Source organism: Pseudomonas sp. EL_65y_Pfl2_R95 (genome assembly GCF_963971045.1).
GTDB lineage: Bacteria > Pseudomonadota > Gammaproteobacteria > Pseudomonadales > Pseudomonadaceae > Aquipseudomonas.
In genome coordinates this window covers 173,015-230,685 of record NZ_CAXAOV010000003.1, presented here as the reverse complement: position 1 = coordinate 230,685, position 57,671 = coordinate 173,015, and the positions used below count along the sequence as shown (strand labels likewise).

Here is a 57,671-nt window from a genome sequence, read left to right as displayed (position 1 = left end):
ATGTCCTCGAAATAACCAAAGCGTAAAATACCCGCGCAATTAAACAACAAACGCAACTGGCCGTTATGCCGCGCGCAGAACTCAGCCAAGGCCCCTTTAACCTGATCAATGTCGGTCACATCAAGCTGGCGATGCCAGCAGCCGCCTAATTCAGCTGACAGGCTGGCTAACGCCTCGCTATTGATATCCAACAGGCCAACCTGCCAGCCTCGCGCATAAAACAAACGCGCCGTTGCGGCGCCGATACCCGACGCAGCGCCGGTGATTAAAATCGTGTTGTTCATTAGATTCCCTGCTCGCGTAGGAAGCTGACAATACGCGCAAGGGCATAGTCAGAAGATTCAAGTAAACCGGCATGGGCTTGAAACACGTGCCAGACACCGGGGTAGAGTTCCAGGCGCACATCAACCCCGGCCGCCTTCGCCTGTTGCTCAAGTCTTAAGCTGTCATTGAGCAGTATTTCTTGCTCTGCGACCTGAATCAGCAATGGCGGCAGCCCAACCAGATTGGCGAATACCGGCGACGCCTCTGGATCCTGCGCGGATAGAGCAGCAGGCAAATACAGTTTTCTGGACTGCTCCAACCAAGCTTTACAGAGCATAGGGTCACCCGTTTCAGGCGCATGCAATTGCTCAAGACTAAAATCGGTAAGCGGCGATAGGCACACCAGTGCTTTCGGCAGTGCCAAGCCCAGCTGGCGCAGATGCAAGGCTGTGGCCAAGGCCAGATTACCGCCCGCCGAGTCGCCGGCGATGATGATCTGTTGCGCATCGAACCCCTGCTCTAACAAGGCGCGATACGCTGCCACTGCGTCGTCCCGCGCAGCCGGAAATACTGACTCCGGGGCCAAACGATAATCAAGCGCACAGACCTGGATCTGTGCCCTGCTCATCAAGGTTTTGCAAATAGCGCGGTGGGTATGCGCGCCGCCAACCAGATAAGCCCCCCCGTGCAAATAGAGCATGATGCAATCACTTTGCTGGTTGGGCCGGTACCACTCACATGAACGGCCTGCCAACATGCTTTTACTGCGAGTGCCAAGGGTTTCAACCAGATGGGGCACCGTCAGCGCAGTGACCAGCCCGCGTTGCAGCGCAATTGGCATTGGTGGCCGAACTAAACCGCGAAAAACTAGGCGTAGCAGCCCACGTAATGTTGCGCGCACAGCGGGTTGCGCATCAGCTGGCGGCGTGAAACGCGAGGGCGTGAACTGGTAATCCTGTAATGCTGGGGTACGGGTCATCCGTCGATAGTTGAAGGTGTAGTCCGGCCAGTTATTAGTGTTCTTACCCGAGGCCGTTTGATACCAACTGGTGCAGCCCTGATCCCACACCGTACGGTGAATCGCCCGCTGCACTTTGCTGTTGAATTGGCGCTGAACCAGCGGCTTTACATCCAGTGCAGTCAAACCATGACGCTGCATCGCCTCTAGGCAACCAAGCACATAGCGAAACTGGCTCTCAAGCATGTAAATAATTGAGTTATGGCCCAAATTTGTATTGGGTCCATACAACAAGAACAGATTGGGGAAACCACTGACACTGATGCCTTTATAAGCCTCTGCCCCTTCGCGCCAGGCCTGATTGAGATCGACACCATCCAGTCCGGTAATTTTCATGGGTGACAAGAAGTCAGTGGCGGTGAAACCCGTGCCGTAAATCAAGACATCACAGGGATGGGCAACGCCGTCATCAGTGATAACCGCATCGTGACTAATCGCCTTGATGCCCTGACTGACCACAGTGACATTTGCCTGGCTCAGCGCCGGGTAAAAATCATTACTGATCAAAATGCGCTTACAACCCATCGGGTAATCAGGCATTAACTGCTCACGCAGTCGCGTGTCGGCAATGCCACGCGCCAAGGTTCGCTTAAAGCTGAAGCGCATGCCTTTAAGCAGCACGGGAAAGGATACAAACGCCAGCGCCCGCGACTCATGCTGAATATATTTAAGGCAACGATCAATTTTTTGCAGCCAGCTGAAACGCTGCATTACAGCCAATTCCCATGGCCGGTAGGCACGGTCAGGCTTGCTAATGACATAGGCCGCCGAGCGCTGGAATAAGGTCAGGTGAGCGACATCAGGCTGAATCTTCGGCACAAACTGAATAGCCGATGCACCCGTTCCGATAACCGCTACGCGCTTACCTGTCAGGTCGATATCATGGCGCCAACGTGCCGAGTGGAAAGCCTGACCTGCAAAGTCGTCACGCCCGGGGATTGAAGGATAGGCAGGTTGATTTAACTGGCCGCAGGCACTGACCAATATCTGCGCAACAAATTGTTCACCAGTGCGCAATGTAACTAGCCAGCTTGGCTGCTCGGCATCGTAAACAGCGCTCGCTACTTCGCTGTTAAAACGAATGTGTCGTTGCAGCTGGTATTTGTCAGCACAGTGCTTTATGTAGCCTTGAATTTCTGCCTGAGGCGCGAACTTGCGACTCCAGTCCAATTTGGGCTCAAACGAGAAAGAATAGAGATGCGACGGCACATCACAGGCCGCTCCCGGATAGGCATTATCACGCCACGTCCCGCCGATCTCCCCGGCCTTTTCCAAGATTAAAACGTCATCAATGCCTGCCTTTTGCAGCTGTATTGCAAGTCCCAGCCCGGCGAAGCCACTACCAATGATTAGTACGCGCACCTTCGTGCATTCTTCGGCTTTTTTATCCATTTTTATAGGCCCAATGTGCTGACATGACCAGCGCAGTGCTGTTTTTCAATTCCCTCCGTGCGTTATGACATACCCGATTGGTTGATGGGATGCATACTGGAATATCGTCCTCTAAAATGACTGATATGCCGCAACCGCAGGGCAAAAACCGGCACAACTATTCTTACAGCCGGGTATCAAAGCGCTGCAGAGTCACCGTTCAACAGGCATAAAAAAACGCACTGACTCGTGCGTTTTTTGTTAAGCGCGATTAGCCAGCGCAACTCATTTCTGGTTGAGGCTATCCTTCACCCCGGCACTGTTATCAAGCAGGCTTTTTGTTGCGGTTTGGATAAAGGCTTCAAGATCTTTTTGCAGCATCGGATCGATATCAGTGTGCAAGCGAGTCGCACTCGGGTTAGCACCTAGCTGGTAATCGTAGAGCCGAGGTTCAAAACCTTTTGGCTGGATCAGAATACGCTCCGGGGTAACGATCGCAACCGTTTGCTCACCGCCCGATGGTTTGATCACACCGATGCCCTCAGCACCCTCTGGCAGGTTAAGCAGATCACGTCCCCAGCACTGGTGACGCACATCACCACCGAGGCGGCCCATGATGGTTGGCACGATATCAATCTGAGTACCGACGTGATGATTAACCTTGCCGAACTTCTCTTGAATGCCCGGGGCAATCAAGAGCAGCGGCACGTTAAAACGGAACAGATCCATTTCAGTCAGCTGTTCGTCACTGCCAAAGCCATGGTCACCGACTATCACAAACAAGGTGTCTTTATAGTATTTGGACTTCTTTGCTTTTTCGAAATACTGACCCAATGCCCAGTCTGAATAGCGCATCGCGGTCAGGTGCAGATCGGTCGAACCGTGCCCCGTGACGGGCTCAACCGGCAGGTTTTCAGGCAGCGCATAAGGCGTGTGATTAGACAGGGTTTGCAGCAACGCATAGAAGGGCTTGTCTTTACCGGCAAAGTTCTTATCCAGCTCTTCTGCGCCACGGTCGAACATATCCTGGTCAGACACCCCCCACGTCGGGTCCATGTACACAGGGTCAACAAAATCTTCACGACCAATGAAGTTGGTCATGCCTTGATTGCTGAAGAATCCCGATTGGTTGTCCCACTGAAAGTTACCGTTGTAGACGTACAGATCATTGTAGCCACGGGCACTCAGCAGCTGTGGCAAACCTGAGAATTGGTGCGCGCCTTCTGGCGTGCGCATCAGGTATTCAAAACTTGGCAAATTCGGGAAACAGGCCATGGTCGCAAACATACCCTGATGAGTATGGGTACCGTTGGAGAAGAAGCGGTCGAAGAGCACGCCCTCTTTGGCCAACTTATCAAAGTTGGGTGTGATGTTGCCAGGTGCGCCAAGTGCACCGACAAAGTGACCGGCAAAACTCTCCATCAGAATCACCACCACGTTTTTCACCGGCAAGGTGTTTTCGGCGGGTGGGGTAAAGTCACGACGGATTGCAGCGGTATCGGCATCCACTAGTTTATCGTGCGGCGTCAGCAGCATTTTGCGCACTGCAGCCAGGGCTTCTTCGTCTGGCATGGTTGATTTCCATGCGTTGTCGCGGTGCGATGAGAAGCTCGCCATAGCGGCCGAGGTCAAGGTCAGTGTGCCGTTAAGGCCGAGTTGGTTAGCGAACATTGAGTCCGTGGTGTAAGCATCGCCCCACCGCAATGGCGGGCCTTGACGTAAATGACCGCGGGCAGCGATTACCGCAACCAACAAGCAGACCACGAATACCGAACCGCGCAGATACCAAGCTGGCGCTTTTGCAGTGCTGCTTGCTGTTGCTCGCGGCCGGCTCAGTAGATCCAGTGCTTTAAACAGCTTGGCCAATAACCAGGTCGCAATGGCCCAAGCGATCAAATAACGCGCCACCGGAAAACCGTTCCAGATCATGCTCATGACGGTTTTTGTGTCTTCCTGGAAGTACTGGAAAACCAGGCTGTTCAGGCGTTGGTGAAATTCCCGGTAGAAATCCAGCTCGGTAATGGCCAGGAACAATGTGACGCTGGCGAAGAAGGTCAGCCAGGCGCGGTGGAAACCCCGGGCAGTCATCGCTTTGACGCTGAGCAGCGACAACAACAACGGGGCGCAGGCGTACACCACCAGGCGCAAATCGAAACGGAAACCGTTGTAAAAGGCTTCGATGAAATTTGATACCGGCGCATCGCCGATCAGTTCACGGTTATAAATCAGCAACGCCACACGCAGTAATGCGTAGATAATTAACAGCGCGACAGCGCTAAGGGCGGTGAAGCCTAAATGGCTTTTGATCGTCGGCGTAAACCGTGCCGCTGTCGTAGTCTTGTTAACCTTGGTAGCCATGGGTTTCCAGATCCGTTAAGCAATCATTTATTGCTGAAATCAGCACATCAATTTTAATTCAGTACATATCTCAAGTTGCACCGCAGCTGGCGCAGCACAATGCTCGCAACAGATAAGCTGCAAATAAATTCAACACAGATAGACACTGACCGTCTCAAGAGGTCCTTGAGAGGTATGAGGCCAAGCGCCAGTGATACCGGCCTTTACAGGGATCAGAATAAAGCAAGCACGCGGTTTAAAGTGTGAAAATTATGTTGTTTGCTTAATTTTTCTAATCCGGACACTGGAACAATTTGTTTCGCGCTCAACTGAAAGGCACAAAAAAGGGCCTGTCAGGCCCTTCTTAAACAGCTTACCTTTACTCAACACAATCATTGCTGGGTTTATTGATTGCCTGCAACACATATTGCGGCAGTGCAAAGGCTCCGATGTGAATGGCCGGGTTGTAATAACGAGTGACAATCCCGCTGCCGGTGAAGCGAGCACACAAAGTCTCCAGCGAAATTTTTCGATATGCCGAATCGGTACTGCCCCAGGCAAATGTCATGCTGCCGCCAATATAGGTCGGCACTGCGGCCATGTAAAAGTGCCAGTCGCTAAACAAGCCATTCATCCGCCCCGCCGTCGTTTGCACTTCAGACAGCTGCATAAACGGCGTTCCGTTTTGCGTGACCAAGATACCGCCATCGTTCAGGCAACGTCTGCAGGCTTGATAGAAGTTGTCCGAGAACAGCACCTCGCCCGGACCAATCGGATCGGTTGAGTCAGAGATGATGACATCGAATTTTTCTTCAGTGGTTGCCACAAAACGCATGCCGTCATCAATGACCAAATTCAAGCGCGAATCTTCATAGGCACCACCCGAATGATTGGGCAGAAACTCTTTGCACATATCCACCACAGTGCCGTCGATTTCAACCATGGTGATGTGCTCAACCGTGTCGTGCTTGCACACCTCACGCAGCATGCCGCCATCACCACCGCCAATGATCAATACGCGCTTGGCCAGTCCGTGGGCGAGAATCGGCACATGAGTGAGCATTTCATGGTAGATAAATTCATCCGCTTCGGTGGTTTGAATGACCCCATCCAATGCCATTACGCGGCCCATACGAGCGTTCTCAAAGATCACCAAATGCTGATGCTCAGTGCGTACTTCGTGCAGCAGCTTATCCATGGCAAAGCGTTGGCCGTAGCCTGGGTAAAGGGTTTCTTGGTAATCAGTCATGGGCGTACTCCTGGCAAATTCTGAACAGGTCTGACACGCGCAACTGCGGCGAATGTCGAGAAAAAACGTCGAAATCGGGTGGCGCAACAGAGGATCAACCCCGTGCATCCAGCGGCCATACTGACGGCCAAATAAATCCAGGCCGCTATTCTACGTCGCACCCCATGACAGGTCGAACATGTATTAGGTCCAAGGCTGACAAAACCGCCGCGCAGGGTTATTGTCCAGCGATGCATATTCCAAACGACTCGCCGGTTTTACTGGCTTACACCGCGCCGTGGCACTGGCAACAATTCCATGCACATTTTGCGTTGCGCAAGCTGCTGGGCGTTGAGCATCTGGGTGAAAATAGCTACACACGCAGTTTTCAGCTGGGCGATTACGCGGGCTGGTTCAAGATTGAACCGCTTCTTGAGCAAAACGCGCTCAAACTCAGCGTTAGTGATTCTGCCATAGGCTGCCTTGATCAGCTGATTCCGCGCGTTAGGCGCATGTTTGACCTGGACACTGACCCACTGGCCATCGCCCAGCACTTTAGCGCTGACCCGCACGTTGCTGAGTTGGTCAAACTTAACCCTGGCCTGCGCTTGCCGACTGCGTTCGATCCCTTTGAGCAGGCGGTACGCGCGATTGTTGGCCAACAGGTTACGGTTAAAGCTGCAGTCACCGTAACGGGCCGTCTGGTCAGTCGTTTGGGTGAACCCTTGCAAGGGACAAACCCGGAAGGCATTGAGCGTCTATTTCCACTGCCTCAGGCCATTGCCGGTGCGAATCTTGAGGGCATCGGCATGCCTGGAAAACGCGTGCAAACCCTGCAATATTTTGCCGGACAAATCGCCAGCGGAGCCTTGCAATTGAGCATGCAACATGGCTACCTCGCACTGGTCGAAAAGCTCTGCGCCCTCCCCGGCATTGGTCCTTGGACGGCTGAGTACATCGCCTTGCGTGCCTTTGGTGAGCCCGATGCGTTCCCGGCAAGCGACTTGGGTTTGCTCAAGGCGCCCATCTGGGGAGCGCAAGGTATCAGTGCCAGACAATTGCATGCTCACGCCGAAGCTTGGCGCCCATGGCGCGCCTATGCCGCTGCACATTTGTGGCAAAATTATTCGGGAGTTTAAGTGTGTTTTATCGTTACCACGAGAGTCCAATCGGCCGCTTATTTATCAGCGGTGACGCCAGCGGTTTGCAACAGCTATTGATGGATGTCGAGCGCCATTCGTGGCGTGTAGGTGATGACTGGAAGCTTGCAGCCAAGGAACTCGACGCCGTCTGCCAGCAGCTCGATGAGTATTTCGCCGGCCGACGCAAGCGCTTTGAATTGCGCCTGGCGCCGCAAGGAACACACTTTCAGCAAAGTGTATGGCACGCCCTGCAAAGCATTCCGTATGGCCAAACCAGTTATTACAGTCGCCTTGCCGAGCAGTTGGGCAATCCAAAAGCAGTGCGCGCTGTGGGTACGGCCAATGGAGCAAACCCAATTTCGGTGATCATTCCCTGTCACCGAGTTATTGGCCGTGATGGTAGCCTCACAGGCTATGCCGGTGGTTTGCAGCGCAAGGCGCAGTTACTTGCACTTGAAGGTGCCTCATTCCCTGAGCAGGCACTTTTATCCTTATAGCTTAACGTTGCCGCGAGGGCCCATTAGCGCCCAGATAATCAAACCTATCACGGGCAATAACAGCACAAGAATCACCCATAATATTTTCTTGCCTGTCTCTGCATTGCTCTTGACGATACTGATGATCGCCCAGATATCCAGTGCCAAAATGATCAGCGCGACAATGTTAGATAGCATGTGCTTTATCCTTGATTTGGGTTAACTCTCTGAGCATAGCCCGCAATTAAAAATAAACCCGCTATCGAACGATGACACTCAGTTCATAGGTTTCGCTTACCGGGCCAACCTGCTTCAGCCTGTTAGCGAGGCCCACCTTGCTGCTGTAATTGCTGCAAGCGCGGATCATTGGGCGCAACTTGCTGCATGCGCTGGAAGTACTCAGCGGCTTTCTCACGATTCCCTGATGTCGCATTCAAAAACAGCAATGCATACAACACATCTGGATCATTGGGGTTTTGCGCAATGCTTGCTTCAAGGGCCTTTACGGCTTGCTCTGGGTGCTGCATTTGCATATTGAGCAGGCCAAGGTTGTACAGGATCCGTGGATTTTCTGGCAGTGCCTGCGCCGCGACATTCATCCATTTAAGCGCCTCCTCTTTCTGTCCCGCTTCCACCAGTAACAAGGCAAACATATAGGCCAGGTTACCGTGGTCTGCTGCCGGCATATCGGGCAGCTCCAACCCTGCACGCAAGGCACTGATTGCCTCATCCTGACGCAGATTATTGTTAGCCAGGGTCACGAGATTAACGCGCGCAGGTGAGAAGTAGGGATCAAGCTTCAAGGCTTCACGGTATTGCTCAAGGGCCTCAAGCACTCGCCCTTGACGTTCCATTAGCACAGCGAGATTGAGGCGGTTGCCGGGTAAATCAGCATTCGAGCGTAAGCGCTTTTCATAGTCTTGCAGCGCGGCTTGATAGTCGTCGCGCCGCTCCTTGGGCAATGCGATTGTTGGAATCCCCGCCAGTGCCCGAACAGCCTCATCCCTGACCGCCAAATGTGGATCATCCATCAGCGGCAACAGGCGCTTGACCCGCTCGACCGGGCTCAGCCCAACAAAGCCCGACGCTGCACTGGCCCGCACCCAAGCGCTTTCGTCTTTAAGCGCCGGTTCAAGCGCCGAGACCGCAGGCGCCCCCATATTGGCCAACTGCTCGGCAGCGGTTGCACGAACAATTTCAGTCTTACCTAAATCACCAATGATGCTCGCCAATTGGTTGATTGAGTCAGGATGGCCCTGACGCACATTATGGAAGGTTTCACCGGAGTGGGTTGGCAATGATGGCGCACCAAACCAGCCTTCTATCGCCTGAGCAGCCCACTTCGGTTTTTGGTCGGTATGACAAGCCGTGCACGCGTCGGGGCTGTCGGTGATTTCATCCAGATCAGGTCTTGGAATACGCAGGCTGTGGTCGCGCCGCGGATCAACTTGCATGTAAGTTTTGGTCGGCATGTGGCAGTTAACACACTGAGCCCCCGCAGAACCCGCCGGGTGATGGTGATGCTCAGGACTGTCATAGTTTTTCGCTTGCAAACTTGGGAAGCGCTTTGGTGGTGTTTCAGTGTGACACTGCAAGCACAGGCCGTTGCCTTCAATCTTGACCTTGTTGCTGTGTGGATTGTGGCAGTCGGTACAGGTCACGCCTGCGGCATACATTTTACTTTGGGTAAAGGAACCGTAGACGTAGACTTCACCGTCGATCTGGCCATCAGCATGATACAAATCAGGGCGCAATGTTGATGGCAACATTGCATTCAGCAGCGGTTCACCCGGCTGCGGGCCTACGCCAAGACTTTGCCGGCGGCTGTGGCAGCGCGCACATTGTTCGATCAGGCCATGACCGCCCAGCTTCTTGAAGTCGACCGGTAGACCGATATCGGCGGCCGAGTTGTAGCTGTGTTCTGCGGGTGACTGTTGTTTGGCTTCACTGGCCCACTCCACATGCGCCTGGCCCGGACCGTGGCAACTCTGGCAACCCACATTCTGCTCATGCCATGTGGTGGCGAAAGAGTCGGTTTTATCATCGTAGTTCTTTTGCAGGTTGCTGGAGTGGCAATCCGCACACATCGCATTCCAGTTCTGGTAGCGCCCAGTCCAGTGCAGTGCATCATTGGGAGTGAATTTTTGCCCCGGATACAGAGAAAACCAACGCTGGCCACCCTTCTCTTTTGCGCGGGTATCCCAGGCGATTGTCAGACTTTGCAAACGGCCGCGCTCGAGCTCGACCAAATATTGCTGGAGCGGATCATGGCCGAATGTGTAGGCAATTTGGAAGTCTTTGAGTTTGCCATCTTCGCCCTCAATATTGACGAAGTAGTGCTTGTCGCGCTTAAAAAAGCGCGCCTGAATATCGCCATCTTTAAAGGTGGCGTTATTAAAGTCACCTAAGACGTATTCCGGCGTCGCCTTACGCATCGCCCATGCATGATCAGAGTCTTTCCAGTCTTTGACTTGCTCAGTGTGGCAGGCATCACAGCTGCCTTCTGGCGCATAGCCTTCAGCCTGTTGCGCAAAGCCTGGCGCCGGAGCCGGGTCGGCATGAACCAGCGTATTTCCCAGTACAACCAGCAGCAAACCAATCCACAAAGCACGAGCGTAAAACAAAAGGTAATCCTTATTATGTGCTGGGGCTAACCCATCAAATTATCAATGCGTCCTGACGCCGATTGAATAGCCACTTGGCTGCGTTTGCAAGCGTTAAGCAGCGACATTTTCCCTGTCGAACTTCAGGGGATAACAAACCATTGAAAACTTGACATTAAACGACACAAATCAGACTATTGACGTCACCCTTAGACACTTATTTTTCCAACCCTATAACCATAAGCGGCCTTTCCATGTCCGACTTTGCACGCGCCTCGACCCTGTCTGGTTATCACGAGTTTGCCCTGAGCAAAGGCCTCAACCCCGCAGAAATGCTCGCAGAAGCGGCGCTGCCCAACGACATGTTGAACAGCCAGGAATCGATGATTTCGTACCGCAAGTTCGTCAACTTGCTGAATATCAGCGCGCTAAAAAGTAATGATCCGCTCTTTGGGTTGCACTATGGCCTGCACCAAGGCATCAGCGTATTTGGGCCGCTGATTTATTTGATCCGTAATGCGCGCACTGTCGGTGACGCCTTACGTGACCTTGGCAATTACTTTCACCTGCACATGGGCGCCGCCGAGGTCCGTGTTGAAATTCAGGGCAATCATGTACTGCTGTGCTATCACACCGAAGATCAGCACCTCGCGGGTTTGCCCCAAGCGGCGGAGCTGGCAATTTCAGTGGGTGCGCAACTCATGCGAACCTTACTTGGCAATCGCTGGCGCCCCCAGGGCGTTTTACTGCAACATGCCGCCCTCGCGAGCCTTAACGGTTACCGGCGAGCGTGGGATGTAACGCCACAGTTCAACAGTCCCTACAACGCCTGGCTATTTGATGCCAAGCTGCTGGATACACCCTTGAGCGCTGCAGATGAAGAGCTGCATAAGTTGCTCCAGGCGCACATGAACAATCTCGATGAACTGCAGATCAATGAACTGCCCAAATATGTGCAGCAGCTTCTGCGTAATTTCTTGCCCAATGGCCGGGTCACAATTGAGCAGATTGCTGACTATATGATGCTCAGCACCCGGACGTTGCAGCGCTACTTGGCGGAGGAAGGCACCTCGTTCCAGAGCCTCCTTGACCAAACTCGCCAATCCCTGGCGACGCGCTATCTGCGCGACTCATCCACAAGCCTGACGCAGCTTGCCGAACTGCTGGGTTACTCGGAGCTCAGTGCTTTCTCGCGTGCCTTCCAAAGGTGGACCGGGTTGAGTCCACGGCAATGGAAGCAGCAAAACACCGATCAACGCTTGAACAAGCGCCTTCGGGCAACATCCAAACGTCAGCACCTCTAATTCAGGTTGACGATCACCCGACCCACCATCTGTCCCTCTAGCAGCTTGGCCAGTGCTTCGGGCACGTCTTCAAGCTTAATTTCAGTGACCAAAGTGTCCAAGGTATCGAGCTTCCAATCAGTGGCCAACTTGTTCCAGGCGGCTGCTTTTACTGCAAGCGGTAACTCAACCGAGTCAACACCCAACAAGTTAACCCCGCGCAAAATAAACGGCAGCACAGTGCCCGCCATGTCGACACCCGCGGTCAGGCCGCAGGCCGCTACGCTTGCGCCATAACGCAGCGACTTGACCACGTTGCACAAAATCGCGCCGCCAACCGTATCCACCGCACCGCCCCACTGCTCTTTCAGCATCGGTCGCTCAGCGCCTTGCTGTAAGTCACTGCGCAACACCACCTCGGCAGCGCCAAGTGCCTTCAGAAAATCACTTTGCCAAGCCTTACCGGTGGAGGCTGTAACGCTATACCCCAGCTTGGTCAGCAGCGATACCGCCACAGTGCCGACCCCGCCGGTTGCGCCGGTGACCAGAATCGGTCCCGATTCCGGATTAACGCCCGCTGACTGCAACTTATCTATACACAACGCAGCGGTAAGCCCTGCCGTACCCAAGACCATGGCTTCGCGCAAAGTCAGGCCTTGCGGCCGTTTAATTGCCCACGTCGCAGGAATGCGAATGTACTCGGCCAAACCACCCGAGGTGTTCATCCCAAGGTCATAACCGGTGACGATCACCTCATCGCCATCCTTGAAGCCGCTAACGGTCGAGCGCTCGACAACTCCTGCGGCATCAATGCCGGGTGTGTGCGGGAAGTGTTTAGTTACAGCCTTGCTGCCGCTGGCTGACAATGCATCCTTGAAATTGACCGAGGAGTACTTAACCCGAATCAACAGGTCGCCTGCCGGTAAATCATCGATATTGCGTTGAACAACCACTTGCTCAAACTTACCCTGAGGGTTTTCGCGGGCAATCAATGCATTGAATGAACTCATCGCATATCTCCAAAACTATCCATAGGTTATCAGCTCACAGTCGGCTGCTATTGAGTGGAGCAAAACTACAGGTTACTGCCACGCGTCGTTGCAGGCAGTACCTGAATCGACTGCCTACCAAAACCGCTGCTGGTTGAGGCGGCTTAGCCAGTTCAACACGAAGCGATCGAGCGCAAGGCTTGCCCCCATCCCAACCCGTTCTTGCAGACTTTTCTTCTGGGAAAAATGCAGGTGGAACAGTTCAGCATGCTTGGCTTTGTTGGCCAGATACTCATCACTGGTTTTCAGCTCATCAACCAATAGCTTTTCCTGAGCCGCCATGCCTAACCAGACTTCGCCCGTGGCGATGGCATCGATATCGAGTTGTGGGCGATAGCGCGATACAAAGCCCTTGAACAGTTCGTGAGTGGTTTCCAGATCATCCTGGAACTTCTCCCGGCCTTTGTCGGTATTTTCGCCAAACACGGTCAGGGTGCGCTTGTATTCGCCAGCCGTTAACACTTCAAAATCAATTTCGTGCTTCTTCAGCAGGCGATGGACATTCGGTAGCTGCGCCACCACGCCAATGGATCCTAGAATCGCAAATGGCGCAGATATTATCTTCTCGCCAATGCAGGCCATCATGTAACCGCCGCTGGCGGCCACCTTGTCGATGCAGATAGTCAGGGGCACACCCGCTTCACGAATACGCACAAGCTGTGAGGACGCCAGACCATAGCTGTGGACCATGCCGCCGCCACTCTCTAGACGGACAACAACTTCATCCTGAGGCGTCGCAATACTCAATAGTGCGGTTATTTCGTGGCGCAAATTATCGGTCGCAGAGGCTTTGATATCGCCATCGAAATCCAGCACGAATACACGGGATTTAGCCGAAGGTGATTTCTTTTCCTGCTTAGCGGCTTTTGCTTCGGCCTTGTGCTGTTTTTTCAGCTGATCCTTGGTTAATACAGATGCTTCCAAGCCATGACGCAGCTGTTTATAAAAGTCATTGAACTTTTTGATTTGTAACTGCCCAGGGGCACGTCGCCCTTTGCTCCGTGCAGCACCGATGGCCAGCAGCACGACTAAAATTGCCACAACCACAGTGATTGTTTTGGCTAAAAAACCTGCGTAATCAGCAAGAAAATCCACGTCATTTCCTCAAAATATGTTCATCACGACAACGCCTGGGGTTCTTCCCAAACCGCTGTCGGAGACTCCTTAGACAAGCATACCGATGTCCCCCAGCAACGCCTAGCAACCGGGTTTAATCGCGCAAATCAGATCACAACGACTGATGCCAGCCCATACAGCACGGCTCAAGTGCTAGGCCGGCTGCGCGGCATCAGCTATTACAGTGCCAAGGCTGCAGGAATTAACCAGTTCCTTGCAACTTCGCAGTGCGGGCAGCAGCGCAACATGGAGATTCAAACAAGCGTATGTTTTTTCGTTGACAGTATCCCTGTGTAGCTCATACCCTCGCTAAACTTCAACGTACCTGGATATCAGCGCACGTGGGCAAAATTTACCTGATTAGACATGGCCAGGCCTCCTTCGGCACAGATGACTACGACGTACTCTCGCCCATCGGAATCCGCCAGGCTGAAATTGTAGGCGCGCACCTTGGCGCTCAAGGTATTGAGCTTGACCGCTGCTTCAGCGGCAGCTTGCGCCGCCAACGACACACAGCCACCTCGGCCATGGAGGCCTTGAGTAAATGTGGTTTAGCCGCCCCCCCTCTGCAGATCGAGCCCGCATTTAACGAGTTTGATGCCGAAGCGGTTATTCGCGCCCTTGTCCCGGACATCTTATCGGAGGAGCCCGCTGCGCTTGATATCTTGCGCAATGGCAAACTCCAACGTAACGAATTTCAGCGGCTGTTTGCCTTGCTGATGGGCCGGTGGATCAGCGGCGAACATGACAGACCAGAGTTACAGAGCTGGTTGAGCTTTGTGGGCCTGGTTGAACAAGGGCTCAATCGCGTGTTGGAAAACGCCCATAACAAAGAAAACATTGCAGTCTTTACTTCAGGCGGCACTATCACCGCCCTGCTCCAACTGATCACCGGTATACGTCCAGACAAAGCCTTTGAGCTTAACTGGCAAATCGTAAATACCTCACTGAGCTGCCTGAAGTTTCGTGGCAAGCAAGTGAGCCTGGCTTCCTTCAACAGCAATGTGCATTTAACGCTGGAGAAGGCCCCAGAACTCATCACCTACCGATGAGTTCTGAACTCATGCGCCCTGGCGCAATAAAAACTTGAAAATAAAGGAACACACCATGAGCGTTGCAGACATCGTCCAAACCATGAATTCCAAGTTCAACGCCGGTGCCGCAGCTGGCCTGGATCTGGTATTCCAGTTCAACATCGAAGATGGCGAGAACCACTATCTGGTCGTGAAAGACGGCACCTGTGCCGTTCACCAAGGCGAAAGCGCTGATGCCAACGTGACCCTGATCATGGACACCGAAACCCTGAAAGGCATCACCAGCGGCGAAACTGACGGTATGCAAGCATTTATGGCGGGCAAACTGCGCGCTGAAGGCGACATGATGCTGGCAATGAAACTGGGCGAGCTGTTCCCAGTTTAATAGCCGCTCGATGATTGGCTGAGCAGACGACTTGTTACTCAAGCGCCGGGCACAGTGATACTCATCAAGGCGGTTATGCAGACACCTGTAGAACCGGAGCCCAGGCTCCGGTTTTTTTCTGCCTGAATACGCACAGGTCCGACACGCAGGCAGTGCAAGCCAAATTTTGTCCATCACCCTTGATATCGAAGATACAGCCCTCGACCGGCCGTTAACCACGCGCCCTGAATAGCTCAAGAATCAGGCACCTTGATTTAGCAGAAACAACCCCATCTATAACGATGCGAATTACTTGTGGGCGCGCAGACTCGGTATTAGATTAGTCAATAATCTCGGACCCTAATCATAAGTAAAAGGGATAAGCATGGCGCTTACTGATCAGTCCACCCGCATTCGCGAAGGCGAAGAACTTGATGCAGCGACTATAGACAGCTATCTCAAGGCACACATTCCAGAATTGACTGGCACACCGCGAATCAGCCAGTTTCCGGGCGGCGCCTCGAACCTGACATACCTGCTTGAATACCCAGATAAAGAATTTGTATTGCGCCGTCCGCCTCACGGGCACAAGGCCAAATCGGCCCACGATATGGGCCGTGAGTTCCGCATTCTCAATCAGCTCAATGACGGCTTTCCTTATTGCCCCAAAGCCTATGTGCATTGCACAGACGAAAGCGTCATTGGTGCAGAGTTCTACGTCATGGAGCGCGTCAATGGCATCATTCTGCGCTCGGACATCCCCGCCGAACTTAACTTCGACGAGCACAAAACACGTCAACTGTGCATGAGCTTTATCGACAAGATGGTCGACCTGCACAATGTCGATTACAAAGCCTGCGGCTTGGGTGACCTGGGTAAACCAGAAGGCTATGTGCAGCGACAAATAAGCGGCTGGTCGGATCGTTACGAAAAAGCCCTGACCCCCGATGCCCCTCTGTGGGAGCCGGTCAAGGCTTGGTTAAAGGATAAAATGCCAGCCGATCACCACAAGTCTGCCATCGTTCACAACGATTACCGCTTCGATAACGTCATTCTTGACCCGAGCAACCCCATGCAGATCATTGGCGTACTCGATTGGGAATTGACCACCATCGGCGACCCGCTGATGGATCTGGGCAACACCCTGGCCTACTGGATCGAAGCTACCGATTCGGCGCCCATGCAACTTATGCGTCGCCAACCGAGTAACGCCCCGGGAATGCTTACGCGCCAAGAGTTCGCCGATTACTACGCCGAACGCGCCGGAATCAAGATTGCCAGCATCGACTTTTATTACACCTATGGTTTGTTCCGTCTGGCCGGCATCGTCCAGCAGATTTACTACCGTTTTTTCCATGGCCAGACTCAGGATAAACGCTTCGCGCAGTTTATCCAGATGAACAAGCTGCTCGAGCAAATGAGCCTGCAGGTCATCAATAAATCACAGCTCTGAGCCAACCCTAATTCAGGAGAATTGTATGTCCAAGACGCAACTGTTCGACCTCGACGGCAAGATCGCATTCGTGTCCGGCGCGAGCCGTGGCATTGGTGAAGCCATTGCCAAACTTCTGGCCCAGCAAGGCGCTCACGTGATTGTATCCAGCCGCAAGATTGATGGCTGCCAGGCCGTTGCCGATGCAATTATCGCTGAGGGTGGCAAAGCCACTGCCATTGCCTGCCATATTGGCGAAATGGAACAGATCCAAAATGTGTTCGCACAGATTCGTGAGCAGTTCGGCCGTCTGGATATTCTGGTCAACAACGCCGCGACCAACCCACAATTCTGCAACGTGCTCGACACTGACCTCTCTGCTTTCCAGAAGACCGTTGACGTCAACATTCGCGGCTATTACTTCATGTCCATCGAAGGCGGCAAGCTGATGAAGCAAAACGGCGGCGGTAGCATCATTAACGTCGCGTCGATTAACGGTGTCTCCCCCGGCGAATTCCAAGGGATTTACTCGGTCACTAAAGCTGCTGTGATCAGCATGACCAAGGTATTTGCCAAGGAATGCGCGCAGTTCGGTATTCGCTGCAATGCGCTGCTGCCAGGTTTAACCGACACCAAGTTTGCCTCGGCACTGACCAAGAACGACGCGATTCTCAAAATCGCCCTGCAACGTATCCCGCTCAAGCGCGTAGCAGACCCAAGCGAAATGGCTGGCACCGTGCTTTACCTGGCCAGTGATGCATCCAGCTACACCACCGGCGTTGCACTAAACGTTGATGGCGGTTTTCTTTCCTAACAACGATCCGCAAGCAAAAGGGGCCGCGAAGGCCCCTTTTTGCATCTCGCTGCGATCACTTCCAGTCTTTAAGCGCCTGCTTAGCAGGCTCATTGAGTGGCTCTGCAAGTAGCCCGGTCGGCGTCAAGCTGACTGTGTATTGGGCGTTGTCTGCGATCGGCAGATAGGTCACCCGCAGCGCCTGGGGTTCAAACATCAGCAGATCATGCTTACCCAAGCGCAGCCAGCGCCACAAATCAATGCCGTACGGGCTCTGCGCCAGTTCAACCTGGGCGTGTTGCGACATCGACTGCTGCTCAATTGCCAAATAGCGACCCGTAAGCTTCTGCAGACGATAGCCCGGTTCGAGACCGATCAGATCGGCAATGCCTTTCCAACGCAGCAAGCGCGCATCCAACTGCCACAAATCACCTTGGATGACCACATTGTGCGTGGTCCCACTCTCGCTGATTTGGACTTGATAGCGCTCACCATCGGCTTTGAAACTCAGGGTGGCGAGCGGCCCCTTTGCAGGCAACGGTGAATAGCTATACAGGTCGTAAGCTACCAGCCCCACCAAGGCGGCCAAGCCCAAAAAAGCCAAACCACAGGTGCCGCGCAGCCAACCAAGCAACCAATTGCCGCCAAACAAAATGCGCGCCGCCACCAGCACGACTAATACCGCCAACAGCGCTGTTGCCCACGCCAAGCCATCGTATTGCATCAAGCACATCCCTTATTGATGAAAATGCTGGCATTATGCGCAGCGACTGCATCACCGCCTACCGAACCGGACACAGGTCTTCTTTTCTTATGCTACTGCCTTTTGAGCTTGCTGTTGAGCCAACGACTTTACTAATTCTGGTGGGTGTCGCATTTATCGCCGGTTTTATTGATGCAATTGCCGGTGGTGGCGGCTTGCTCACCATTCCAGCACTGCTCACAGTGGGTTTACCGCCCCATTTGGTGCTGGGCACCAATAAACTCAGTTCGACATTTGGCGCAGCAATTGCCAGTTATACCTTCTACCGGCGTAAATTGTTTAACCCGATCAACTGGCGCAATGCGTTAATCGGTACAGCATTCGGTGCCCTGCTTGGTGCAGCTATCGCGCAATGGCTCCCCGCCGAGTGGCTGAACCAGATGCTGCCGGTGGTGGTGTTTGGCTGTGGTCTGTATTTGCTATTCGGCAAAACGCCGGATGTACCGCTTGATCCCAATGCACCAATCGCCAAACACCGACAGTGGCCGCAAAGTATCACTCTGGGCCTGTACGACGGTGTTGCCGGACCAGGCACAGGTGCGTTCTGGACAGTCAGCACATTGCTGCTTTACCCCCTTGACCTGGTTCGCGCCAGCGGCGTCGCCCGCACCATGAACTTTGTCAGCAACATCTGCGCGCTGGCGATCTTTATCGCCAGCGGCCAGGTGGCTTGGGTGTTGGGTATATGCATGGGTTCAGCATTAATGGTTGGCGCCTATATAGGCGCGCACACCGCAATCAAGGGCGGCTCTAAATTTATCCGCCCGGTGTTCATTTTAGTGGTCTTGGCGCTGACCGCGCGCCTAGCCTGGCAGCACTGGTTCGGGCATGCCTAAGCGGCGCGCCACATAAACGTCAATCAGGTAGCGGGCAATTGAGCGGCCGGCGGGTAATGGCGGCAAGTCATGTACGTCAAACCATTGCGCGTCTTCAATTTCTTCTGGCTGCATGACGATATCGCCGGCGGCATATTCGGCATGAAAGCCAAGCATCAGTGAATGCGGGAACGGCCAGCCCTGACTGCCCAGATATTCAATGTTCTTAACCGAGACGCCGACCTCTTCCATCACTTCACGCGCGACGCATTGCTCAACCGACTCCCCGGCTTCGACAAAACCCGCCAGCGTGCTGTACACACCTGTGACAAAACGCGGCGAGCGCGCCAACAGGATTTCATCGCCCCGAGTGACCAGAACAATCATGCTCGGCGATAAGCGTGGGTAATGACGCAAGTCGCAGCGCGGGCATTGCATCGCGCGCTCATTGGCCACTTGCTCCATAGCGGTTGCGCAACTGCCGCAATAACGATGCTCACGAGACCAGGTACCAATTTGCGCCGCGTAACTTAGCAAGCGGAACATATCCGCATCACCTTGAAGCATAAACTGGCGCAAACTCTGCCAGCTAAAATCGGCCAGTTCGATGGGCTGATCGATCTCAAGCAGGTAGATGGAGTCACCGTCGAAATGACCAATGCCGTGCTCGGCAATCACCTCGATGTCTTGTTTTTTCAGCCACTCACGTGGAAACAACACACCATTACTGTCAGCCAAGAAATGTTGCTTGCAGTGTGCGATTGCCCAGCCACCCGGCTGAACATGATCGACAATGGAAGGAAGCCAACGTGTACTCATCAGGCCGCTACCGAAAGGCCCAGCGTGCGCACGCTTTCAGCCGCAAGATCGAGCACACTCGGACGGGTTTGCTCCTGCATCACAGCTCCGGCCTCAAGATAATACTCAAGGCTACTCAACGCATCAGCCAGGGTTTCGAGCATGTGCTCGCTTGGCATCTGGGTGGCATCCACCATTTGAGTTTGGATATAGGTGGCGCATGCACCGATCAACTCAGCAGCACGCTCTTGCCCGAGGAACCACAGACCGCCCCTGACTGCTTGCAGGCTAAATGGCACATTTGACAGGTGCATACGATCACCGTTGGATTCCAGGTAAGCGGTAATTGCCCGCTTACTCAAGGCCAACCCCGCCTGGGCCTCATCTATAACCACAATTCGCGCTTCGAGCAATTGATGATAGGCAAACAGCTCGGCCTCGCTTCGCTGCGGCTCCACCGAAGGACGCATACGCGGTTGCTCGGCATCCAGACTGGAAACCATGCCTTCTACATACAGAATGGTATCAGCCAGCTTATGCAGTTCAGCGGAGGCCGGCACAACGTCCTCGCGCCATGTCGCCACGATCAGCACCTGCTCACTCAGTGAATTACCAGCAGAACTCAACCCAACCATGCCCAGGGTTTTACTCATTTTGCCCAGCACCGCATGCAGATTGCTCAGCACATCAGCCTGCACGGTGCCACGCTCTATCAGGTCGAGCATGTCTTTGACGCTGGAAAGTTCTTCACGAATCGCCGCGCTCAGCGAGCGCATTACTGACTTGCCGGGGCCCGCTAATCGCTGTGACTCTTGTTCAATAAGGTGATCAGTAAATGGCAGCGCGGTTAACCCAAAGACATCACGCAGGGCAGAAACCTGCGGGCCTGCGCTGTCGGACAAGGCAACCAGGTAAAGCAACTCCTTGAGCAAGCTGCGCGGCGGCTCATAGGTGCTATTGAGCAAGATTTTTTTCAACTCGCGGTCAACCCGGCCAAACAGCTGCTTGCGCGGCTGACGGGATAACAACAAGCCTTCATTCTGCGCCTCCAATGCGGCGGCACAGATCCAGCACAACCGGCCCCGCGGCTCATTGGCATATAAGCCATCAAGGCGCTGCATGGCCCGGGTCATCAATTTGAGGCTGCCTTGCGGGTTTGGCTCACGGATAAACCCAAGCAGGCCTACCTGATACATCTGGCGCAGGCGGCGACCTTCTACTTCTTTTGCGGCACCATCGAGCGCGACAGGCGCGGTACGTGGACGCGGCTGATCGAGGCGCACACTGAAGAAAAAGCTTTCAGGCAAGGCATGCTGACCACCCGCCTTACGCAGGTCATTGATTGCCGGCAGCAATAGCTCGGGCATTTCCTGACGATGGGCATCAACATTTTCAAGATAACGACGCAGCACATGCAGGGCATTGCTCAGCGCGGCAATCTGCACGTCGCGCTCTTCACCCGCGCCAGCCGGAATATCAGTGGCCTGATCGAGCACTTCTTGCGCCAGCAGTTCAGCACCGGCCAATTCGATCAAATTGAGCGTGCCACGCACCTGATGCAAACTCTCTACAGCTTGCTGGAGCAAGCTGCCGTTGTGGCGCTCGAGGATAAACTGCTCAAGGCTCGATTCGGCCTCAAACATAGTTGCAAACAGTTCTTCACGAACGAGGTTAAGCGAAGTCGCACCGGAAACCATGAGCTATTGCGCCTCCCGCGCGTTGGGTATCAAAAATTGCGGGCACTGCATCAGTCGGCAAACTCCGGCTTTTGCTTACTCATATGGGCAGCCATGGCCACACGCAAGTCAGCCGATTGCAACATCGCGGCGTTCCAGGTCGCTACATACTCGAGGCCGTCATCGACACGATGATCGCGCATGTAGCGGATCATTTCTTTAGTGCCGCGGATTGCCACAGGGGATTTTTCAGCGATTTGCCTGGCCAATTGCATCACGCCTTCAAGCAATGCAGCCTGATCTGTGTAGGTGCTATTAACCAAACCGATACTGCAGGCTTCGCGGCCATCGACAGTGCGCCCGGTAAAGGCCAGTTCACGCATCATGCCATCCCCGATAATGCGCGGCAGACGCTGCAAAGTGCCGACATCTGCGGCCATGCCCATATCGATTTCTTTAATCGAGAATTGCGCATCTTCGGTGCAGTAACGCATGTCACACGCCGACACCAAGTCAATTGCACCGCCAATGCAATAGCCCTGAATGGCAGCCAGAACGGGCTTGCGGCATAAATCGACAGCCGTAAACGAGGCCTGCAACTCAAGAATTTTGCGGCGCAGGGTTTCGGCGTTACGCCCAACATCCTTGCCTAAATCACTGGCGACCTGAGCTAGCATCATTAGGTCGATGCCGGATGAAAAATGCTTACCAGCCCCTGAAAGCACGACAACCCTAACTTCGTCGGTGACATCAATCCAGCGGAAGATCTCAATGATCTCCGACCAGAAGTCCGCATTCATAGCGTTGATTTTATCCGGGCGGTTAATTTGCACATGGGCAATCTTATCTGCCAATTCAACCTGAAAGGCTTTGTATTCGGCCATGGCTTGGTTCCTCAGCGGCAGACGAAGCGCGCAAAATTTTTCTTCTAATAATAACCGCCCAACTATATCAAGGACGGCATAAATGTCGATCCTATCCGGTGTGACGCAGGCCACCTTCTGGGCTAAAGCATGACATTGATAAGCGCGGCTAACATATTGATCTGGCGGCAATCGAGCCTTTGCCAGCTATCGGCTGCTGGCAGCGGACTGCCAAGCAGCAACCCGCCCCGATTTAAAGCCCGCAGCACGCAGGGTGCGTGAACTCGCCACGAGCAAGGACAAGACAAGGCCTTAACTGGCGAAAACACCGGGATCGCATTCGCCTTCAGGTGATCAAACCGAGTATTACTGGCCTGTTTTTTACCCCGTATCCGGGAGCGCAGTAGATTTCATTCAGCCTGGCATCGCATCACTGCTGAATACAATCCACGGTATACACCACCCCGCCCGCCTCTTCCCGACGCTGCAAGCCATGCACATCTGCATCGAAGCCTGGGAAGCTGTCATCGAAGCGCCGGGCAAACTCCAGGTAATCGATAATTGCCCGGGTCGCCGAGGTAAAACGCTCGCCCGGCATTATCAGCGGAATGCCCGGCGGATAAGGAACCAGCATTACTGCAGCAACACGCCCCTCTAATTGACTCACTGGCACAGCTTCCACCTCCCCACGAACCAATTGGTTATAGGCATCTGCTGGCTTGATCGCGACTTCAGGCAGCACTGTGTACATATGCTTGAGGGCTTTAGCCGTGGCGTTTTCGCGGTAACAGTTGTGCAGTGCATCGCACAGATCACGCAACCCCAGCCCTTGATACTGCGCGCCGCCCACTTTGGCGATTGATGGCAGGACACTGCTCAGGGGCAAATTGGCATCGTAGCTACGCTTGAACTCAAGTAGCTCAGTGAGCAAGGTGCTCCATTTGCCTTTAGTAATGCCCATGGAGAACAGCACCAGGAAGGAATACAGGCCAGTTTTCTCGACCACCAAGCCTCGCTCCCACAGAAACTTGCTGACCACGGCTGCCGGGATTCCGCGCTGGTCCAGCTTGCCGCCGGCGGTGAGTCCGGGCATGACCAAGGTGACCTTGATCGGGTCCAGCAGCACATAGTCTTCGGCAATATCGCCAAAGCCATGCCAATCTGCCTGGGGTTTAAGTACCCAATCCTCAGTGGCTATATCAACCGTGCCTTCGGCCTGAGGTGGCTGCCAGATGGTGAACCACCAATCATCGACGCTGAGGTTTTTCCCCAGGTTGGCAAGCGCCCGTCGGAAGCTCAAGGCTTCATCGAAGGTTTCCTGAATCAACGAACGCCCGGCAGGGCCTTCCATCATCGCCGAAGCCACATCGAGCGAAGCGATGATGCCGTACTGTGGCGACGTTGAAATATGCATCATAAAAGCTTCGTTGAAACGATCTGTATCCAGCTGGCGTACGCCGCCATCCTGCACATGAATCATCGAGGCCTGGCTGAATGCCGCAAGCAGCTTGTGGGTCGAGTGCGTGGTAAAAACCAGCGGCGTGTTTTCAGTGCGCGTGGTGCCCATGCCGTAACGGCCGCTATAGAATTCGTGGAAGGCCGCGTAGGCAAACCACGCCTCGTCAAAGTGCAGCACTTCAACGCTGTCGCCAAGGGTTTGCTTGACCAGTTCTGCGTTGTAGCAGAGCCCGTCATAGGTTGAGTTGGTCACCACGGCCAACTTGACCTTGGCTTCGCGGCCACGGGCCAGCGGACTGGCATCGATCTTTGCTTGAATCGACTCGCGACTGAATTCGCTGAGCGGAATTGGCCCGATAATCCCCAGTTCATTGCGCTCAGGACACAGGTACAGCGGGATCGCGCCCGTCATGATGATCGAATGCAAGATAGATTTATGGCAATTGCGATCGACCAGGACCAAATCATCGCGACCGACCATGCTGTGCCAGACGATCTTGTTGGCGGTTGATGTGCCATTGATCACGAAATAGGTGTGATCAGCGCCGAAATTGCGCGCTGCACGGGCCTCGGCTTCAGCCAGCGGGCCGGTGTGATCGAGCAAAGAACCCAACTCAGGGACTGAAACTGACAAATCCGAGCGCAGGGTATTTTCGCCAAAGAACTGGTGGAACGCCTGCCCCACCGGGCTCTTGCGATACGCAACGCCGCCGCCGTGTCCCGGAGTGTGCCAAGAATAGTTGGACTGCGAAGTGTGCTGCACCAGCGCCTTGAAAAACGGCGGCAGCAGACCATCGAGGTAATTACGTGCGGCCCGCGCGACTTGGCGGGCGAGAAAGGGCACGGTGTCTTCAAACAGATAGAGAATGCCGCGCAGCTGATTCAGATCAGCCATGGCCTCGGCCGGCGCGTTCTCAATGGTGACTTGCTCACCCAGGGCGAAGATTGGCAATTGCGGCGCACGGGCGCGGGCGATGCGAATCAACTCGACCATGTCTTGCAGCAGATGCTTATTTTCCCCGGCACCCTCGGCGGTTACCAGGATACAAGCCAAACCGTGGTGGGTTGAGGCCACGATTCGCCCCTCTGCCGAGCTGGCGGTGGACAGAATGGTGAAGCCGTCCTGCTCAAGCTCTTGGGCTATTGCCCGCACGCGATCACCCGCGACCGTGTCAGCCTTGATGTCGCGGTGCACAATCAGTACAGGAAACTTTAGATCTTTATGCATTGTGATGTCCCTGAAAGTGACAGACCACGGCCTGTCTATCACCTCAGGTTAGAGGCTGCGCCACGCTGACGGAACCCCCTATGCTTCACGCTGTACGAAAAGGTCGCGCGCTGATAAATCAGCCAAGTCGCAATCAGGACTCTGCATCGGCCTTAGGCTGTTCCATTTGCAACCACAACGGCAACGCGCCCGCGGACTTTTCAATGACCGCCAGACGCGCTGCATGCTCTTCAAGCTCGGCATCATTGGCAGCGATCACTTTGGTCAATGGCCGATCCGCAGACAACCGCTTGATAGCCGTAGGCTGCTGACGCCCGCCGGTGCCATCGCCTTCCGAACCATCGCCCGCCAGCGACAGGTTGGTCTGGCCACCGGTCATGGCCAGATAGACATCGGCCAGAATCTCAGCATCGAGCAATGCGCCGTGCAAATCACGACCCGAGTTGTCTACATCGTAACGCTTACATAGCGCATCAAGACTGTTGCGCTGACCCGGGTGACGCTCCCGCGCCATCACCAGCGTATCGAGCACGGAGCAATGATCCGTCAGGTCTGAGCGATCCAGACGGCCTTGCAACACAAACTCGCTGTTGATAAACCCCACGTCGAATGGCGCGTTGTGAATAATCAGCTGCGCGTCTTTGATGAACTCAAAAAACTCTTCGGCGATGTCCTTGAAACGTGGCTTATCCGCCAGAAATTCGTTGGTGATACCGTGAACCGCGATAGCGCCTTCGTCAATTTCACGATCAGGCTGCAAGTAAACATGGAAGTGGCGACCTGTGAGGCGCCGTCCTTCCATTTCAACACAACCGATCTCGATAATCCGATGGCCTTCGGCGACCGACAAACCCGTGGTTTCGGTATCGAGAACTACTTTTCTATCAGCTGCTTGATTGTTGACCGTCATCGCGTATCCACCTTTGAACTCAGGCTAAATCTTAACATAGGGGATGGGTCACTAGCGCTTCTCAGCCGTTTCAATCAGTTTTTCCGAGAGCGCCTTGGCGGCCGCTGAAAGCGTGCTACCGGCCAGATGGATCAAACCGACCCGCTGCTCAATGCGCGGCTGATCGAGCGGCAAGCAACAGGCACCTAACGCCTGCATTTGTTCACGGCACAAGCTGGGCACCACACTAACGCCCAAGCCCTGAGAAACCATACGCCCAATGGTCACCAGTTGATGACTTTCAAATGCCACTGGCAGACGTCCATGCCGGTCGCTGAGGCTGTTTTCAAGCAAGCTGCGCACCGCTGAAGGCCTCTGCAGGGCAATGAAGGGCTGACTAAGCAGGTCGCTCCAGTGCAATTCCTTGTAGTCCGCCAGCTCACTGCCTGCGGGCACTACCGCGATAAATCTGTCCAAGTAAAGCGAGGTGAAGGTCAGGCCTTCAAGTGACTGCGGCTCCAGCACGACACCCAACTCGACACGATGGTTACGCACCATCTCTACCACCTGCTCGTTGATCACGTCGTGCACGGTGACATTGATGTTGGGATGGCAGTCGCGAAACGCCTTGAGCGCCACCGGCAACAGACTCGCGGCGAATGATGGCAAGGCCGCAATGGCGACGCGCCCCAACTGCAGGGTGAAATGCTGACGCAACAGTTCTTCGGTGTTGTCCCAATCGGCTACCAGACGCCTGGCCAAGGGCACTAACACCTGCCCCTCGCGGGTCAGGGCCACATTCCGGGTAGTGCGCACCAGCAAAGCACCGCCCAGGGACTCTTCGAGGGTCTTGATTGCCAAGCTCAAGGCCGGCTGCGACAGGTGCAAATTATGGCTGGCCTGAGCAAACGACAAGGACTGAGCAACGGCAAGAAAGGCGCGAAGCTGCTTAATAGACATTATTCAGAAAAACCTATCAATACCAATTAAAAACAAACTTAACAAATAATACCCAGCAACAGACACTGACGCTATCTCCGGTCCCTGACCGACGCCACGACCACAGGAGCAATGAGATGGCTGGGCTCGACAAACGTGTGTATAGCTATGAGGAGGCACTTGCTGGCCTCACTGATGACATGACCGTATTGGCTGGAGGCTTTGGCCTTTGCGGTATCCCCGAAAACCTGATCGCTGAAATCCGCCGCCTGGGCGTCAAAGGCCTGACCGTGGTTTCCAATAACTGCGGCGTGGATGGCTTCGGCTTGGGCGTATTGCTTGAGGATCGGCAGATACGCAAGATGATTGCTTCCTATGTCGGAGAGAACGCGCTGTTTGAAAAACAGCTGCTCAACGGTGAACTGGAAGTTGAACTCACCCCCCAAGGCACACTCGCCGAAAAGCTACGTGCGGGCGGTGCCGGGATTCCGGCATTCTTTACCGCCACCGGCTACGGCACCCCTGTCGCCGAAGGCAAAGAAGTACGCGAATACGCCGGACGCAATTACATTCTGGAGCCTTCGATAACGGGCGACTTCGCCATCGTCAAAGGTTGGAAGGCGGACCATTTCGGTAACGTCATCTACCGCCACACCGCGCAGAACTTCAATCCGCTCGCGGCTACAGCCGGACGCATCACCGTGGTTGAGGTCGAGGAAATCGTCGAACCCGGCGAACTCGACCCCGCGCAGATTCATACACCCGGCATTTACGTCGATCGAATCATCCAGGGCCGCTTCGAGAAGCGCATTGAAAAACGCACCGTGCAGGCGTGACTCCACCGAATAACAAAGAGGCGACTATGGCACTTTCCCGCGAACAAATGGCGGCGCGCGTTGCGCGTGAGCTCAAGGACGGTTATTACGTAAATTTGGGCATTGGCATCCCCACGCTGGTGGCCAACTATGTACCGGATACCATTCAGGTGATGCTGCAATCGGAGAATGGCCTGCTTGGCATGGGTGCGTTCCCCAAGGACGATCAAGTTGATGCCGATATGATCAACGCCGGCAAACAGACCGTCACTGCGGTAAAAGGTGCATCGATCTTTTCGTCGGCAGAATCGTTCGCCATGATCCGTGGCGGCCACGTGGATCTCACAGTGCTCGGTGCTTTCGAGGTCGATGTCGAAGGTAATATCGCGTCATGGATGATACCGGGCAAGCTGATCAAGGGCATGGGCGGCGCCATGGACCTGGTAGCAGGTGCCGATAACATTATTGTAACCATGACTCACGCGTCCAAAGACGGCGAGTCCAAGCTGCTGCCTCGCTGCAACTTGCCGCTCACGGGCGCAGGCTGCATCAAGAAGGTGCTCACCGACCTTGCCTATCTTGAGATCGAAGACGGCGCCTTCATCCTGCGCGAGCGCGCACCTGGAGTGAGTGTCGAAGAAATTGCCGAAAAGACTGCGGGCCGTTTGATCATTCCCGAGCATGTGCCGGAAATGACATTCTGAAACCCATGCTGCCTGACCACCGCCAGACAGCGATGGTCAGGCTAGGCGTGCTTTAAAGCCCTGACGTCGTCAACCCCACGGTTAGCCAGTTGGTCGGCGCGCTCATTGCCGGGGTGACCGGTATGGCCACGCACCCACTGCCACGTCACTTTATGGCGATTAACCTGCTCGTCCAACTGTTGCCACAGGTCAGCATTTTTCACCGGCTGCTTGGCAGCGGTCTTCCAGCCACGCTTCTTCCAGTTGGGCATCCAGTCTTGAATGCCTTGCATGACGTACTGCGAATCGGTCACCAAACGCACATCGCATTCGCGTTTGAGCTCAGCCAACGCGCGAATGGCCGCGGTCAGTTCCATACGGTTATTGGTGGTTTCGGCCTCGCCACCCCACAGTTCTTTCTCGACACCTTTAAACACCAACAAAGCACCCCAGCCGCCTACACCGGGGTTACCTTTGCACGCGCCATCGGTATAGATTTCTACTTGTTCGGACATGCAGAGCAGTTCTCTCAATAAATTAGATCAGCCAGGCCTGATGGACACTTGATAGGCGTCAGGTTTTATCCCCATCGCAGCGGCTTACCTTGGCCACAGGCATCGGCACCATACCCGCCATCGGCTCGCGCCGGGATTCGCGCAGGGGCCGTAAACCGACAACCATTTTGCGCGCAACCAGTAAATAAAAGCCGCCTGTAGGGGCTTGCCAAGCGCTCGCCCATGACTCTAAAGGGGCCAATCGCTTCTGCCAGGCACGGGAAGCAAGCGGCGGACGATAGCACCCAAAGCGGCGTTTCTCCAGCGCGAAACCAAGCAGGCGCAACCAGTCACATACCCGATTCGACGAGATGCAGCGGGCTTGATGCAAGGCATCGCGGGTCAACATATGACGCAACCCCCAGCAACTGGCCGGATTGATTCCAACTATGAGCAAATGCCCGCCGGGCCTGACACTGTGCGCGGCTTCACGCAGCAATCCATGGGGCGACAGGCTGAAATCCAAGCCATGCTGTAACAGCACCACATCGGCGGCGTGCTCGGTCATTGGCCAAGCCTGTTCTTCACAGGCGATATCCATCCCGGCAAAGGGCGCACCGACCCGAACGGTATGTTGAATCTGGGCGGCTTGAGGTGGCGCCCCCACCGTCGGCCCGTAATGCAGCATATAGCTGCCGAAGAAGCGTGCGAGCTCCTCTTCAAGCAAAGATTGCTGACTCTCAAGCAAGAGTTGCCCATAAGGTCCGTTAAACCATTGCCGGGCACTGGCGATCAAATCCAGCCATTGTTCATCGGCGTCGGCAAACGGCGTTTCTGAGCGCTGCTGATCTGACATTAATCGATTCCTGCGTAGCCCTTAGAGGCCCTGAGGCCTAAGATGCACCTTTGTTTAAACCTTGGCGACTGACGACCATGATAAACATCCAAGCCCTGCCTGCATTCTCTGACAACTATATCTGGTTGTTACAAGACACCGAACAACGCCACTGCGCGGTGGTGGATCCGGGTGATGCCGCGCCCGTCGAAGCGTGGCTTAACCATAACCCGCAGTGGAAACTAACTGACATCCTGATTACCCACCATCACTTTGATCATGTTGGGGGGGTTGAGCAGCTCAAGGCAGCCACAGGAGCCCGCGTAACCGGCCCGGCCAATGAAAATATCCCTGGGCGTGACGTGGCTTTGCACCAGGGCGATAAAGTTCAGATCCTGGGACAGACCTTTGCGATTATTGAAGTCCCCGGCCATACCCTGGGCCATATCGCCTATTACCAGGCAGACCAGCATTGGCTGTTTTGTGGCGACACCCTATTTGCCGCAGGTTGTGGTCGATTATTCGAGGGGACCCCCGCCCAAATGCATGACTCGCTCAGCCGCCTGGCCGCGTTGCCTGGCAAGACCGCGGTGTACTGCACCCACGAATACACCCTGAGCAATCTGCGCTTTGCCCAAGCTGCCGAGCCTGACAACCAGGCCATTGCCCAGCGCATCAGCGACGTCAGCCAATGGCGCGCCAATGACCAGATAAGCCTCCCTTCAAGCTTGGAATTAGAACTGGCAACCAATCCTTTTTTACGGACAGACAAGCCGGGTGTTCTGCAAAAATTAGACGAGCGGAGCGGCGTGCGTGAGCGCTCCCAAGTGCAGGCGTTCACTGAGCTTCGTGCCTGGAAGGACAGTTTTTAAAAAGTCGACACCGCCACAAAAAACTGGTCAAAACTTGACCAAGCGAAAAACGGTTTCTAGAATCGCCCGACATTTGCATCTGGAAGACCATCATCGCTAATGCTTTTATCACCACGCAACCCCTTGAATTCAAAGGCATTAGCACAAAGCGCACAGGCGCTGGTGGTGGTGTTCTGCGCGACCTTGGCTGGCTGTCAAAGCACGCCCCAAGTCAGTGACGACGTGGTGCTGGTTGAGCGCCACAAACCAGACCCGGTGTGGCTCAACGCACAGACCAAAGAGCACGTTGCCACTGATATCTGGGAGCGCGTGCGCGACGGCTATCAAATGCAAGATACCATCGGTATCAACCCTCGCATCGAACAACAGCGCCTCTGGTTCGTCAGCAACCCCTCGTTTATTGAAAACGCCAGCGAACGCAGCAGTCCCTACATTCATTACATCGTAGAGCAGCTCGAAGCGCGCGACATGCCGACTGAACTGGCATTGCTGCCGATGATTGAAAGCGCCTACAACCCGCTCGCGCTATCCCATGCCAAGGCAGTCGGCTTGTGGCAGTTCATGCCCGCCACCGGTAGGCACTTCAATCTGCGCCAAACCAGTTGGTATGACGGTCGCCGCGATGTCATGGCATCGACCAACGCGGCCATGAATTACCTGACGCGCCTGCACGACATGTTCAACGGCGACTGGCTCCTTGCCCTTGCAGCCTACAACGCCGGTGAAGGCCGGGTTAGCCGAGCAATCGAGCGCAACCAGAAACTGGGCTTGCCCACCGATTACTGGAATCTGTCACTGCCCGCTGAAACGCAGAATTATGTGCCTAAGCTACTGGCCCTCTCGCAGGTAGTGATGACGCCAAAAGCCTACGGCGTGAGCCTGAGTCCGGTGGCCAATCAGCCCTACTTCGAGCAAGTCGCGCTGAACCAGAAAATGGACCTGTCGAAAATCGCCGCGATGATGGACCTTGATGAGGATGAGCTTTACCAGCTTAATCCGGCCTACAAGCGTCGCATCACCATGGACGGCCCTCCGAGCTTGTTGGTGCCGGTCGAAAAAGCTGAAATATTGACCGCAAGCTTATCGACCCTCAAGCCGCAAGACATGGTCACATGGCAGGAATACAAGGTTCGCCGTGGCGACACCCTGAGCAGCATCGCCAACCGCTACCACACCAGCGTGAGTGGCATCCGCGAGCTGAATAAACTTTCAAGCAACAATTTGCGCGTGGGTCAAAACCTGAGTTTGCCAATGCGCGCCGGTGAGCAGATTGACGCAGGCCAGCAAATCGCCAGTGCGCGTCCAGCGAAACTGCGTCACTACCGGGTAAAGTCGGGTGACAACCTCTGGTCGATTGCCAAAGCGAACAAGGTTTCGGTCAGTCAGGTGAAAAGCTGGAACAAACTGAGCGGTAACTCGCTGAAAGTTGGGCAAACATTGGCCATGGCCGACGCCTCCCACTCTGGATCGACAGCTAGCAAGCAAAACACGGTTACCTATTACAAGGTGCGCAAAGGCGACTCGCTTTCAGTGATTGCCCAGCGCTTTAAGGTACCGATGAAGCACATCAAGACCTGGAACCCCCGCACCGGAAGCGCGCTGCGCCCCGGCCAGACCTTGACCCTGCGCCTGCCACGCTGATTGACACAACCACCAAGCGCCGCCCGGCGCTTGGCAAGACGCGCACCGTCCCAAATATGCTCTGCCCGCCGTTAGAGCAGCAACCGGCCTGCATCAAATAGCCTTAAAATTAATCGCTATGTACGATCATAGAGCCACTGCAGTGCGCTGCCTGGTCGCCTCTTCACCGAAACCAGTCGCAACTGACCAAGGCACTCAAGCGCCTGGTCTTTTTCCTGTCGATACAAGCTGTTACTGTACCGGGCAAGATGCCCATAGCCGCCACGGATCGGATATATCACTTGATACGTCGCCTCATCCCATTACTGATCAGCCTTGTTATGTGTGGCCCTGCCGGGGCGACCATTATCAAAAGTCATGGCTATGCTCAATTCGGTGCACTCAAGTACTCCGCCAGCTTTACCCATTTCGATTGGGTGAACCCGGATGCCCCCAAGCGCGGCACCCTGCGCATCATGGCTTCAGGCACCTTCGACACACTCAACCCTTATACTTTCAAGGGTTCAAGCCCGATCACCACCGCCAATTTCCTGCAATACGGCGTCACCGAGATGAACGAACCGTTGATGGTCGGCACCGGGGCGTACGACCCGTCTGGAGATGAGCCTGCATCGAGCTATGGCTTGATCGCCGAGACCGTGGAATACAGTGAAGATCGCAGCTGGGTGGTCTTCAACCTGCGCAAAAATGCCAAGTTTCACGACGGCAAACTTATTACCGCCTATGACGTCGCCTTCTCCTATCGCACCCTGCTCAAGGAAGGTCACCCGCAATACCGAACCAACTTGCAGGAAGTGAAGCGCGTCGACATCCTCAATCGCCATCGCATCCGCTTTGTGTTCAAACGCGCGGGTAATCCACTGCTGATACTGCGGTTGGGTGAGTTGCCGGTGTTGCCGCAGCACTATTGGAAAGACCGTGATTTTACAGCCACCACCTATGATCCACCGCTGGGCAGCGGCCCCTACAAGATCACTGACGTCAGCCCGGGTCGGAGCCTGACATTTGAACGGGTGAAAAACTGGTGGGGCAAAGACTTGGCCGTGAACCGCGGCAAATACAACTTCAACACAGTTCGCGTCGATTTTTATCGCGATAGCAATGTTGCCTTCGAGGCCTTCAAAGCGGGCGAATTTGATTTCTATATCGAACAGCAGGCCAAGAACTGGGCCAATGGCTACAACTTCCCTGCCGTGCAGCGCGGCGAAGTTATTCGCGCCGAAATTCCGCACAAAATCCCAACCCAAACCCAAGCCCTGTTTATGAACTCAAGACGGCCGCTGTTTGCCGACGCCAGGGTCCGTGAGGCCCTGGGCTTGATGTTTGACTTCGAGTGGACCAATCGCACCCTGTTCAATGACTCCTACACCCGGGCCAGCAGTTATTACCCGAACAGTGAGTTCTCCGCCACCGGCAAGCTGAAAGGCGCTGAGTGGCTGCTGCTCTCGCCTTATCGAAGCGAGCTTCCGGAAAAACTGTTTACTGAGGCCTTTGCCGTGCCCAAGACCGAGGGCCATGGCATACCGCGCGAAACCTTACGCCGTGCACTGGGTCTATTGGCCGACGCGGGCTGGAAGCCGTCGGTAAATGGCCTGGTCAACAGTAAGGGCGAACAGTTCCAATTCGAGCTACTGCTGGTCAACTCCAGCCTTGAGCGTATTTACCAGCCATTTGCCAAGAACCTTGCAATCCTCGGGATTCAAGCGAATTTACGCAGTGTCGACCGTGCCCAATACAAACAACGTCTGGATCAATTCGACTTTGACATGATTTCCCTGACACTCGCGCAAACACTCAGCCCTGGGCTTGAGCAATCGCTGTATTTTCATTCCAGCCAAGGCAAGGTCAAAGGCGGCAAGAATTATGCTGGGATCGACAGCCCCGTGGTAGATGCCATGGTGGAGAAACTCCTGTCAGCACAAACCCGCGACGAACAAGTCGCTGCGACTCGCGCATTGGACCGCGTGTTGCTGTGGGGCTATTACAGCATTCCCAACTGGTACATCAATTACCATCGCCTGGCTTATCGCAACCGCTTTGCTCATGTCCCCACACCGCCCTACACATTGGGGCTGCGTACCTGGTGGCTGAAACCCACGGAGAAAACCCAATGACGCATTCACTGCGCTCATTTGCAGTTAAAACCAGCGCCATTTTCATGTTCAGTCTGTCGTGCCTTGCGCAGGCAGCGCCGCAACACGCTGTCACCCTGTATGACGAAGCGCCAAAATACCCGGCCAACTTCAGCCACTTTGACTACGCCAATCCGGACGCGCCGAAAGGCGGTACCTTGCGCCAAGCAGGCTTCGGCGGCTTTGACAGCCTCAACCCCTATATCAATAAAGGCGTATCAGCCGATGATCTTGGGCTGATTTACGACACCCTCACCGTCCACGCCTTGGATGAGCCCTTCACTGAATACGGGTTGATCGCCGGCAAAATAGAGAAAGCCCCGGACAGCAGTTGGGTACGTTTCTACCTGCGCCCAGAAGCCCGCTTCAATGACGGCACTCCAGTCACAGCCGATGACGTCAAGTTCACCTTCGACACCCTGATCAGCAAAGGCTCGCCCATGTATCGCGGCTATTATGCGGATGTGGCCAGCGTCGAGGTGGAAGGCCCACACAAGGTAATGTTCAAATTCAAGCACTCAGGCAACCGCGAGTTACCCCTGATTGTCGGTCAACTGCCCGTGCTGCCTAAGCATTGGTGGGCAGAGCGTGACTTCAGCAAAAGCAACCTGGAAGTCCCTCTGGGCAGTGGCCCGTACCGCATTACCGAAGTAAAACCCGGGCGCACCATACGCTACGAGCGGGTCAAGGATTATTGGGGCAAGGACCTCGCCGTCAACCGGGGCTTCTACAACTTCGACACCATGCGGATCGACTACTACCGCGATAACGACGTCGCCCTGCAAGCCCTGAAAGCTGGGCAGTTCGATTTTTGGCTGGAAACCAGTGCCAAGAACTGGGCGACGGCTTATAACACCTCAGCCGTAGCCAATGGCCAGTTGATTAAAGAAGAGCTGAAAAACTCCAACCCCACCGGAATGCAGGGCTTTATTTTCAATATCCGCCGCGACCTGTTCAAAGACCCACGTGTTCGCGAAGCCTTTGGCCTGCTGTTTGACTTCGAATGGGCTAACAAGCAACTGTTCAATGGCGCCTACAGCCGCACACACAGTTATTTCGACAATTCCGAGTTGGCCTCCAGCGGTCTGCCAGATGCCGATGAGCTGAAAATACTTGAGCCGCTGCGCGACAAAATCCCGGCCAAGGTGTTTACCGATGAATTCACCCTGCCTGTGACTAAAGCCACCGGCATGATCCGTGAACAACAGCGCCGCGCCTACCAGCTACTGCAAGAAGCAGGTTGGCGGGTCGAAGGCGACCACATGCTCGACGCCAGCGGTAAACCGGTCAGCTTCGAATTCTTGCTCGCCCAGACTGAATTTGAGCGCATCTTATTACCTTACAAACGCAACCTGGCTGACTTGGGTATCGACATGGTGATCCGCCGCGTCGATGTCTCGCAGTACATCAATCGCTTGCGCTCACGTGACTACGACATGATCGTTGGCGGTTTTCCGCAATCCAATTCCCCCGGCAACGAGCAGCGCGAATACTGGCATTCGAGCAGTGCCGATCGCCCTGGCAGCCGCAATTTTATTGGCCTGAAAGACCCCGCCATTGATGACCTGGTCGTCGGTTTGATTGGCGCCGACTCCCGTAAAAGCCTGATTGACCACACCCGCGCGCTCGACCGAGTGTTGCTGTGGGGCTATTACGTAGTGCCTAACTGGCATATCAAAACCTGGCGCCTGGCCTACTGGAATACCCTGCAGCACCCCGCGGTGACGCCGATGTATGACATTGGCCTGAACACTTGGTGGGCGCGACCAGCCTCCCCTGAGACCCAGGCGGCGCAGCGAGCTGCGGAAGCTGCTGAAGGGGCTGAAGCACCAGCCCCAGAAGTCGAGCCTGCAGAAACACCCGAAGCGCCTGACTTAGCGCCTAAAGCTGAAGGCACGGAGCAATAACATGCTGGCGTATATCATTCGTCGCCTCTTGCTCATCATCCCGACGCTGTTTGGCATTCTGCTGATTAACTTCCTGATCATCCAGGCCGCACCCGGTGGCCCGGTTGACCAGATGATTGCCAAGCTGGAAGGTTTTGAAGGCGCTACCAGTCGGATTTCCGGCGGCGGCTCTGAAGTGTCTGTCGCAGGCTCCAACTACCGTGGCGCACAAGGCCTGGATCCTGAACTGATCGCCGAAATCGAGCATATGTATGGCTTTGATAAGCCAGCGCCAGAGCGTTTCTGGATCATGATCAAGAATTACGCCCACTTTGACTTCGGCGAAAGCTTCTTCCGTGACGCCAAGGTGCTCGACCTGATCATCGAGAAAATGCCCGTGTCGATCTCACTCGGGCTCTGGAGCACCTTGATCATGTATCTGATCTCGATCCCCATGGGCATTGCCAAAGCCACTCGCCACGGCAGTGCATTTGATGTGTGGACCAGCTCAGCGATCATCATCGGTTATGCCATACCGGCATTTTTGTTCGCGATCCTGTTGATTGTGGTGTTTGCCGGCGGCAGTTACCTAAACTGGTTTCCGCTACGCGGCCTGACCTCAAACAATTTCGATGACCTGAGCACCACGGGCAAGGTTCTCGATTATTTCTGGCACTTGATCCTGCCGGTCACAGCCTTGGTGATTGGTAACTTCGCCACCCTGACGCTACTGACCAAAAACAGCTTTCTCGATGAGATCAACAAACAATATGTGGTCACAGCGCGCGCCAAGGGACTAACCAATACCCGCGTGCTTTACGGTCACGTGTTCCGCAACGCGATGCTGTTGATCATTGCCGGTTTCCCGGCGGCATTTATCGGTATTTTCTTCACCGGCTCATTGTTGATTGAAGTGATTTTCTCGCTCGACGGCCTCGGCCTGATGAGTTTTGAGGCGGCTATCAACCGAGATTACCCCGTGGTATTCGGAACCCTGTTTATCTTCACCTTATTAGGTTTGGTAGTGAAATTGATCGGCGATATCACCTACACCCTGGTCGATCCACGTATCGACTTTGAAAGCAGGGAGAATTGATATGGCACTGTCCCCCATCAATCAACGGCGCTTCGAACGATTTAAAGCCCACAAGCGTGGCTGGTGGTCGCTGTGGATCTTCCTCGCGCTGTTCACCCTGACCCTTGGCGCCGAACTGATCGCCAATGATAAACCCTTGGCTGTGCGCTATGACGGCGAGTGGTACTTCCCAGTATTCAAGCGCTATCCGGAAACCGTGTTTGGCGGCGAATTCCCGCTGCAGGCCAACTACAAAAGCCCGTACATCAAGCAACTGATTGCCGACAAAGACGGGACCATGATCTGGCCGATTATCCCGTTCAGCTATTCGAGCATCAATTACGACCTGCAAGTCCCTGCCCCCGCTCCGCCGTCCTCGGTCAACTGGCTAGGCACCGACGATCAGGGCCGTGATGTGCTGTCGCGAGTGATTTATGGCTTCAGGATCTCGGTGCTATTCGCCCTGATCTTGACCATCCTCAGTTCGATCATTGGTGTCTTTGCCGGAGCATTACAAGGCTTCTATGGCGGCTGGGTCGATCTGGTCGGTCAGCGTTTCCTCGAGGTCTGGTCGGGCCTGCCGGTGCTGTATTTGCTGATCATTCTGGCCAGCTTTGTACAGCCCAACTTCTGGTGGCTTCTGGGCATTATGTTGCTGTTCTCGTGGATGAGTCTGGTTGACGTGGTACGCGCCGAGTTTCTGCGCGGGCGCAATCTGGAATATGTGCGCGCCGCCCGGGCACTGGGGATGGAGAATGGCGCGATTATGTTCCGCCACATTCTGCCCAATGCCATGGTTTCAACCATGACCTTTATGCCGTTTATCCTCACCGGAGCGATCGGCACCCTGACAGCGCTGGACTTCCTTGGTTTTGGTTTGCCACCCGGCGCCCCTTCATTGGGTGAGCTGGTCGCCCAGGGCAAGTCGAACTTGCAAGCGCCATGGCTGGGAATCAGCGCGTTCGCGGTACTGGCCATCATGCTCAGCCTGCTGGTGTTTATAGGCGAGGCCGCTCGCGATGCCTTCGACCCGAGGAAGTAACATGACCGACACTGACAACCTCATCGAAGTGCGCGACCTCTGCGTCGAATTCGTCACGGGCGAAAACCGCCATCGGGTGGTCGAAAACATCAGTTTTGATATCCGCCGCGGCGAGACATTGGCCTTGGTAGGTGAAAGCGGCTCGGGCAAATCTGTCACCGCCCATTCGATTCTGCGCTTGCTGCCCTACCCGCTCGCACAGCATCCAAGCGGCACTATTTGCTATAAAGGCGAAGACCTGCTGAGCATGAGCGAGAAAAAGCTGCGCGGCATTCGCGGCAACCGTATTGCCATGGTGTTTCAGGAACCCATGACTTCGCTGAATCCGCTGCACTGCATCGAAAAGCAGATCAACGAGGTGCTTGCGCTGCATAAGGGCCTTAGTGGTAAAGCCGCCACAGAGCGCACGCTGGAGCTTTTGAGTCTGGTGGGTATTCCTGAGCCGCGTAAGCGCCTCAAGGCTTATCCCCACGAATTATCAGGCGGCCAGCGCCAACGAGTGATGATCGCCATGGCCTTGGCCAACGAGCCTGAACTGCTGATCGCCGATGAACCGACCACAGCCTTGGACGTCACCGTACAGCTGAAAATCCTCGAATTGCTCAAGGAATTACAGGCACGTCTGGGTATGTCGCTGCTGCTGATCAGCCACGATTTGAACCTGGTCAGAAGAATTGCTAACCGCGTATGTGTCATGCAGCGCGGAAAGATCGTCGAACAGGCGACTTGTGAAGATTTGTTCACTGCGCCGCAGCATTCCTATACTCAGGAATTGCTCGGAGCGGAGCCCAGCGGTGATCCCGTCGATAACCCGCCGGGCAAGCCGATACTGGAAGTTGACGACCTGCGCGTGTGGTTCCCCATTAAAAAAGGACTCATGCGCCGCACTGTTGATTATGTAAAAGCGGTGGACGGCATCAACTTTAGCCTGCCACAAGGCCAGACCCTTGGCATTGTTGGCGAAAGTGGTTCCGGCAAATCCACACTCGGTCTGGCGATCTTGCGTTTGCTCGGCAGTCAGGGCGGGATACGTTTTCAGGGCCAGGCAGTTGATGGCCTGTCGCAAAAGGAAGTGCGACCACTGCGCCGACAAATGCAGGTGGTGTTTCAGGACCCCTTCGGGAGTCTGAGCCCGCGCATGTCGGTGGGTCAGATCGTCGGTGAAGGCCTCGACATTCACCAGATGGGCAGCAAAGCTGAACAGGAACAAGCTGTAATCGATGCACTTATAGAGGTAGGCCTCGATCCGGAATCCCGGCATCGCTACCCCCATGAGTTTTCGGGTGGGCAACGGCAACGTATCGCCATTGCCCGGGCACTGGTACTTAAACCGGCGCTGATACTGCTGGATGAGCCCACTTCGGCGCTCGACCGCACTGTTCAGCGTCAAGTTATTGAGTTGTTGCGGTCATTGCAGGCCAAGTACAACCTGACTTACCTGTTCATCAGCCACGACTTGGCTGTCGTCAGGGCAATCAGCCATCATTTAATGGTGGTTAAACAGGGTCAAGTGGTTGAACAAGGTCCGGCAGAGGCGATATTCGCTGCGCCGCAACATATTTATACTCAGCAACTGCTGGAGGCTGCCTTCTTGGCGCCAGCAACTGCTGACTAATCCTTGCGAATAGGAAGAGGAACAACACATGGGTTTTCTAACCGGTAAGCGCGTACTGATCGTTGGCGTTGCCAGCAAACTCTCAATCGCCTCGGGCATTGCTGCAGCCATGCACCGCGAAGGTGCTGAACTGGCGTTCACCTACCAGAACGAAAAGCTCAAGGGCCGTGTTGAAGGCTTTGCCGCTGATTGGGGTTCAAGCGCTGACCTGTGCTTCCCATGTGACGTGGCCAACGATGACGAGATCGTTTCTGTATTTGAAGCCTTGGGCAAAAAGTGGGATGGCCTCGACTGCATCGTTCACTCAGTCGGCTTCGCCCCTGGCGACCAACTTGACGGCGATTTCACTGACGTCACCACCCGTGAAGGCTTCCGTATCGCCCACGATATCAGCGCTTACAGCTTTGTCGCGTTAGCCAAAGGCGGCCGCGAGTTGATGAAAGGTCGCAATGGCAGCCTGCTGACGCTGTCGTACCTGGGTGCTGAGCGCACCATGCCTAACTACAACGTAATGGGCATGGCCAAGGCCAGCCTTGAAGCCGGTGTCCGTTACCTCGCCGGTAGCCTGGGCCCAGAAGGGACGCGTGTTAACGCAATCTCTGCGGGTCCAATCCGCACCTTGGCCGCGTCGGGCATCAAGAGCTTCCGCAAAATGCTGGCAGCCAACGAAAAGCAAACCCCACTGCGCCGCAACGTCACAATTGACGAAGTTGGCAACGCCGGTGCATTCCTCTGCTCGGACTTGGCTTCCGGCGTAAGCGGCGAAATCATGTACGTCGATGGTGGCTTCAACACGACCGCAATGGGTGCAATGGACGAGTAATCTTCCACGCAGCAATGCGTATTGCCCTGATAACGCCCGGCGCACTAGTGGTTGCTCCGGGCTTTTTTTTGCCCTGAAATCAGTGATTCGAGCACTGGGTTGTCCTTCGTGACCAATCGCACGACTCAGGTGGTGATAGCTTCGACGCCCAACCTGATTACAGCCCCAACAAACGGGTACCTTTAGTCAACATCCCCCGTCTAGCGCTTTAGCACGCGGTTTTTTTTGATTTTTAACATTACGCTTACGGCAGAGTTGTCTATTATTGACTCACGATGTTTTTCTTGTGCATGGAGCCCTGTCGATGTCTAAAGTCACTGCCGGTCGTAACGGTAATCCCTTCAAACCCAGCAGCCGTACGCTGGCATTGGAACCGCGGATTCTTTTCGATGGTGCAGCAGCAGTTGCCACCGAGCATCAGGCGACCGACGCCTCCGCGCACGATGGCCAAAACACTCAGGACAACACACACGTTCCGGCAACAGCGGTTGAAACCGCACGTTCAGCCCCACCTGCTACGTCCGCAGCCAAAGCCTTGCTGGTCATAGACAGTCGCCTCGAGAATAGCCAGCAACTTACCCAGCAACTACCCGAGGGCGTTAAAGCCATCGTAGTCAACAGCCAAGAAGATGGCATTGCCGCCATTGAGAAAGCGCTTGAGGCAATGGGACAGGTCGACTCCATACAGATTCTTTCCCACGGGGCTGCGGGCCAGTTCACCTTGGGCAGCACCACCGTATCCAGCGACAACATTGATCAACTCGGCAGCCGTTTCGCACAATGGAGCAATAATCTCAGTGCAGGGGCGGACATTCAGCTTTACGGCTGCAAAATCGGTGCAGGTGACGCCGGTAAGACCCTGGTCGGTGAGCTTGCCCGCTGGACAGGCGCAGATGTCGGAGCCTCAGACGATGACACCGGCAGCAAAGCCGCCGGCGGCGACTGGCAGCTGGAAGTCCGCGATGGCGACATTGATAAATCAATTGCCCTGAGCGCTGCGACGCTTGATAACTTTTCAGGGTTGCTGGCCGACGCAGCACCAACCCTCTCCGCAGGTGGTGCGGGCGCCGACGTTCAGCTAGGCAGCAATTTCACCTTTACCCTGAACTTCTCCAATACGTCCAGCCAGTCAGGCTATGCCCCTTTTGTTGACGTGTTCCTGCCCAAAACGGGGATCGATGGCGCCGGCGCAGAAATTGATGATGGCATCAGCTTCGTGTCTGCCAGCTACCTCGGACAAGCCTTGGTTTCACATGTCATTACCTTCGATGCCAACGGCCAGGCGGTTCATCCCTTGGCCGTTGGTGCGGATGGCCAACCTTTGGTTGTTAACGCCGCCACTTATGGTATGCGAGCGGGCGATCAGATGGTGGTGCTGGAATTGCCATTTGCCAGTGTTAGCCAAGGTCAGCCGAATATCGGCATACAGATCACGGCGAGCCTGAGTGATCTAGCTGACACCGACTTCTCGTCTTCTGCCGCAACCCCGGATCTAACCATCCGCGCTCGCAGCGGATTCCAGTACGGCAACGACGCACTGAACAACCCAACGGTTGACCCCAGCCTGGTAGAGTCCGGGGCCATCAGCTATGTAGTTCATCCAACGGTTATTACCTTCGACCAGGTCATTGTTGCCCCCGAGGGTGAAACAGCCACCGGTCCAAACTATGGTAAAGAACTGCAGATAACCGTGAGCCCGGCCACCTCACAAACCATTACCGACCTTGAGATTACTCAACCGGTGCCGGACGACGTCATCATCACCCAAATCACCCCGGGCGCAAACGGCACACTGACCTCAATCACCCTGTATAACGGCGACACCATCAGTAACCCGGCTTTGATCAATGCGGTTTTTGCGCGCAATACCGATGCCGATCAAACCAATGATGTGTATATCCAGTCGTTTACGGTCGCGTATACCGACTTCACGGCGCCCGTGACCACCAATGTTGACTTCTTTATCCCCGACGCTGATGTCAATGGTAATCCGGTTATTAACCCCATCACTGGCGACGATGTCACCATCACCTTTGCCCCGCCCTCTGCCAGCGGCCTGTGGCATCCACTTGATCCTCGCGATGTGGACACCCCGGACGGCACCATTGCCTTTAGTGGTGATGGCAATGCGACAAGCATTGTCGCGAAGTCAATCACGCTGGAGAAGCAGGTCACTCTGCAGACGGATATTGGCACCACGGGCTTAAGCCCGGGCGACACGCTTAACTACACCATTAACATCAATATTTCTGACTATTTTGCCTTTGGTGAGACGCTGCTCAACCAAGGTAGCTTCGTCATTTCCGACAGTCTCAGCGATGGCCAGACCTTGGCTCCCGGCACGCTGTTTTTGTCTGCCAATGTGGATGGGGTTAATTATCAAATTCCCGTCACCTTTACTCAGGTCGTCAACGCCGATGGCTCAACCTCGCTGGTTTTCGACATCGCGGCATCGATTGAGAATTTTTACCCGAATCACCAATGGCTCAATGGCGATTTGTCATTCGATGACGTCCTGCAAGGCGCCACCAACGCAGTGCTCAGCTATCAGGCGGTCATCGGGCAAAGCTATTCAGGACCGGCCGGCACTACGCACCTTGAAATCAACGAAGGTGATTCGCTGAGCAACAATGCCACGGTGACCGCCACCATTATGGAAGACTCGGTCAACCTGACCGGCCAGGATCAGTCAGATTCATCGAATACCACCAGCACTATTCCGACCAGCAAAGTTGAAATTGATCTGGCAGATCTCAACGGAGATGGGGCGCCAGCCCCGGGCACCGAACTCCGGCCGGGTGATGAAGTAACCTTCAGTCTGACCTATGACCTGGTCACCGGTGACTACGAAAACTTCAGCATCACCGCTTATCTGCCGCTGCCGCTGTTCGACCTGACCGGACTCGACGCCAACACCCTCTGGCAACTGGGCACCGACAACACCAATCCCAACAGCCCAAGCTCGGTGGTTATCGGCCCCGGTAACTCGTTGATTTTTACCTTCGACAATTACGTCAACAGCGGGACTGAAGGCAGCACCATCCAAATTGACTTCACCCTGACCGTCAGCGATCAACCCTTTGCTGATCAGCGCTCATTTAACGTGCTGGCTGAATCGAGTCAGACCACCACCCTTGATAAGAATGAAATTCTTTCATCGGATGACGTGACCCTGATCGCTTCGGTAGCCGAGCCGGACTTGAGCATTACCCATGGCGTGGTTTCGTCCAGCAACGGCACGGTGACCGGTACTACCGGTGGCTGGAATGCCCCCGGTACTGGTGGTGCCCCATTCACCGGCAGTGTCACCGACATCAATGCGATTGAAGGTAATGTCACCGATATCGACGCTAACGACACTATCCGTTTGGCCACGGCAATTGAAAACTCCGGTGGCGGCAACGCCTACGATGTCAGCACGCAAATTACTCTGCCGCCAGGCTTGTCTTTCGTTGGTGGCGACCTGTCTAGCGCCAACCTGCTGATTTTCCGGGGTGACGGTACGCAATTAACGGCGGGAGTCGACTTCACCGTAGACAACCTTACCAACACCATCACCTTTGTTGATGGCGCGGGTGTGGGTGCCCTCCTCGCCGGACGCCCTGGAACAGCTGCAGACAACAGCGGTGCCAACCTGATTGTCATTACCTATGACGCAGTGGTTGCCAGCGATATCGACGCCAGCGCCACCATGGAAAGTACTGGCACACTGGTTAATTACGCCAGTGTCGAAGGCGGCGCGAACTTCCTCGACAGCGGCGTTTTAACAGATAACGCCGCGCAACAGGTCGCAGCACCCACTATCAGCAAGGATTTTGCTGGTGGCGGCCTCAGCGATGACGACTCAAGCGCAGGCCATACCACAGGCGCGGATCTGGTCGTGGGCGAAAGCATGCTCTACGACATCATTGTCACCTTGCCAGAAGGCATCACCCAGTCACTCAATATCAATGACCTGATACCACCGGGCATGCGCCTCGACACCAGCTTCGGCACCGGCGGCTACCAGTTGATCACCACTGCCGGCGACGTCCTTACTTTTGATTTCGCCGGTAATGTTGTGATCAGCGGAATTTCCGCACCGAGCGGCACGCTGGGCACTGATGGCGTCGATGCCAACTTCACCTTTAGTGCTTCAACGACCACTGGCGACAACAACGTCGACAACAACAAATTTGTCATTCGAGTACGTTTGATTGCCACCGACGTAAGCGGCAATCAGGCAAATACCGTTCTGCAAAATGATGCAACCCTCAGCTACACCGATACCGACGGCGACACGCCCAATGGCACCGCACCTGCCGACAGCATTGACCGCACAGTTGCCTTGACCGGTGATAAACCGACGATCACCGTCCGTGAACCAACGCTGCAAATCAGCCAAACCATCAATACCCCGACCGACTTTGGTTTTGACCAGGATGACCCAGTCGACTTCACCATCACCATCACCAATGGCAACAGCAGCACCGACTTCGATGCCTTTGACATCAGCTTCAGCGACACTCTGCCCACTGAGTTAAGCGGCCTGACTATCACCAGCGTTATTTACACCGTTAATGGGGTGCCGACCGATATCACAGCGAACTTCAGCATTGTCGGCAATACCTTGGTGAATAACGGCGACGTAGATATTGCCAAGGGTGGCAGTATTGCCATCAATGTCAGCGGTGTGGTCAATGCGAGCGGCGCGGCAGTGCCCAATTTTGACAACCAAGCCCAGGTCCAATGGACCAGCATGGATGGCATCAATAGCGATGAACGTACCGGCGTAGACGACGTGCTCAATAGTGGCGTACTCAATGACTACCGCCTAGACAGCACGCTGGTGATCCCGGTTGCTCAGGGCATCCGAATTTCCCGTGTGGGCGGCCTCAGTGACACCACGGCCCCTAACCCAACCAACGCCAGTGTCGAGAATGTGGCGGTCGGCGAGTTGGTTCGCTATCGCGCCGCCGCGCTGATTCCGGAAGGTGAGAACCCTAACTACTCAATGAGTTTCACCCTTGACGCAGGATTGACGCTGGCAGACCTCGCCAGCATGCGCGTGGCCTTTGTATCCAATGGTGGATTGGTAACTGATCTAGGTGACCTGATAACCAGCGGCGTGCTGAATATCAACGGTGACGAAAATTCGCCGGAGGCCATGTTTATCACCCCCGATTTATCGGGTGCAGGTCCAACCGGTGTACTCAACTCCAATTATGTAACCGTCACCACCGACGCGAACGGCCGCCAGGTTATTACCATCAACTTTGGCAATGTCTCCAATGGCCTTAACGGCAGCGACACTAACGATGACAACCTTGAAGGCATCATTGTTGAGTTCAGCGCCCGGGTAAACAACCAAGTCAGCAATCAAGCCGGTGACCAACTCGGCGTTTTTGTGCAAGACCGGGTCGATGGTGCCTTGCGTGCAACCAGCGCCACCTTGTCTGAAAGAATCGTTGAAGGCGGCTTTAGCGGCCTGGATAAAACAGTCACTAACTTCGACCCTAACGTCGGCGGCAGTACGGGCACTGCCACGGTGACGATCGGCTTTAACCACAGCGGTGAACTGCCCGCCTACGACGTCAACTTGAGCGACAGTTTTCCAACCGGCAGCAACTATCAACTGGTCAGCATCACCGTAGGCGGCACGACCTACGCAGCAGGCGATCTGCCCGCTGACGGCATCAGCTTCAGCACTGCGAGTGGCCTCAATATTGACTTCAGCCAAGTGGATGTTGGCAGCCAGATCAGCGTGGTCTATACCGTTGACGTGCCCAACGATGCAGTCGTTGCCAATACCAATGCCAGCCTGACCTGGAGCAGCCTGCCGGAAACATTCACCACCTGGGGCGGCAGCAGTGTTGGCGCTGATGGAACGGCTGATGGCGAGCGTACCAGCGCTGACGGCGTTGGCCCCGGCAACGACGCGGTGCTCAATAACTATCAACTGGTAGAAGCTGCAGGTCTGGGCATCATCAGTGGCACACTGTGGAACGACACCAGTTCTGCTGATGGCTCCACCACACCAGACGGTCCGGGTATAGGCGGTGAAGAAGTCACCCTGAACTGGGCTGGCAATGATGGCATCTTCGGTAATGCTGACGATGCTTCCTTCAGCGCAATCACCGACAGCAACGGCAAGTTCGTATTCGGGGTTCTACCCTCGGGCTTATACCGCATTGATGCGCCAACGGAAATTGATGCGGCTTTTAGCTTCGATGACATGCACATTCGAATCGATAGCGATGGCGGCACCCTCGGCCAGGTCACTGTCACCTTGGGCGAATCCGACAGCCAGCAAGCCAACTCAGGTTACGTCGAGCAAAATGATGCGCCCATTAACAGCCTACCCGGCGACCAGAACGCAGTTGAAGACGTTGCTTTAAACATCACCGGCATTTCCGTGAGTGATGAGGATGCTGAAAGCGACCCAAATATCGCGGACAGAGCCATTCAAGTCACCTTGAGCGTCACTCAAGGCACATTGTTTTTAACCGGAGCATCCACAGGCGTCAACGTCACTGGCAGCAATTCCAACTCACTGGTGTTGGTCGGACGCATTGCTGATATCAACGCAGCCCTGGCTAGCCTTAACTATTTGGGCAACGCCAACTTCAATGGCAATGACACCCTTACGGTGCTAACCAACGATTTGGGTAACTTTGGCGACGCCGACGACAACGGGATTCCCGGCGAACTCACCGACGCGCTCACTGATCAAGATTCGTTACTGATCGTCGTCGCAGCGGTCAACGATCCCCCAACAGCTGTAGACGATACTGCTACAGCTGTAGAAGCGGGCGGTCGTGGCAATATGACTCCCGGCATAAACCCAACCGGTAATTTGACGGACAATGACACTGACGTTGATCTGATTACCAACCCAGACACCGAAAATCTTGATCTGATTTCGGTCACGTCCTCCGTCGGGACGGTTGCTGTGCCAGCAGTGGGTACAGTTGAAATCGTCGGTAAGTACGGCAGTTTGTTTGTGGATGCGAGCGGCGCCTATGAGTATGTTGTCGACAATGATAACCCTGAAGTTGAAGCCCTTCGCCTAAGTGGCCAGACGCTGACCGAAACCTTCACTTACGTGATCAGCGACAACGGCGTACCGCTGGCAACCCCCAATTCCAGCGCAGAACTCACGGTAACCATTCAAGGCGCTAACGACACACCTGTAGGCGTCGACGATACCGGCACAGCAATCGAAAAAGGCGGCGTCAACAACACTGACGCAGGCAACCCCGGCGATACTCCGCTCCCAGGATTCCCAGTGGCAGGCGCTGACGCTACCGGCAACGTGCTGGACAACGACACCGACGTTGACGGCACTGCCGGCGACCCTGTTGACTATGGCGAATCGAAAAGCGTCACCGCTATTCGTAATGTGCCTGAAACCGATATCGGCACCCCCACTGCCGTGCCTCCAGGTAGTTCGGTCATGATCAATGGCCAATATGGCCAATTAACTATTGCCTCTGACGGTACCTATACCTACGTAATCAATCAGGACAATATCGATGTTCAGCGCTTAGGTCCTAATGACACCTTGACCGATGTGTTCAGCTATCAGGTCACCGATGCACTGGGTCTCAACGACTTGGCCAACTTGACCATTACCGTTCAAGGCAATTACGACAATCCCGTTGCCAGCGATGATCAGGCTCAGGCGCAAGCCAGTGAAACCGATGATGACGGCAATGAAGGCAACCCTACCGGCAATGTCATCACCTTCCCCAGTCGTCCAGGTGGCACAGGCACGCCTGGCGGCAATGGCATCGATCAGGATGTCGATGCGGCGGACCGCCCCAATACCAATTTGATCGTCAGTGGCATCCGTAACGGCACTGAGCTTGCTGGCGGCGCACTGGGGGCCGTGGCCGTTGGCACGACTCTCGATACTCTGTATGCGCAGACATCCGGGGGCGTTGCCTTGGCCAACGCCGGTGGCCTTTCATATGGCGAATTGACCATCAACCCAGATGGCTCATTCAGTTTTAACGTCAACAGCGATCATCCCGATATCGTCGCCTTAGCCCTTGGCCAAACGCTTGACGTGGTAGTCACTTACCAAATAACCGATACCGCGGGATTAACCGATACCGCCCAGTTGGTCATCACCGTTACCGGGGCCAACAACGTGCCATTGGCGAGTGACGGCATAGCACTGGCAACCGAAGCTGGCGGCCTGGACAACAATACGCTTGGGGTCAACCCAACAGGCACTGTCCCAGCAGTTGACCCGGATGGCGATCCGCTTGAAGTGATAGCTATTAGTAGCGAAGTGGAGGCCGGCACTGTAGGCGTTAGACTCCAAGGCCTCTATGGCTGGCTAACCATGCAGGTTGATGGTAGTTACGTCTATGAAGTGGATAATGACCTAGCCGCAGTGCAGGCCTTACGCGAGGCTAGCGATACACTGATCGAGCGCTTTACCTATACCGTAGAAGACCCGGGCGGACTCAACGACAGCGCCGAAATCATCGTGGTCATTCGCGGCCAGAACGATAACCCGGTGGCAGCCAATGACACCGCCACAGCAAGTGAAGCTGGCGGGGTTAACAACACCAGTGGCGGGGTTAACCCTGTGGGCAACGTGCTGACCAACGACACTGATGTCGACAGCGTGGCCAATGGTGAAACCAAAGCAGTTGACTCGGTTCGCACAGGCGCAACTGAAGGCGCAGGCACCGCAGGTTCGCTGGGAGTTGAACTGCGCGGCACCTATGGTTGGCTGACGCTGGGTGATGATGGTGAGTACCAGTACCGGCTCGACAACTCAATGGCGGCCGTTCAAGCCTTGCGTGCGGGCAATACCCTCACTGACACGTTCAACTACAGCGTAATTGATACCGCCGGGGCAACCGATTCAGCGCTACTGACCATCACAATTCAAGGCACTAACGACACCCCAGTCGCCAACGATGATACCGCTTCGGCAGTAGAAGCAGGCGGCCTGAACAATACAACGCCCGGCGTAAACCCAAGCGGTAACGTACTCGCCAATGACACCGATGTGGACCGCAATGGCGAAGTGCTGACGGTAACTGCTGTGACAGGCGGCAGCATTGGTACAAGCTTCGCGGGCACTTACGGCAGCTTGAGACTCAATAGCGACGGGAGCTACACCTACACCGTCGATAACAACAACCCAGTGGTTCAGGCGCTGCGTACTGCGGTCAATCGAATCAGCGAAAGCTTTACCTACACCATTCGCGATGTGGCAGGTGCCACCAGCAGCGCAACGCTGACCATCACCATCGCCGGCCGTAATGACAACCCGGATGCAATCAACGACAGCACCACTGCCGTTGAGGCTGGCGGGGTAAACAATGCAACGCCAGGCACAAACCCAAGCGGTAATTTGCTTACCAATGACACCGATGTAGATAGCGGTGACAGCAAAACCCTTGATGGTATTGGCAATGGCATTATTTTGGTCGGCGGCACTTTCACCGGCGTGGGGACAAGCCAATCCATCGTCGGCAATTACGGCACGCTGACCGTACTGGCGAACGGTGATTACCACTATGTGGTCAATAACAGTCTGGCCGCCGTACAAGCGCTAAAACCTGGCGATGTCTTGCGCGAGACCTTCAGCTACCGCATGCATGACACCGCTGTAGCGAGCGATGCTGCGCAGTTATTGATCACCATTCAAGGCGCCTGGGATACCCCAGTTGCGGCCAACGATAACGCGATTGCAGTTGCCGACAATGGCGACGGCAGGTTTATCGATCCAACAGGAAATGTGCTGACCAATGACACTGATGTGGATGCGGGCGATAGCTTGACCGTTACCGCCATTCGCACCGGCCAGGAAGCGGGCAGTGGCACCGCCGGCACAGTCGGAAGCGTGCTTGTCGGTCAATACGGCAGTTTGCTGATCAATGCCGATGGCAGCTATGAGTACGTGCTCGACAAAACCAATCCCGATGTATTGGCGCTCAATCTGCTCGACACCCTCACCGACTATTTCACCTATACCGCAACAGACAACGGCAGCCTTAGCGATCCTGCGCAACTGTCGATTCTGATTATCGGCCGCAATGACCCGCCCGTTGCGAATGATGACAGCGCCACTGCCATTGAGGCCGGTGGGGTTAACAACACTACGCCGGGGCTCAATCCGAGCGGTAATGTGCTAAGTAACGATACCGACCTGGAGAACGGCGTACTCACAGTCACAGGTGTACGCACGGGCACTGAAACAGGGACAGGCACTGGCGGTAGCGTCGGCACCAGCCTGCGTGGCCTTTATGGCAACTTGACCCTCAACAGCAACGGCACTTGGACTTATGTGCTGGATAACAGCCTCGCCTCAGTACAGGCCCTGCGTATCAGTGGTCAGACACTTACAGAGAACTTCACCTACACAGTTCAAGATCCCTACCTTGCCGATGACACAGCCCAGCTCGTCATCACTATTGATGGTCGCAATGACACACCAGCGGCCAATGACGATAACGCCACCTCTGTTGAGGCGGGTGGCATCTTCAATGGCACCCCGGGGATTAATCCGCAAGGCAATGTGCTGGATAACGACACTGACGTCGACAGCGTTGCCAACGGAGAAACCAAGCAGGTTATCGGCGCCAGCAGTGAGACAGGCAGCACCGCCAGCGCAGGTCAAGTGCTTGTCGGCCGTTATGGCAGCCTGACATTAAACGCTGACGGTACTTATCAGTACGTCCTGGATAACAACAACCCAACTGTTCAGGCCTTGCGTACAGCAGGTGAAACCCTGCGTGAAACCTTCACCTACACAATGCGTGATACCGCAGGCGCCGAATCAACAGCGCGGCTCAATCTGCTGATACAGGGCGCAAACGACAATCCGCTGGCGGTCAATGACAGCAACGTGGCCAGTGATCAGGTGCCTGCCCCGCAGACCAGTGGCAACGTGCTGCCAAATGACAGTGATGTTGATGGCGGTGACAGCCTGCAAGTGGTGGCGATCCGCACCGGCGCAGAGAACGCTACAGGCACCAGCGGAGCCATTGGCCAGCCAATAGCAGGACGTTACGGCACCTTGGTTCTCAATGCCGACGGCAGCTACACCTACAGCATTGACCTGACCAACAATGAAGTATTAGCTGCGGCAGGATTAGGACAGGTACTCAGCGATGTATTCACCTACACCTTAAGTGACTTGGCGGGTGCTACCGATCCTGCCGAGTTGGTCATTACACTGGATATCACTGCGCCGTTTATCCCGGCCCCTACAGATGGTCCCTTCCACCATGAAGACGACCGCGATCCAGCAGACCAATACCAACCGCTGCTCAAAGATATTGAGCCAGCCGTGTTTATCAGCCCCGTGGTCCAGCGCGACAGCAAGATAAACGCATTTATGGCGCGCGAAACCGATGGTAGTAAAGTCATGCTTGGCGCTTCTGCTGGCCTTCTCAGTAACATTGATGATGCCTACCAAGTGCCCGGCCAGTTTATCCACCAGCAAGTGCTCGACAGCCAGTTCGACAGCGAATTGGACATGACCTGGATTCTCAGCCGTCAGGAACGTGTCGACTTAACGGCGGATGGACTGCTCAGTGATCCATCCTTGTTTGGCGCCAGCGCAGAAGGCATGACCCACTCCTGGCAGGTTCCTGAGCGCGAGCAAAAACAACAACAGGAGCCTGGTCGTGAGCAGCAGCCTGAGCGCGCGCAAACGGCCAATAGCTTCCAAAATCAACTGAAAAATGCAGCCCAGCAACGCAGTCTGATCCGGCCTGAAAGTTAGACCGCTGGGGTGGATGTCACTGCTGGCATCCACCCTTTCACCACTGCGACTGTGTTGAATATGGGCGTAAGCTTGAGCATATCGTGGCCTTGACTATGGTGGACAAGCTTCGCGTTGTCGCACCCTACGGAGTGCGCAAAGCGCGTCGTAGCGTGGATGACGCTTTCACCCGGCTGTAATGCCGCTGTTTAAGGTGCGTTTTTAATCTCTTTGCCGATGCTGTGTTCACGCAGCTTATTGGCAATTGTGGTGTGCGATACACCAAGTCGCTTGCCTAATTGACGGCTGCTTGGGTGCTCGCTGAACAGGCGCTCCAGTACGGCTTTTTCAAAGCGACCGACAATGGCATCCAGGCCACCCTCAAGGGAAAAATCACCAATCGGCTGCGGCGCGCCATAATCCGGCAGGCGAATGTAATCGGCCTTGATCATGCCGCCATCACACAGAGACACAGCCTGAAACAGCACATTCTCCAACTGACGCACATTGCCCGGCCAATGATAGTGACTAAGGCGCTCAAGTACCTGTGGAGCGACCTTGGGTAGCGCACAGCCAATTTGCCGACTGGCTTGATCAAGAAAGTGATCAACCAGCGGCGCCAAGCCATCCAAACATTCACGCAATGGCGGAATATGCAGGCTGAGCACATTAAGCCGGTGATAAAGGTCCTGGCGAAACTCTCCACGGGCGCACAACTCGGATAGATCCACCTGCGTAGCGCAGACCACGCGTACATCGAGATACACCTCTTCATCACTGCCGACCCGGCGAAAGCAGCCATCCTGTAAAAATCGCAGCAACTTTGCCTGCAAGCGCGGACTCATCTCGCCAACGCCGTCGAGAAACAGCGTGCCGCCTGCGGTCAACTCCAACAGGCCGAGCTTGCCTTCAGGTCTGGCCCCTTCAAACGCACCCGGACCATAGCCAAACAGCTCAGTTTCAGCCATCGACTCGGGCAAACCGGCACAGTTAAGCGCCATAAACGGCGACTGGCCGCGCGGACTGGCCAAATGACAGGCCCGGGCCAGTAATTCCTTACCGGTGCCCGTTTCCCCCTCGATCAACAACGGAGCATCCAGTGGCGCCATGCGCCGTGCCTCGCGCACCACCGCGGCCATGACTTTAGAACTTTGGAAAATACTGTCAAAGCCACGCAGTTCCTGTTTGCGCACATTGTAAATGCGCTCTCCAACCCGATCAGCTCGATGCAGGGTTAAAACTGCCCCGGCCAGGGCCTCACTTTCATCATGCTCCGATTGCAATGGCGCAATGTCGGCAAGAAACACATCGCCCTTCACTTTCACCCGCAAACCATTGATCCGCGACTTATTGGCACGTACCAGCTCCGGCAGGTCAAAGTCTTCGGCATAACGTGATAACGGAATCCCCGGCACCTCATCGACACGCACACCCAGCAACTGCGCTGCAGACCGATTGGCCGCCACGATCGACCCGCCCATATCAATGGACAGCACGGGAAAATCCAAAGCCCCAAGCAAGGCATTCAACTCAAGATGGCGACGCTCGCTGGGCATTAAGCCCACCCGCTTAACCCCAAACACACCGGTGATGGCTTCAAACTTTGCGCGCAGGGATTGAAACTGCAGATTGATCAGGTTCGGGCAATGCAGATAAATGGCATTGCCCTGCTCGCCGCCCACCTCGCCGCGCGCCACGTTAATGCCGTACTCAACCAGCAGGTTGAGAATGTCACGCAAGATGCCTATGCGGTTTTGACAATGAACTTTGATTCGCATGACTGAGCTCTGATCGGTTTCTATGGGCCGTAAGGACAAAAATCGTCGGCCAGGGCGGATTAGTCGTCAAGAATATGTGACAGTTTAGCCTCTCATCAAGATGATACTTAGCCATTAGCAGCAAGTTGTAATCAATTCTTTACGAATTGGCACGCTTTATCATCGCCTGCGCTGACATTGTGGGGGCTGTAATCGCCCTGCCTCTGGGTTATTCATAGCTAAACACAACAACAAAAGCTCCATCAGGAGGCGAACAGATGAAGAGCACGCAATACGTCGCCCGCAAACCGGACGACACAGGTTTTATTGAATACCCCGAAGCGGAACATCAGCTTTGGAACACCTTGATCACCCGTCAGTTGAACGTGATCGAGGGCCGCGCGTGCCAAGAATACCTCGATGGCATTGAGCAGCTCAGCCTGCCCCATGAGCGCATTCCACAACTTGGTGAAGTCAACCGTGTGCTGGCGGCTACCACCGGCTGGCAAGTTGCACGGGTGCCGGCACTGATCCCGTTCCAGACGTTTTTTGAATTGCTGGCCAGCAAGCAATTCCCGGTCGCGACCTTTATTCGCACCCCTGAAGAGCTCGACTACCTGCAGGAACCCGATATTTTTCACGAGATATTTGGCCACTGTCCATTGTTGACCAATCCCTGGTTCGCCGAGTTTACCCATGCCTACGGCAAACTCGGCCTGCAAGCCAGTAAGGAGCAGCGCGTATTCCTCGCGCGCCTGTATTGGATGACTATCGAATTTGGCCTGGTCGATACCAGCCAAGGTCGCAAGATATATGGCGGCGGGATTCTTTCATCGCCCAAAGAGACGGTGTATTGCTTGTCTGATCAACCGCAACATCATGCGTTTGATCCCGTCGAAGCGATGCGTACGCCGTACCGCATCGACATCCTGCAACCTGTCTACTTCGCCCTGCCCGACCTCAAGCGCCTGTTTGACCTTGCCCATGAAGACATTATGGCGATGGTCATAAAAGCCAGTCAGCTGGGCCTGCATGCGCCACAATTTCCACCTAAGCAAGCCGCGTGAACGCCTAAGCAGTTGCCGCATCAAACCACCAAGGCCCAATTTTCTAATTTTAAGGAGTGACCATGACTGCACTTAACCAAGCCCATTGCGAAGCGTGCCAAGCGGGTGCCCCTCAGGTATCTGATCAAGAATTGCCTGAGTTGCTGAAGCAAATTCCGGATTGGAACATCGAAGTGCGTGACTCAATCATGCAACTGGAAAAGGTCTACCTGTTCAAGAATTTCAAACATGCACTGGCGTTCACCAATGCCGTTGGCGACATTTCAGAAGCTGAAGGCCATCACCCAGGACTGCTGACCGAATGGGGCAAAGTGACGGTCACCTGGTGGAGCCATTCGATTAAAGGCCTGCACCGCAATGATTTCATCATGGCCGCCCGGACAGATGAGGTCGCCGCACAGGCAGAGGGTCGCAAGTGAACCACTTCCAATCGATCGCCCGTGTACCCGGTGACCCAATTCTCAGCCTGATGGAGGCCTACCGCGTCGACAGTCATCCGGGCAAACTTGATCTGGGTGTCGGCGTTTACAAAGACACCCAAGGCCTGACTCCGATTCCCAAAGCGGTCAAACTCGCTGAACAGCGCTTGCTTGAGTGTGAAACCAGCAAAAGCTATGTCGGCGGTCACGGCGACCCGCTGTTTGGCCAGTTGCTCACTCGGCTCGTGCTTGGCGCTGACAGCAAAGCGATCACCGCACAACGCGTTGGCGCTACACAAACACCGGGGGGCACGGGCGCATTACGCCTCGCCGCGGACTTTATCCGCCATCACCTGCCGGGGCGCGGCCTTTGGTTAAGCGCCCCCACATGGCCTATCCATGAAAGCATCTTTGCCGAAGCCGGTTTGCAGGTCAGCCATTACCCCTATGTGGATGCGGATAACCGGTTAAATGTCGAGGCGATGCTGGCAGCGCTCAGTCATATCCCCCGCGGCGATGTTGTGCTTTTGCATGCCTGCTGCCACAACCCAACCGGCTTTGATTTGAGCCAGGCCGATTGGCTGCGGGTGCTTGAAGTGGTTAAAGCCCGTGAACTGCTGCCCCTGATCGACTTTGCCTACCAAGGATTTGGCGATGGCCTTGAGCAAGATGCTTGGTCGGTAAGATTGTTCGCAGACGCCCTGCCCGAGCTGTTGATTACCAGCTCTTGCTCGAAAAATTTCGGCCTGTACCGTGAACGCACCGGTGCGCTGCTGGTATGCACAGCGGATGCTGAAAAGCTGATTGATATACGCAGCCAGCTGGCATTCCTGGCACGTAACCTGTGGTCAACCCCACCTGCCCATGGCGCCGCGGTGGTAGCGACTATCCTGGCCGACGAAGAGCTGAAAAACGTATGGGTTGATGAGCTAGAACAAATGCGGGTGCGGGTGACCCGTTTGCGCGAAGGGCTGGTCGCAGCGCTGGCCCCCCATGGACTTGCCCAGCGTTTTGCCCATATAAGCCAACAGCGCGGGATGTTCTCCTACACCGGGCTATCACCAGCACAGGTAAAACGCCTGCGTGAAGAGTACAGCATCTATATGGTTGGCTCCGGCCGCGCCAATATCGCCGGAATTGATGCCCAGCGCTTCACTCAGTTGGCGCAGGCTATTGCTGCAGTTTGCGGGGGACGATAGCGCTTATCTCCAAGGATTAAGAACAGGAGCACCGGCAGGCGCAAAGATGAGCGTCAGTACAGATCTGCTTCGCGGAAGCTGATAACTGCGCGAGGCGGGTCGAACTCGATATCTTCGTCATCTGCCATGGCCAACATTTCTATGATGCTGGGGATTAGGCCTGTAAGGCGCTGGTAGCTCTCAATAGACAACAGGACGTGTGCGGGTTTGCCCCGCTCCGTGATAAATGCCGGGCGAGAGCGCGCGGCTTGCTTGGCACCGCGTAAGTCCTGATCAAATTCACGGCTGCTAAGCGTTGTGTACATGGTCCCGATTTCCCCCGGTAATGCTATTAGGCACGCGGCTAAAATGACGGGCCTGCCCTCGATACCCTCTAACAAGCCAATCTTGATGTCTCGGCGCATAGCCGAGCCGCGAGCGTTGGATATATTGGTCATACGGTGAACCATAGTTTTATGTACTGCGGCTACTTAGCTATAGTTCGGTGACTGCCTGAAAAGGAACACCTGTGATCAGCCCATCGAACCTACTCTTTCGTGTTTATCAGCGAGCCATCCATAGCTTGGCGTTTTATCCAACGCTTATTGCCCTGGGGTTTGTTTTTGCCTGCCTGGTCAATATCTCCATTGAATACCAGCCTTGGCTAATGAGCATCAAAGAG

Annotated in this window: 42 protein-coding genes (2 of these 42 running past the window's edge); 23 read left to right on the top strand and 19 right to left on the bottom strand. The window is 55.0% G+C overall.

Features of this window, described 5'->3' with window-relative positions:
- From AACY09_RS11805 to speE, 4 genes are all read right to left on the bottom strand, one after another.
- On the bottom strand, nt 1-284 hold the 5' end (the start) of the coding sequence (locus tag AACY09_RS11805) for an SDR family oxidoreductase (RefSeq protein WP_339488195.1). It extends 481 nt beyond the left edge of the window; the window shows 284 of its 765 coding nt (coding positions 1-284); its start codon is at nt 282-284; the stop codon falls past the left edge of the window.
- Nucleotides 284-2,644, bottom strand: a complete 2,361-nt coding sequence (locus tag AACY09_RS11800; RefSeq protein WP_339488193.1) for a flavin-containing monooxygenase — start codon at nt 2,642-2,644, stop codon at nt 284-286. Before AACY09_RS11800 ends, AACY09_RS11805 begins: the two co-directional genes overlap by 1 nt.
- A 294-nt stretch (nt 2,645-2,938) precedes the next feature.
- On the bottom strand, nt 2,939-5,011 hold the full coding sequence (locus AACY09_RS11795; RefSeq protein WP_339488191.1) for an LTA synthase family protein: 2,073 nt from the start codon (nt 5,009-5,011) through the stop codon (nt 2,939-2,941).
- 358 nt (nt 5,012-5,369) lie between these two features.
- On the bottom strand, nt 5,370-6,239 hold the full coding sequence (gene speE, locus AACY09_RS11790) for a polyamine aminopropyltransferase (RefSeq protein ID WP_339488189.1): 870 nt from the start codon (nt 6,237-6,239) through the stop codon (nt 5,370-5,372).
- Between the two features lie 230 nt (nt 6,240-6,469).
- Between speE and AACY09_RS11785 the strand changes: the two genes are divergently transcribed.
- Both AACY09_RS11785 and AACY09_RS11780 read left to right on the top strand, forming a co-directional pair.
- Nucleotides 6,470-7,357, top strand: a complete 888-nt coding sequence (locus tag AACY09_RS11785; protein ID WP_339488186.1) for a DNA-3-methyladenine glycosylase family protein — start codon at nt 6,470-6,472, stop codon at nt 7,355-7,357.
- 2 nt (nt 7,358-7,359) lie between these two features.
- Nucleotides 7,360-7,857: a methylated-DNA--[protein]-cysteine S-methyltransferase gene (locus AACY09_RS11780; RefSeq protein WP_339488183.1), complete on the top strand. Its 498-nt coding sequence runs from the start codon at nt 7,360-7,362 to the stop codon at nt 7,855-7,857.
- On the opposite strand, the gene AACY09_RS11775 is transcribed toward AACY09_RS11780, so the two are convergent.
- Nucleotides 7,852-8,034: a PLDc N-terminal domain-containing protein gene (locus tag AACY09_RS11775; protein ID WP_339488181.1), complete on the bottom strand. Its 183-nt coding sequence runs from the start codon at nt 8,032-8,034 to the stop codon at nt 7,852-7,854. The genes AACY09_RS11780 and AACY09_RS11775 overlap by 6 nt on opposite strands.
- Nucleotides 8,035-8,156: 122 nt before the next feature.
- Entirely contained in the window at nt 8,157-10,460 is a 2,304-nt protein-coding gene (locus tag AACY09_RS11770) for a tetratricopeptide repeat protein (RefSeq protein ID WP_339488179.1), read from the bottom strand.
- 233 nt (nt 10,461-10,693) lie between these two features.
- On the opposite strand from AACY09_RS11770, the gene qhpR reads away from it, so the two are divergent.
- The gene (gene qhpR / locus AACY09_RS11765; protein ID WP_339488178.1) at nt 10,694-11,743 is read left to right on the top strand and encodes an AraC-like transcriptional regulator QhpR; all 1,050 of its coding nucleotides are present in this window, start codon (nt 10,694-10,696) and stop codon (nt 11,741-11,743) included.
- On the opposite strand, the gene AACY09_RS11760 is transcribed toward qhpR, so the two are convergent.
- The gene (locus AACY09_RS11760; protein WP_339488177.1) at nt 11,740-12,732 is read right to left on the bottom strand and encodes a YhdH/YhfP family quinone oxidoreductase; all 993 of its coding nucleotides are present in this window, start codon (nt 12,730-12,732) and stop codon (nt 11,740-11,742) included. The two genes, qhpR and AACY09_RS11760, sit on opposite strands and share 4 nt — an antisense overlap.
- Before the next feature lie 114 nt (nt 12,733-12,846).
- A complete protein-coding gene (gene sohB / locus AACY09_RS11755; protein ID WP_339488176.1) occupies nt 12,847-13,866 on the bottom strand; it encodes a protease SohB in 1,020 nt (339 codons plus the stop codon).
- A 362-nt stretch (nt 13,867-14,228) separates the two neighbouring features.
- Between sohB and AACY09_RS11750 the strand changes: the two genes are divergently transcribed.
- The 4 genes from AACY09_RS11750 (at nt 14,229) to AACY09_RS11735 (ending at nt 17,531) form a co-directional block, all read left to right on the top strand.
- Nucleotides 14,229-14,939: a histidine phosphatase family protein gene (locus AACY09_RS11750; RefSeq protein ID WP_339488175.1), complete on the top strand. Its 711-nt coding sequence runs from the start codon at nt 14,229-14,231 to the stop codon at nt 14,937-14,939.
- Between the two features lie 55 nt (nt 14,940-14,994).
- Nucleotides 14,995-15,306: an SCP2 sterol-binding domain-containing protein gene (locus tag AACY09_RS11745; RefSeq protein WP_339488174.1), complete on the top strand. Its 312-nt coding sequence runs from the start codon at nt 14,995-14,997 to the stop codon at nt 15,304-15,306.
- Between the two features lie 364 nt (nt 15,307-15,670).
- Entirely contained in the window at nt 15,671-16,738 is a 1,068-nt protein-coding gene (locus AACY09_RS11740; protein ID WP_339488173.1) for a phosphotransferase family protein, read from the top strand.
- A gap of 25 nt (nt 16,739-16,763) precedes the next feature.
- Entirely contained in the window at nt 16,764-17,531 is a 768-nt protein-coding gene (locus tag AACY09_RS11735; RefSeq protein ID WP_339488172.1) for an SDR family oxidoreductase, read from the top strand.
- A gap of 55 nt (nt 17,532-17,586) precedes the next feature.
- Here the strand turns inward: AACY09_RS11735 and AACY09_RS11730 are convergent, their stop codons facing one another.
- Nucleotides 17,587-18,234, bottom strand: coding sequence for a hypothetical protein (locus AACY09_RS11730; protein WP_339488171.1), 648 nt, complete (start codon nt 18,232-18,234; stop codon nt 17,587-17,589).
- A gap of 95 nt (nt 18,235-18,329) precedes the next feature.
- On the opposite strand from AACY09_RS11730, the gene AACY09_RS11725 reads away from it, so the two are divergent.
- On the top strand, nt 18,330-19,109 hold the full coding sequence (locus AACY09_RS11725) for a TSUP family transporter (protein WP_339488712.1): 780 nt from the start codon (nt 18,330-18,332) through the stop codon (nt 19,107-19,109).
- On the opposite strand, the gene nudC is transcribed toward AACY09_RS11725, so the two are convergent.
- The 6 genes from nudC to AACY09_RS11695 form a co-directional block, all read right to left on the bottom strand.
- Nucleotides 19,077-19,907: an NAD(+) diphosphatase gene (gene nudC / locus AACY09_RS11720; RefSeq protein WP_339488169.1), complete on the bottom strand. Its 831-nt coding sequence runs from the start codon at nt 19,905-19,907 to the stop codon at nt 19,077-19,079. The two genes, AACY09_RS11725 and nudC, sit on opposite strands and share 33 nt — an antisense overlap.
- Nucleotides 19,907-21,583: a ferrous iron transporter B gene (locus tag AACY09_RS11715; protein WP_339488167.1), complete on the bottom strand. Its 1,677-nt coding sequence runs from the start codon at nt 21,581-21,583 to the stop codon at nt 19,907-19,909. Before AACY09_RS11715 ends, nudC begins: the two co-directional genes overlap by 1 nt.
- 50 nt (nt 21,584-21,633) lie before the next feature.
- Nucleotides 21,634-22,446: a crotonase/enoyl-CoA hydratase family protein gene (locus tag AACY09_RS11710; RefSeq protein WP_339488166.1), complete on the bottom strand. Its 813-nt coding sequence runs from the start codon at nt 22,444-22,446 to the stop codon at nt 21,634-21,636.
- A gap of 409 nt (nt 22,447-22,855) precedes the next feature.
- Nucleotides 22,856-25,111, bottom strand: coding sequence for an Orn/Lys/Arg family decarboxylase (locus tag AACY09_RS11705; RefSeq protein ID WP_339488165.1), 2,256 nt, complete (start codon nt 25,109-25,111; stop codon nt 22,856-22,858).
- A 133-nt stretch (nt 25,112-25,244) separates the two neighbouring features.
- Nucleotides 25,245-26,021, bottom strand: a complete 777-nt coding sequence (gene dnaQ, locus AACY09_RS11700) for a DNA polymerase III subunit epsilon (protein ID WP_339488163.1) — start codon at nt 26,019-26,021, stop codon at nt 25,245-25,247.
- Between the two features lie 51 nt (nt 26,022-26,072).
- Nucleotides 26,073-26,960 carry a LysR family transcriptional regulator gene (locus tag AACY09_RS11695; RefSeq protein WP_339488162.1) on the bottom strand — a complete coding sequence of 296 codons (888 nt, stop codon included), beginning with the start codon at nt 26,958-26,960 and terminating at the stop codon, nt 26,073-26,075.
- Nucleotides 26,961-27,076: 116 nt separating this feature from the next.
- Between AACY09_RS11695 and AACY09_RS11690 the strand changes: the two genes are divergently transcribed.
- Nucleotides 27,077-27,775: a CoA transferase subunit A gene (locus tag AACY09_RS11690; RefSeq protein ID WP_339488161.1), complete on the top strand. Its 699-nt coding sequence runs from the start codon at nt 27,077-27,079 to the stop codon at nt 27,773-27,775.
- Between the two features lie 26 nt (nt 27,776-27,801).
- Nucleotides 27,802-28,458 (top strand): CoA transferase subunit B, encoded by a 657-nt coding sequence (locus tag AACY09_RS11685; protein ID WP_339488160.1) that lies wholly within the window; start codon nt 27,802-27,804, stop codon nt 28,456-28,458.
- Between the two features lie 41 nt (nt 28,459-28,499).
- Here AACY09_RS11685 and rnhA read toward each other — a convergent pair whose 3' ends face one another.
- Both rnhA and AACY09_RS11675 read right to left on the bottom strand, forming a co-directional pair.
- On the bottom strand, nt 28,500-28,952 hold the full coding sequence (gene rnhA, locus AACY09_RS11680; RefSeq protein ID WP_087516516.1) for a ribonuclease HI: 453 nt from the start codon (nt 28,950-28,952) through the stop codon (nt 28,500-28,502).
- A gap of 58 nt (nt 28,953-29,010) precedes the next feature.
- Nucleotides 29,011-29,787 (bottom strand): SAM-dependent methyltransferase, encoded by a 777-nt coding sequence (locus AACY09_RS11675; protein ID WP_339488159.1) that lies wholly within the window; start codon nt 29,785-29,787, stop codon nt 29,011-29,013.
- 77 nt (nt 29,788-29,864) lie between these two features.
- Between AACY09_RS11675 and gloB the strand changes: the two genes are divergently transcribed.
- The 9 genes from gloB (at nt 29,865) to AACY09_RS11630 (ending at nt 52,589) form a co-directional block, all read left to right on the top strand.
- Entirely contained in the window at nt 29,865-30,638 is a 774-nt protein-coding gene (gene gloB, locus AACY09_RS11670; RefSeq protein ID WP_339488158.1) for a hydroxyacylglutathione hydrolase, read from the top strand.
- 99 nt (nt 30,639-30,737) lie between these two features.
- Nucleotides 30,738-32,279 (top strand): LysM peptidoglycan-binding domain-containing protein, encoded by a 1,542-nt coding sequence (locus AACY09_RS11665; RefSeq protein ID WP_339488157.1) that lies wholly within the window; start codon nt 30,738-30,740, stop codon nt 32,277-32,279.
- Nucleotides 32,280-32,599: 320 nt separating this feature from the next.
- Nucleotides 32,600-34,393 carry an extracellular solute-binding protein gene (locus AACY09_RS11660; protein ID WP_445323819.1) on the top strand — a complete coding sequence of 598 codons (1,794 nt, stop codon included), beginning with the start codon at nt 32,600-32,602 and terminating at the stop codon, nt 34,391-34,393.
- Entirely contained in the window at nt 34,390-36,318 is a 1,929-nt protein-coding gene (locus AACY09_RS11655) for an extracellular solute-binding protein (protein ID WP_339488153.1), read from the top strand. The genes AACY09_RS11660 and AACY09_RS11655 overlap by 4 nt, the downstream gene beginning before the upstream one ends.
- A gap of 1 nt (nt 36,319) precedes the next feature.
- On the top strand, nt 36,320-37,393 hold the full coding sequence (locus tag AACY09_RS11650) for a microcin C ABC transporter permease YejB (RefSeq protein ID WP_339488151.1): 1,074 nt from the start codon (nt 36,320-36,322) through the stop codon (nt 37,391-37,393).
- A 1-nt stretch (nt 37,394) separates the two neighbouring features.
- A complete protein-coding gene (locus AACY09_RS11645) occupies nt 37,395-38,414 on the top strand; it encodes an ABC transporter permease (protein ID WP_339488150.1) in 1,020 nt (339 codons plus the stop codon).
- Nucleotide 38,415: 1 nt separating this feature from the next.
- Nucleotides 38,416-40,029, top strand: coding sequence for an ABC transporter ATP-binding protein (locus AACY09_RS11640; RefSeq protein ID WP_339488149.1), 1,614 nt, complete (start codon nt 38,416-38,418; stop codon nt 40,027-40,029).
- Nucleotides 40,030-40,057: 28 nt separating this feature from the next.
- Nucleotides 40,058-40,852, top strand: a complete 795-nt coding sequence (gene fabI, locus AACY09_RS11635) for an enoyl-ACP reductase FabI (protein WP_339488148.1) — start codon at nt 40,058-40,060, stop codon at nt 40,850-40,852.
- Nucleotides 40,853-41,156: 304 nt separating this feature from the next.
- Entirely contained in the window at nt 41,157-52,589 is an 11,433-nt protein-coding gene (locus AACY09_RS11630; protein ID WP_339488147.1) for a VCBS domain-containing protein, read from the top strand.
- Between the two features lie 188 nt (nt 52,590-52,777).
- On the opposite strand, the gene AACY09_RS11625 is transcribed toward AACY09_RS11630, so the two are convergent.
- Nucleotides 52,778-54,346, bottom strand: coding sequence for a sigma-54-dependent transcriptional regulator (locus tag AACY09_RS11625; RefSeq protein ID WP_339488146.1), 1,569 nt, complete (start codon nt 54,344-54,346; stop codon nt 52,778-52,780).
- A 257-nt stretch (nt 54,347-54,603) separates the two neighbouring features.
- Between AACY09_RS11625 and phhA the strand changes: the two genes are divergently transcribed.
- From phhA to AACY09_RS11610, 3 genes are all read left to right on the top strand, one after another.
- Nucleotides 54,604-55,392, top strand: coding sequence for a phenylalanine 4-monooxygenase (gene phhA, locus AACY09_RS11620; protein ID WP_339488145.1), 789 nt, complete (start codon nt 54,604-54,606; stop codon nt 55,390-55,392).
- Between the two features lie 62 nt (nt 55,393-55,454).
- Nucleotides 55,455-55,811 (top strand): 4a-hydroxytetrahydrobiopterin dehydratase, encoded by a 357-nt coding sequence (locus AACY09_RS11615; RefSeq protein WP_339488144.1) that lies wholly within the window; start codon nt 55,455-55,457, stop codon nt 55,809-55,811.
- Nucleotides 55,808-57,010 (top strand): amino acid aminotransferase, encoded by a 1,203-nt coding sequence (locus AACY09_RS11610; RefSeq protein ID WP_339488142.1) that lies wholly within the window; start codon nt 55,808-55,810, stop codon nt 57,008-57,010. The genes AACY09_RS11615 and AACY09_RS11610 overlap by 4 nt, the downstream gene beginning before the upstream one ends.
- Nucleotides 57,011-57,063: 53 nt before the next feature.
- On the opposite strand, the gene AACY09_RS11605 is transcribed toward AACY09_RS11610, so the two are convergent.
- Nucleotides 57,064-57,315 carry a type II toxin-antitoxin system Phd/YefM family antitoxin gene (locus AACY09_RS11605; RefSeq protein WP_339488711.1) on the bottom strand — a complete coding sequence of 84 codons (252 nt, stop codon included), beginning with the start codon at nt 57,313-57,315 and terminating at the stop codon, nt 57,064-57,066.
- A 203-nt stretch (nt 57,316-57,518) separates the two neighbouring features.
- Here AACY09_RS11605 and AACY09_RS11600 point away from each other — a divergent pair, with 203 nt between their 5' ends.
- Nucleotides 57,519-57,671, top strand: the beginning of a protein-coding gene (locus AACY09_RS11600; protein ID WP_339488140.1) for a DUF2254 domain-containing protein. It continues 1,179 nt past the right edge of the window; 153 of the gene's 1,332 nt are visible here — the first part of the coding sequence; the start codon lies at nt 57,519-57,521; its stop codon lies off the right edge, out of view.

Excerpts from the sequence above, each read along its gene's own strand:
- AACY09_RS11795 (WP_339488191.1), bottom strand. The coding sequence starts at position 5,011 with ATGGCTACCAAGGTTAACAAGACTACGACAGCGGCACGGTTTACGCCG.
- speE (WP_339488189.1), bottom strand. The coding sequence starts at position 6,239 with ATGACTGATTACCAAGAAACCCTTTACCCAGGCTACGGCCAACGCTTT.
- AACY09_RS11785 (WP_339488186.1), top strand. The coding sequence starts at position 6,470 with ATGCATATTCCAAACGACTCGCCGGTTTTACTGGCTTACACCGCGCCG.
- AACY09_RS11775 (WP_339488181.1), bottom strand. The coding sequence starts at position 8,034 with ATGCTATCTAACATTGTCGCGCTGATCATTTTGGCACTGGATATCTGG.
- qhpR (WP_339488178.1), top strand. The coding sequence starts at position 10,694 with ATGTCCGACTTTGCACGCGCCTCGACCCTGTCTGGTTATCACGAGTTT.
- AACY09_RS11760 (WP_339488177.1), bottom strand. The coding sequence starts at position 12,732 with ATGAGTTCATTCAATGCATTGATTGCCCGCGAAAACCCTCAGGGTAAG.
- AACY09_RS11745 (WP_339488174.1), top strand. The coding sequence starts at position 14,995 with ATGAGCGTTGCAGACATCGTCCAAACCATGAATTCCAAGTTCAACGCC.
- AACY09_RS11740 (WP_339488173.1), top strand. The coding sequence starts at position 15,671 with ATGGCGCTTACTGATCAGTCCACCCGCATTCGCGAAGGCGAAGAACTT.
- AACY09_RS11735 (WP_339488172.1), top strand. The coding sequence starts at position 16,764 with ATGTCCAAGACGCAACTGTTCGACCTCGACGGCAAGATCGCATTCGTG.
- AACY09_RS11730 (WP_339488171.1), bottom strand. The coding sequence starts at position 18,234 with ATGCAATACGATGGCTTGGCGTGGGCAACAGCGCTGTTGGCGGTATTA.
- nudC (WP_339488169.1), bottom strand. The coding sequence starts at position 19,907 with ATGAGTACACGTTGGCTTCCTTCCATTGTCGATCATGTTCAGCCGGGT.
- AACY09_RS11715 (WP_339488167.1), bottom strand. The coding sequence starts at position 21,583 with ATGGTTTCCGGTGCGACTTCGCTTAACCTCGTTCGTGAAGAACTGTTT.
- AACY09_RS11710 (WP_339488166.1), bottom strand. The coding sequence starts at position 22,446 with ATGGCCGAATACAAAGCCTTTCAGGTTGAATTGGCAGATAAGATTGCC.
- AACY09_RS11705 (WP_339488165.1), bottom strand. The coding sequence starts at position 25,111 with ATGCATAAAGATCTAAAGTTTCCTGTACTGATTGTGCACCGCGACATC.
- dnaQ (WP_339488163.1), bottom strand. The coding sequence starts at position 26,021 with ATGACGGTCAACAATCAAGCAGCTGATAGAAAAGTAGTTCTCGATACC.
- AACY09_RS11695 (WP_339488162.1), bottom strand. The coding sequence starts at position 26,960 with ATGTCTATTAAGCAGCTTCGCGCCTTTCTTGCCGTTGCTCAGTCCTTG.
- AACY09_RS11690 (WP_339488161.1), top strand. The coding sequence starts at position 27,077 with ATGGCTGGGCTCGACAAACGTGTGTATAGCTATGAGGAGGCACTTGCT.
- AACY09_RS11685 (WP_339488160.1), top strand. The coding sequence starts at position 27,802 with ATGGCACTTTCCCGCGAACAAATGGCGGCGCGCGTTGCGCGTGAGCTC.
- rnhA (WP_087516516.1), bottom strand. The coding sequence starts at position 28,952 with ATGTCCGAACAAGTAGAAATCTATACCGATGGCGCGTGCAAAGGTAAC.
- AACY09_RS11675 (WP_339488159.1), bottom strand. The coding sequence starts at position 29,787 with ATGTCAGATCAGCAGCGCTCAGAAACGCCGTTTGCCGACGCCGATGAA.
- gloB (WP_339488158.1), top strand. The coding sequence starts at position 29,865 with ATGATAAACATCCAAGCCCTGCCTGCATTCTCTGACAACTATATCTGG.
- AACY09_RS11665 (WP_339488157.1), top strand. The coding sequence starts at position 30,738 with ATGCTTTTATCACCACGCAACCCCTTGAATTCAAAGGCATTAGCACAA.
- AACY09_RS11660 (WP_445323819.1), top strand. The coding sequence starts at position 32,600 with ATGTGTGGCCCTGCCGGGGCGACCATTATCAAAAGTCATGGCTATGCT.
- AACY09_RS11655 (WP_339488153.1), top strand. The coding sequence starts at position 34,390 with ATGACGCATTCACTGCGCTCATTTGCAGTTAAAACCAGCGCCATTTTC.
- AACY09_RS11650 (WP_339488151.1), top strand. The coding sequence starts at position 36,320 with ATGCTGGCGTATATCATTCGTCGCCTCTTGCTCATCATCCCGACGCTG.
- AACY09_RS11645 (WP_339488150.1), top strand. The coding sequence starts at position 37,395 with ATGGCACTGTCCCCCATCAATCAACGGCGCTTCGAACGATTTAAAGCC.
- AACY09_RS11640 (WP_339488149.1), top strand. The coding sequence starts at position 38,416 with ATGACCGACACTGACAACCTCATCGAAGTGCGCGACCTCTGCGTCGAA.
- fabI (WP_339488148.1), top strand. The coding sequence starts at position 40,058 with ATGGGTTTTCTAACCGGTAAGCGCGTACTGATCGTTGGCGTTGCCAGC.
- AACY09_RS11630 (WP_339488147.1), top strand. The coding sequence starts at position 41,157 with ATGTCTAAAGTCACTGCCGGTCGTAACGGTAATCCCTTCAAACCCAGC.
- AACY09_RS11625 (WP_339488146.1), bottom strand. The coding sequence starts at position 54,346 with ATGCGAATCAAAGTTCATTGTCAAAACCGCATAGGCATCTTGCGTGAC.
- phhA (WP_339488145.1), top strand. The coding sequence starts at position 54,604 with ATGAAGAGCACGCAATACGTCGCCCGCAAACCGGACGACACAGGTTTT.
- AACY09_RS11615 (WP_339488144.1), top strand. The coding sequence starts at position 55,455 with ATGACTGCACTTAACCAAGCCCATTGCGAAGCGTGCCAAGCGGGTGCC.
- AACY09_RS11605 (WP_339488711.1), bottom strand. The coding sequence starts at position 57,315 with ATGTACACAACGCTTAGCAGCCGTGAATTTGATCAGGACTTACGCGGT.